We start from the raw sequence: 46,758 nt of genomic DNA, 5'->3' as shown, positions 1-46,758 counted from the left end.
GTGGTCATCCCGTCGCCTGATTGAGGCCTATCACTTTGAGCCGGGCCCGCAAGCCTGCGCTGCCGTCTCGCGTTGCGCTCTGTGTTGCGGGCCCGGCTCAAAGTGATTTCACGGCCTCAGGCGACGGGATGACCACCCCGCTCCTTGATTGGGTCAGGCTCGTGGCCACCAGACCCCGCGCTACCGGCGGATCAGCTCGTCCGCCACCCACTGCGCCACTCCCTCGGGATAAGGATTCCCCAACCCGAGCACGAAGTGCCCGAACCCGGCGTCCGCCGCCTCGGCGATCTTGCCGCGCGTCACCTCCGGCCGGTCGTAATCCACCGGCAGGAAGATCGACCGCGTGATCTCGGCCGGGTCGCGGCCGATCTCCGCGCAGTACTTGTCCAGCAAGCGGCTGCGCCCCGCCAGGTCCGCGATGTCGCCGCCGCCCGGGATGTTCCACATGTTTGCGTGCTCCGCGACCACTCGCAGCGTGGCGCTTGCCCGGCCGCCGATCATGATCGGGGGGTGCGGACGCTGCACCGGGCGGGGGTTTCCGAAGGCACCGGTCAGCCGGACGTGCGATCCCGTGAAGTCGAACGGCTCCGGAGATGTCCACAAGCGACGGATCACCGTGCACGCCTCCGCCAGCGCCGCGACCGCGTCGTCCTGATTGTGGTACGGCAGGCCGTGTGCGTCGTACTCGCGCCGGGCCAGCGGGTGGCTGGGCCGGGAACCCGCGCCGATGCCGAAGTCGAGGCGGCCGCCCGAGACGATGTCGACCGTTGTGGCGATCTTCGCCAGCATCGCCGGTGGGCGGAACCGGTTGCTGGTGACCAGAAGCCCGATGCGCAGGCGGGACGTCTGGGCCGCCAGGGCCGAAAGCAGCGTCCAGCCCTCGAAGATCGGGCCGTCCGGGTCGCCGGCGATCGGCATCAGGTGGTCGAACAGCCACGCGTGCTCGATCTCCGGCACCGTGTCCGCTTCGCGCCACACGCGCAGAATCTCGTCGTACCCCACCTGCTGAGGTGCGGTCATGATGCCGAACCTCATCGGCGCCGCCGCAGCGACGGGTCGAGCAGGGCCGGCGGGGTGTCGAACTTCTCGCCCGGGGCCAGGTCGGTGCCCGGGGCGACGATCGCGTCGATCTCGTCGAGGACGTCGGCGGGCAGCACGGTGCCGGCGGCGTCGAGCTGCGAGCGCAGGTGGTCGAGCGTCCGCGGGCCGATGAGGGCGCTCGTCACGCCGGGGTGCGCGGTGACGAAGCCGAGCGCGAGCTGGATCAGGGTCAGCCCGGCCTGCTCGGCGAGCTTGGCCAGCTGTTCGACGGCGTCGAGCCGGGCCCGGTTGGCGGGGACGTCGAGGTCGAAGCGCTCCGGCACGACCTTCGCCCGGTTACCACTCATCTCCCGGCCCGCGCGGACCGCACCCGACAGCCAGCCCGAAGCCAGCGGGCTCCACGCCAGCACACCCATGCCGTACTCCTCGGTCACCGGCAGCACGTGGGCTTCGATGCCGCGCTGCAGGACCGAGTAGCTCGGCTGCTCGGTGACGTACCGGCCGAGGCGGTGTTCGCGGGCGGCCCACTGCGCCTGGACGATGCGGTACGCGGGGAACGTCGAGGACCCGAAGTAGCGGATCTTGCCCGCGCGCTGCAGGTCGGTCAGTGCGGAAAGCGCTTCCTCGTCGCTCGTGGTGGGGTCCCAGCGGTGGATCTGGTAGAGGTCGACGTGGTCGACGTCGAGGCGGCGCAGGCTGTCCTCGAGCGCGCGGACCAGCCAGCGGCGCGAGTTGCCGCGGTGGTTGCGCTCTTCGCCCATCGGCATGGTCGCCTTCGTGGCCAGCACGAGGTCGTCGCGGCGGCCGGCGATCGCCCGGCCGACGATCACCTCCGACTCGCCCTGGCCGTACATGTCGGCGGTGTCGACGAGGTTGATCCCGGCTTCGAGCGCGGCGTCGACGATGGCGGTGGCCTCGTCCTGGGGGACGCGCCCGATGGCGCCGAAGTTCATCGCGCCCAGCGCGAGGGTGCTGACCTGGACGCCGGTGTGGCCCAAGGTGCGGTACTGCATGGGGGGTGCCTCCGTGGCATGATGAGCAAACGGAACGTTGCTCCGCTAACGATATGGAACATTGCTCCGCTTAGCAAGGAGGGGTCGTGGGCGAACTCAAGCCCAAGCGGGCGGATGCCCGGCGCAACGAAAAGGCGCTGCTGGATGCGGCGGCCGCGGTCTTCGTCGCGTCCGGCGTGGACGCGCCGGTGCGGGACATCGCGGCGAAGGCCGGGGTCGGGATGGGCACGATCTACCGCCACTTCCCGACCCGCGCGGACCTCGTCATCGCCGTCTTCCGGCACCAGGTGGACGCCTGCACGGAGGCGGGCCCGGCGCTGCTGGCCGCCAGTGAATCGCCGTACGCCGCGCTGGCACAGTGGATCGACCTGTTCGTGGACTTCCTGGTGACCAAGCACGGGCTCGCCGGGGCTCTCCAGTCCGACAACGCCGGCTTCGAGACGCTGCACGCGTACTTCCTCGACCGCCTGGTGCCGGTGTGCGGCGAGCTGCTCGACGCCGCCGCCGCGGCCGGCGAGATCCGGGCCGAGGTGGCGCCCCTGGACCTCATGCGCGGCGTCGGCAACCTCTGCATCGGCGCGGACGACCCCCGGTACGACGCGCGCCGGATGGTGAAAGTCCTCGTCGCCGGGCTGCGGTGCGGCACGATGGGCGCATGACGGCGTGGCGGGAGTTCGAAGCGGCGGAGCCGGAGTTCGCGCGGCGGGTGCGGGCCCTGTTCGACGCGCACAAGCACAAGACGATCGCGACCCTGCGGGCCGGCGGCTCGCCGCGGATCTCGGGAATCGAAACGGTCTTCGAGGACGGTGAGCTGGCCTTCGGGTCGATGCCGAACGCGCGCAAGGGCGCGGACCTGCGGCGGGATCCGCGGTTCGCGCTGCACAGCGCCACGGTGGACCCCGTCGAGGGCGCCGAGGCGCAGTGGCCGGGGGAGGCGAAGATCGCCGGACGGGCGCGCACCGAGGACGGCGAGCGGTTCCTGGCCGACGTCGCCGAGGTCGTCCACACCCACCTGAACGAGGCGGCGACGTTGCTGGTCGTCGAGTGGTGGACGCCGGAGGGCGGTCTGCGCAAGGTCGAGCGCGAATAACGCCGGTTCGGGCGGTTTCGGGCGTCGGCGTCTCCGGTAATTAAGTCAACTGCTTGACTTAAGCATGGATCGTCGCCATGCTCGGGACAGGGGACATTCACCAACGAGAGGCCCGTGATGAAGCCCAGCCACACCGACCCGTTGCCGCGCTTCCCGTTCGAGGCCGCCACCGCGCTGGCGCCGCCGGCCGAGTGGGCCGAGTTCCGGGAGAAGTGCCCGGTCGCGCGCGTGGCGCTGGCCAGCGGGGACGAAGCCGCCCTGATCACCCGCTACGACGACGTCAAGACCGTCCTGTCCGATCCGCGGTTCACCCGCCCGACCCCGGCGGACAACGCGGCCCGCGTCGCGGACACCGAGTCGGGCGGGGTGTTCAACAGCGAGATGGCGACCGTGCTCCCGCAGCATGGCGAAGCACACCTGAAGTGGCGGCGCCTGCTGGGGAAGTGGTTCACCGCCAAGCGGATGAACGCGCTGCGGCCGGGCATGGCGGCGATGGCCGGGCAGCTCATCGACGAACTGGTCGCGAAGGGCGCGCCCGGCGACCTCAAGGCCGGCCTCGCCTTCCCGCTGCCGGTCTGGGTCATCTGCGACATGCTCGGCGTGCCGGACACCGACCGCGACCGGTTCGCCCACTGGTCCGACGTCATGCTCAGCATGACCCGCTACACCCAGGCGGAGTTCGACGCGGCGCAGGCGGAGTTCGGCCGGTACATGGGCGCGCACATCGCGGCCAAGCGGGCCGAGCCGGGCGAAGACATCCTCAGCGCGCTGATCGCCGAGGGCGCCGGCTGGTCCGACGCGATGCTGACCGCCACCGGCATCGGCCTGCTCATCGCCGGCCACGAGACCACCGCGAACATGATCGCGAAGATGACCGCGATGCTGCTGGCCGACCGGAGCCGGTGGGAGCAGCTGCTGGCCGACCCGTCGCTGGTGCGCACGGCGGTCGAGGAGGCGCTGCGGGCGGACGCCAACGCGGGTGTGGGCATGCAGCGCTACCTCACCGAGGAGTTCGAGGTCGGCGGCACGGTGCTGCCGGCCGGGACGACCGCGATGTGCAGCATGGCCGCGGCCAACCGCGACGAGGACGCCTTCGAGAACGCCGCCGAGCTGGACCTGACCCGCAGCCCGAACCCGCACCTGGCCTTCGGCGCCGGCGCGCACGCGTGCCTCGGACAGCCGCTGGCCCGCACCGAGCTGCAGGTCGTGCTGGAAGTGCTGCTGCGCAAGCTGCCGAACCTCGAGCTCGCCGTCCCGGCGGACGAGCTGCGCCGGGTCGAAGGGCTCGCGGTCGGCGGCCTGCGGGAACTGCCCGTCCGCTGGTGACGGACCGGGCGCGGGCGACGCGGGAGCGGATCCTCGTGGCGGCGGAACGCCTCTACGCCGAACACGGCGTGCTGGCCGTGTCCAACCGGCAGATCAGCGAGGCGGCCGGGCAGGGGAACAACACCGCCGTCGGCTACCACTTCGGCACCCGGGCCGAGCTGGTGCGGGCCATCGTCCGCAAGCACGCCGGGTCGATCGAACGGCTGCGTGATCGCCGGCTGGGTCGCGGCCCCGCGGAGCTGCGGGACTGGCTCGGGTGCCTGGTGCACCCCACGACCGAGCACCTGGCCGGGCTGGGCACGCCCACCTGGTTCGCCCGGTTCGCCGCCCAGGTGATGACCGAGCCGTCGCTGCGCGCGGTCATCGTCGAGGAGACGCTGACGTCCCCGTCACTGGCGCGGACCCTCGCGGGCCTCTACCGGTGCCTGCCCGGGCTGCCCGCCGAAGTCCACGCCGAACGCAACGACATCACCCGCCTCGTGCTGATGCACGCGATGGCCGAGCGGGAGCGCGCCCTCGCCGAAGGCGCGGGCACCCCGGCGGCCGGCTGGCGCGACACCGCCACTGCCCTCACCGACGTGCTGGCCGGGCTGTGGCTCGCGCCGGTCACCGAGTAACTCCAGGGAAAGGAACCACCATGAAGGTCACCGTGGACGAAGCCAAGTGCTGCGGGGCAGGCACCTGCGTCATGCTCGCCCCGGACGTGTTCGACCAGCGCGACGACGACGGCATCGTCATCCTGCTCGACGAGCGCCCCGGCGAAGCGCTGCACGGAGTCGTCCGCGAGGCGGCGAGCGTGTGCCCGGGTGTGGCGATTTCGGTCGGCGAGCAGGGATGACCGGCGGCGTCCTGGTCGTCGGCGCCTCGGCCGCCGGGCTCGCGACCGTGGAAGCCCTGCGCCGCAAGGGGTACGACGGGCGCGTGACGGTCCTGGGTGCCGAGGCGCACCTGCCCTACGACCGGCCTCCGCTGTCCAAGCAGGTCCTCGGCGGGAGCTGGACGCCCGAGCAGGCGCGGCTGCGGACGCCCGCGGCACTGTCCGCATTGGACACCGAGTTCGTGCTCGGCGACCCGGCGGTGCGCCTGGACGCCCGGGCGCGGACCGTCCACACCGCGGCCGGGCGGGCCCTGACCGCGGACGCGGTCGTGCTCGCCACCGGGCTGCGGCCGCGCACCCTGCCCGGGCAGGACGGCCTCGCCGGCGTCCACGTGCTGCGCACCCTCGACGACGCGCTGGGCCTGCGCGCGGACCTCGCGCCGGGCAAGCGGGTGGTGGTCGTCGGCGACGGTGTGCTCGGCGCGGAAATCGCCGCGACCGTGTGCGCGGCGGGCGTGCCGGTCACCCTCGCGGGCCCCCAGTTCGCGCCGCTGGCCTACCAGTTCGGCTCCCTCGCCGCGGGCCTGCTGGCCGAACTGCACGCCGCTCGCGGTGTCGAGCTGCGGCTCGGCTCCGCGGTCACCGGGCTGGCCGCCGAGGACGGCCGGGTCGCGGGAGCGCGGCTGGCCTCCGGCGAGGTGCTGCCCGCCGACGTCGTCGTGGTCGCTTTCGGGGCCGCGCCGGCGACGGAGTGGCTGGCGGGCAGCGGGGTGCTGTGCGACAACGGCGTCGTGTGCGACTCCCGCTGCCGGGCGGCGGACGGGATCTACGCGGCCGGCGACGTCGCCCGCTGGCACCACGAGGGCCTCGATGCGCTGCTGCGGCTGGAAAACCGGACCAACGCCACCGAGCAGGCGGTCGCCGTCGCGGGGAACATCCTCGGCGAAGACCGCCCGTACACGCCGGTGCCCTACTTCTGGACCCACCAGTTCGACGCCCGGATCCACGTGCACGGGACGCTGTCCGCGGACGCCGAGTTGTCCATTGTGGAAGGTGACCCGGGCGCGGGCCGGTTCGTGGCGCAGTACCGCCGCGGAGGTGCCGTCACCGGCGTGCTCGGCTGGAACATGCCCAAGCAGGCCCGGCTGCGACGCCAGGACATCGCCAGCCGGGTCTGCCGCGGCGCGTCGTGAGTGGTAATGAGGGTTCTAACCCTCCTTACCACTCACGACCACCCCCCGTCCGTCGGTTGACGGCCGCCGGCGGGCTGGCCAACCACGACACCGGCTACGTCTACAGCGACGACCGCGGCCGGACCTGGCGTAACAACGCCGGCACGGTCGTCGCGACGACGGGCGGCACACCGGTGGCCGTGTCTTCGCCGGGCACGGTCGTCGACCCGCTCGGCGTCGACCACGCGCTGATGAACCAGGAGAGCCAGGCCGTCGACTCCGCCGGGCAGCCGCACGCAGTGATCAGCTACGTGCCCGGCCGGTTCACCCAGTGCGTCACGAGCTACTCCGCGCAGCGCAAGCAGGACGGCCGGACCTTCTTCCTCAGCCGGGCGGCCGACGGCGGCTGGACCCAGCGCGAAGTGCCGGTCGCGCCCGAGTCCACCCAGCGGACGAAGCTGGTCTTCGACCGCACCGACAACGCCTACCTCGTCATGCCGTACGGGCGGATCGTCGCGGCCACCAAGACGAGCGGCTGGACCGACTGGAAGACGGTGTACAGCCCGGACCTGAACGCGTTCGGCGAGGTCGACGTCGACGACTCGCGGCTGGCCACCGACGGCGTGCTCTCCGTGATGTACCAGCAGGCTTCGAGCGGGACGACGCCCTCGCCGATTCGGGTGGCCGATTTCCGCCTGAGCTCGAGTGCTACTCGACTGTGACAGACTTCGCCAGGTTGCGCGGCTTGTCGATGTCGTAGCCCAGGGTCAGCGCGGCGTGGTAGGCGAGCAGCTGCAGCGGGATGGTCAGCAGGATCGGGTCGAGCTCCGGCTCGGTCTTGGGCACCACGATCCGCGGGACGTCCAGTTCGCCGAAGTCGACGTCCGCGTGGGTCACCGCCAGGACCGCGCCACCGCGGGCCTTGATCTGCTGGACCGCCGCCAGGTTGCGGCCGGTCAGCTCGTCCGACGGCACGATGGCGACCGTCGGGAGTGCTTCGTCGATCAGCGCGAGCGGGCCGTGCTTGAGCTCGGAGGTCTGGTACGCCTCGGCGTGGCGGTAGGAGATCTCCTTGAACTTCTGCGCGCCCTCCCGGGCCACCGGGTAGCCGCGGACCCGGCCCACGAAGAACAGGCTCCTCGCGGCGGCGACGGTCTTCGCGTGTTCGGCGATCTCCGGCTCGAAGTCCAGGACGGCCTTGATCCGGCCGGGCAGCGCGCGGATCGCGTCGATGATCCGCTGACCGTCCGCATTGGACAGATCGCGCACCCGGCCGAGGGCCAGCGCGATCAGCGCGAACCCGACGGCCATGTTGGTCAGCGCCTTGGTCGAGGCGACCGCGATCTCCGGGCCGGCGTGCAGGTAGACGCCGCCGTCGCAGGCGCGGGCGATCGTCGAGCCGACGACGTTGACCAGGCCGACGACCCGGCCGCCCTTGCGCTTGATCTCCTCGACGGCGAAGGCGGTGTCGATCGTCTCACCGGACTGGCTGACCGCGATGTAGAGGGTGTCGGCTTCGATGATCGGGTTGCGGTAGCGGAACTCGGAGGCGGCTTCGGCGTCGGCCGGGATCCTCGCCAGCTCCTCGATCATCGTCGCGCCGATCTGGCCGACGTAGTAGGCGGAGCCGCAGCCGAGGATCTTCACGCGGGCGAAGCCGCGCAGCTCCCGCGGCGTCAGGTTGAGCCCGTCCAGGCGGGCGACGCCGAACCGGTCGTCCAGCCGGCCGCGGATGATCCGCTCGACGGATTCGGGCTGTTCCTGGATCTCCTTGGCCATGTAGTGCGGGTAGCCGCCCAGGTCGAGGTCCTCGGCGTCGATGTCGATCTCGGTGGCGGGCTTGGTCGTGTCGCTCTCGTCGACGGTGAAGGTGCGGTAGCCGGTGGCGAAGACGGTCGCGAACTCGCCGTCGTCGAGGTGCGCGACCTGCGAGGTGTGCCGGACGAGCGCGGCGAGGTCGCTGGCGACGAACATCTCCCGCTCGCCGACGCCGATGATCAGCGGCGAGCCGTTGCGCGCGATGACCAGGCGGTCCGGGTGCGCGCTGTCGGTGACGGCGATCGCGTAGGTGCCGGTGATCCGCGAGACCGCCTCCACGACGGCGTCCTCGAGGTTTTCGGCGGTCGACCGCGCGATCAGGTGGGCGAGGACTTCGGTGTCGGTCTCGGAGGTGAGGGTGACGCCGGCGTCGGCGAGCTGGGCGCGCAGCGTGTCGGCGTTGTCGATGATGCCGTTGTGGACGACGCTGATCCGGCCGTCTTCGGACGTGTGCGGGTGGGCGTTGGCCTCCGACGCGGGCCCGTGCGTGGCCCAGCGCGTGTGTCCGATGCCGGCCTTGCCGGCGAGCCGCTTGGGCAGCGCCGCGGTGAGGTTGCGCACCCGGCCGACGACCCGGTGGACCTGGGTGCCGCCCTTGGCGCCGAGGACGGCGATGCCCGCCGAGTCGTACCCGCGGTACTCGAGCCGGGTCAGGCCCTCGAGCAGGATGGGGGCGGCGTTCTGGCCGCCGATGTAGCCGACGATCCCGCACATGGCGAACCTCTTCCTAGCCGTAGACGATGCGGCGCAGCTGCCGCTCGGAGAGGACCGGCGCGGCCACCAGCCGCCCACGGAGCTCGGCGGCGATCAGCGGGAAAATCTCGGGGTTCTTCCGGCCCCGGGCCTGCAGCTCGGCGTGCCGGTGGCGCACGTAGTCCTCGGTGGGAGTCCGGTAGAAGGCCAGGACATCGTCGACGACCCGGGCGGCGACCCCGGGCGGCAGCCCGGTGGACGCGGCCACGCGCTCGACGATGTCGGTGTCCTCCACGCGGGCCATCATGCCTCTTCGGGCGGTGAACCCCAAATTCCTGCCCGAAATCGGGCAAGTTCGGATTCGTTGGACAGTTTCACCCACCGCGGGCGAGGGTGGCGGGGTGCCACGGGGTATGGGGGACGCCGAAACGGCCGAGCGGTACGACAGGCCGGGTAGCGGCAGGTTCGCCCCGAGGTCGCCGGGACCGCGGTGGACCGCCTGGCCGGGCTCGCCGGCGGCGGGCGGGCGCTGGAATTCGCCATCGGCACCGAGCGCATGGCTGTCCCGCTCGCCGGGCGCGGGGGCCCGTCACCGGCATCGAGCTTTCCGAGCCGATGCTCGACCGGCTGCGGCGGAAGGCGGCGATCCCGGTCGTCGCCGGGGACATGGCGACGGCACGGGCCGAGGGCGGCGGGCGCGGGTGGGCCGCTCGCCGTACCGCTACCTCCGGCCGGTCGGGCTGGACCTGATGGGCCGGCCGGGTTCGAGCTGGAATCGCGGCACGCGGACCGGGCCGGCGCGGAGTTCACGACGGTGCCGGGGTCCCACGTTCCGGTGTACCGGCCGCGCTGATCGCTCCGGCCGGGGCCGCCGCGGGGGCAAGCTCGGCCGGGGCAGCCGTGGGGCCCAGTTCGGCCAGTACCGCCCGGATCGCCGGGCTCGCCTCCGCGCTGCGCCGCCACACCGCGTGCACCTCCCGCTTCGGCGGCCGCCGCAACGGCCGTGCCACCAGGTCCTCGCCCAGCGGCGGCCGCGCGAGCCGGGGGATCAACGCCACCACCGCACCCGGGACCACCAGCGACAGCTGCGTCGCGAAGTCGTCCACCGAGTGGCGCACGTCCGGCTGGGCCTGCGCGAACAACCGCCGGAACCACTGGTGGCACACCGTTCCCGGCGGGCTGGTCACCCAGGCGTGTCCGGCCAGCGCGGCCTCGTCGAGCGGCGCGTCGAGCCGGGCCAGCGGGTGCTCGCGGCTCATCACCACGTCGCCGAGGTCCGTGTGCAGCCAGCGCCGCACCAGCGATGGCGGCAGCGGCGCCGGCAGCAAGCCGTCGGCGTCGTGGACGAGCGCCAGGTCCGCCGTCCCCGCGCTGACGCTGTGCAACGCCTCGCCGGGGTCCTGCTCCGTGAACTCCACGCGCAGCTCCGGGCACCGCGCCGCCAGCCGGGGGACGACCGGCGCGAGCAGGCCGCGGATGGCCGTCGAAAACGCCACCACCCGAAGCGTGCCGCGCGGTGCCGCCGCCGACACCGACCGGGCCGCTTCGGCGCAGCGTTCCAGCGCCTGGAACACCTCCGGCGCCGAGTCGGCGATCGCCTGCCCGGCCGGGGTCAGCACCACCCCGCGGCCCGCCGGGGCCAGTACCGGCACGCCGATCTGGCGTTCCAGCCGCTTGATCTGCTGCGACACCGCCGACGCCGTGAACCCGAGCTCCTCGGCCGCCCGGGCCAGCGTCCCGAGCGCCGCCACCGCGCGCAACGCCCGCAGCGCGCCCACCTCGATCATGAAGCCAGGCTACGCAATACCCGCAAAAAAGCATCGCTGGACCGCAGCAGTCGCACTGGGCAAGGTCGGGGCATGACCGAATTCGGCGCCAACCTCGTCGCGATGGTGACTCCCATGCAGCCCGGCGGCGCGCTCTGCGAGCCCGGCCTCGCCCGGCTCGTCGACCACCTGCTGGCCACCGGGTGCGACGGCCTCGTCGTCGGCGGCACCACCGGCGAGTCCCCGACGCTGTCCGGCGCCGAATCCGCCGGCCTGATCCGGGCGGTGGTGGCCCGGACCGGAGACCGCGCGCGGGTGATCGCCGGGGTCGGCACCCACGACACGGCGACGAGCGTCCGCCGCGCCCGCGAAGCCGAGGCGGCCGGCGCCGACGCCCTGCTGCTCGTCTGCCCCTACTACTCGCGGCCGACGCAGGCCGGGGTGCTCGCCCACTGCCGGGCCGTGGCGGACGCCACCGAGCTGCCGGTGATGCTCTACGACGTTCCCGCGCGCACCGGCCTCGCGATGACGCCGGCCACCCTGATCGAGCTGGCCGGCCACCCGCGGATCCGGGCGGTCAAGGACGCCAAGGGCGACCTGTCCGAAGCGATGACGGTGATGTCCCGGACGTCGCTGGCGTACTACTGCGGCATCGACGAGCTCAACCTGCCCTACCTCGCGTGCGGCGCCGCGGGCCTGGTCAGCGTCGTGGCCAACGTGGCCGCCGGGCGCACCGCCGACCTCATCCGCACCGTCCGCGACGGCGACCTCGAGCGGGCGCGCGCGATCAACGCGGAGCTGATCCCGGTGACGGACCGCTTGATGCGCTCGGGCACGGGCGCGGCGAACGCCAAAGCCGCCCTGGCGGACCTCGGGATCATCCCGCACGCGAGCGTGCGGCTCCCGCTGGTCGAAGCGCAGACCGCCTGATCAGCCCGCCGTCCCGGTCGGCGAGGCGCTGCCCTGCTCGTCAGTCCCTGAAGGCGTCTTCGGCGCTCGGGTACGTGGGGAAGAAGTCCGCGAGGCCGATCAGCCCGAACGTCCGGCTCAGCCGGGCGGGGAGGGCGGCCAGCGCGACGGCCGCTCCGGCCGCCTCGGCGACGTTGCGGGCCGCGATGAGCGCGGAGATCCCGCTGGAGTCGCAGAACGTCACCCCGGCCAGGTCCACCACCAGCACCTGACCGGGCTTCAGGACGAGCGCCGCCACCTCGGTGCGCAGGCGCGGTGAGGTGGCCACGTCGAGCTCGCCCTCGACGGTCACCACCGCGCCGCCCGCGGCGGTGCGCGTCGCGACGGAGAACGGGGTGCCGGTCACGGTCGTTCACCTCCGGGAAGCGGGATGCTCAGCGCCAGCAGGGCCGTGTCGTCCTCGACGCCGTCGCCGAAGCCGGCGAGCAGGCCGGTGACCGCCGTGATCACCGCCGGTGCCGTCGTCGGCGCCAGGCCGGTCAGGTGCTCCTGCAGCTGTTCTTCGCTGTAGCGGACGCGGCCCTGCGTACGGGCTTCGGTCAGCCCGTCGGTGTACAGCAGCAGGGTGTCGCCCGGGGTCAGCAGGACGTCCACCGCGGCGAAGCGCGCGCGGGGCAGCGCGCCCACCAGCTGGCCGCCCGGGACGGGCAGGAACGCGGACGTGCCGTCGGCGCGGATCAGCAGCGCCGGCGGGTGGCCGCCGGTGGCCAGGGTGATCGCCGCGCCGCCGTCCCCGGGCCGGAGGTGGCCCTGGATGACAGTGCAGTAGCGCGGGTCCGGGCCGCGGTACTCACGGTGCAGCACGGTGTTGAGGTGATCCAGCACGGCGGCCGGGTCCGGGTCGTGCACCGCGGCGGTGCGCAGCGTGTAGCGCGCCAGCGATGTCACCACCGCCGCGGCGGCGCCCTTCCCGGACACGTCGCCGAGGAAGAACCCCCACGTGTCGCCGGTCAGCGGGAACAGGTCGTAGAAGTCGCCGCCGACCTCGTCGGCCGACGCCGGGTGGTAGTAGGCCGCGACCTGCACCCCGGGCACCTCGGCCAGGGTGGGCGGCAGCAGGGTCTGCTGCAGCGTCCGCGCGAGCCGCTGCACCCGGTCGCGTTCGCGCTCGGCTTCTTCGCGCGCCCGCAGCAGTTCCTGCTCGTAGGCCCGCCGGTCGCGCGCGTCGAAGATCGTGGTCCGGATCAGCTGTGCCTGGCCGTCGGAGCCGGTCTTGACCGTCGAGGTCACCAGCACCGGCAGCCGGCTCCCGTCCGCGGCCTTCAGCTCGAAGGCGACCCCGCCGAGCTGACCCTGCATGCGCAGGAGCGGCGCGAAGTGCGTCTCGTGGTAGATCCGGCCGCCGACGGTGAGCAGGTCGGCGAACCGGCGCCGGCCGACGACGTCGTCGCGGGCGTAGCCGAGCCAGCCGAGCAGCGTCGCGTTGATCTTCGCGATCGTGCCGTCCAGCAGTGTCGAGAGGTACCCGCAGGGGGCGTGCTCGTAGAGGTCTTCCGCGCTGTCCTCCAGCAAGGCCGAGAATTCCGGTGCGGCGCTTTCCTGACCACCCGGGCCCGGGTGGTCTTCGCACATCATGGCCCGCCCACGAACGCCGTGATCGCGGCGGCCGTCGCCCCCGGCGCGCTGAGCTGGGGACAGTGCCCGGTCGCGGCCAGCGTCACCAGGGTGCTGCCGGTGATCTGCTCGTGGGTGAACCGCCCCACCTCGGGCGGCGCGATGGCGTCGTTCGAGCATTCGAGCACGAGCGTCGGCACGGCGACCTTCGCCAGATCGGCCCGGTTGTCGGAGAGGAACGTCACCCGGGCGAAACTGCGCGCGATCGCGGGATCGGTGCGGCAGAAGCTATTCGTCAGCTCCTCGCCCAGCTCCGGCCGGTCCGGGTTGCCCATGATCACCGGCGCCATCGTCGCCGACCAGCCCAGGTAGTTCGATTCGAGCGAGGCGAGCAGCTCGTCGATGTCTTCGCGGCTGAACCCGCCGCGGTAGCCGTCCTCGTCGAGGTAGCAGGGAGACGGCGTGAGCAGCACCAGCTTCGCGAACCGCTCCGGTTCCCGGTTGGCGGCCAGCACCGCGATCATCGCGCTGACCGAGTGGCCCACCAGCACGACGTCCCGCAGGTCCAGCTCGTGGCAGATGGCCAGGACGTCGTCGGCGTAGCCGTCGAGGCTGCCGTAGCGCTCGGGCGTCCAGGCGGCCAGGTCCGAACGCCCGGCGCCGGTGTGGTCGAACAGCACGACCCGGTACCGCCGCGCGAGTTCGGGGACGACGAGGCGCCACAGGTTCTGGTCGCAGCCGAAACCGTGGGCGAGCAGGACGGCGGGGCCGTCTTCCCGGCCGGTGACGGTCACGTTGTTCCTGGCGCGCATGCTCACCGCGCACATCCTGCCATCGACCCGGCGCCGCCGTGGGCTGAGCGCGGTGCCGGCGGTTTCGTGTTCACCGCCGCCGCTGGGCGAAGCCGTCGAGCAGGCAGTCCAGGCCGAGCTCGAAGCGGGCGTCCGCGGTCAGGTCCGGCAGGTCGGGGAGCCAGGCGGCGAGCGAGTCGTCGGCCATCTCGCCCGCGTACGACTCCAGGTCCTCGGTCGAGCCGATGCCGAACCGCTCGAGCATCACGAGCTCGCGGCTGACGCTCATCGCCGTCCCGGTGACGTAGTTGTCCAGCAGGGAGGCGTAGGCGATGGCCGGCGTGAGGCCCGCGCCGTCGAGGACCGTCAGCAGGAAGGCGGCGCGCCGCATCGTGCGGGGGCCGAACGGCGGCCGGCCGTCCACGAGTTCGGCGTACCAGCGGTGCCGGCCGATCATCGCCCACAGGCTGGTGGCGAGCCCGCGCAGGTCGCCCCGCCAGTCGCCGCTCGGGGTGGCGGGCACCGCGACCTCGGCCGACACCTCGTCGAGCATCAGGTCGACCAGGCCGTCCTTGTTCAGGACGTACCGGTACAGCGACATCGGCGCGGAGACGCCGAGCGCGTCCGCCACCGCCCGCATGGTCAGGGCGGCGACCCCGCCGGTGTCGGCGACCTCGATGGCCGCGCGCACGACCGACGCGCGGGTCAGGGCGTTCTTCCGGCCCGGCGGCTCCGGGTGGTGCCAGATGAGGCGTGGCATGTGTGGAGTGTACGGCGTACATTCGAGTGTACGGCGTACATTCCGGGAGGGCGGATGCAGCTCAGGGGGATCAACTACGACACCGGCTTCGGCGGTGCGGTCGGCGACCGGCCGCGCCGGGACTTCGAGCCCGCCGTCGTGCGGCGGGAACTCGAAATCATCGCGACGGACCTGCACTGCGACGCGGTCCGGATCAGCGGCGACGACCCGGACCGGCTCGCGGTGGCCGCGCACGCCGCGATCGACGCCGGGCTGCGCGTGTGGTTTTCGCCGTTCCCGATGGACCGCACGCCGCCGCAGCTGACGCCCTACTTCGCCGAATGTGCCCGGCGAGCGGAGGAGATCCGGGCGCGGGACCCGGAAACGGTGCTCGTGCTCGGCTGCGAAATGTCGCTGTTCTGCGCCGGGTTCATGCCCGGCGCCTTCCTGCTGGAGCGCTTGCGCAACACGACGGATCCCGCCGCCTGGGCCGGGTTCTCCCACGAGTGGGACTTCGCCGCGGTGCTCCGGGAGCTCGCCGGGGTCGCGCGGCGGCACTTCGGCGGCCGGCTCACCTACGCGGCCGGCGAGTGGGAGGAGATCGACTGGGCGGACTTCGATTTCGCCGCCGTCAACCTCTACCGCTCGGCCACCAACGCCGACGACTTCGCCCAGCACATCCGGGCCCACCGGAGCCACGGAAAGCCGCTGGTCGTCACGGAATTCGGCTGTTGCACCCACCGGGGCGCGGCCGACGCGGGCGGGCTGGGGTGGACGATCGTCGACTTCGAGGCCGACCCGCGGGCGCTGAACGGCGACTACGTCCGCGACGAGGCCGGTCAGGCGGCGTACTTCACCGAACTGATGGACGTCTTCGAGGCCGAGGGCGTGCACGGCGCGTTCTGGTTCACCTTCGCCGGCTACGAGTACCCGTCCGGTCCGGAGCCCCGGCACGACCTCGACCTGGCGAGCTACGGCGTCGTCAGGGTGCTCGACGGATCGGACGGCCCGGCGTACCCGGGTCTGACGTGGGAGCCGAAGGAGGTCTTCCACGCTGTCGCGGCCCGGTTCGGCCGGCCTTGATCAGCCGAGCGCGTCGTCCCGGTTGGCGGCGACCGCCAGCGCCTCGTGCAGGCCGGTCAGCCGGAGGGTGCGGTTGACCACCCCGCCTTCGGGGGCGACGACCCGGACCCGGGTGCCGGGACCGGCCTCGCGCCGGGCCTCGAGCAGTGCCGTGATGCCGATGGACGCGAGGAAGGAGACGTCGGACAGGTCGATGACCAGCAGTTCCGGCGCGTCGGCGAGGGCGGTGGTGACGCTGTCGCCGAGCACGGGGGCGCTGAGCAGGTCGATCTCGCCCGCCACCGCCAGCACGACCGCGCCGCCCGAGTGGTGGGCCGTCACGCGCAGGAGGTCCTGGGGCCGGACGCGGTTGCCCTCAGCGGTCACGATCGCCCCTGGGCTGCATGCGGAAATCCCTTCTTCGCCGAGCGGCCGGTCCGCTCCGGATCGGTGGTACCCCGGGTTCGCAATGACGAAACATCGGGCAACGACCCGAACGGAGTCACGTTCGCGGGAGCGGCGGTGCCGCCGGGCCTCATCGGGCCGCGCGTCGAACGCGGTCACGGTGATCGGGGAGGCGTCTCGCGTGATCGGAGGGGCATCACGCGTGATCGGGGAGTCATCTCGCGTGATTGGAGGGGCGACACGGCGGGGGCCGGGTCCGGAGGTCAGATCAGCGGCTCCGCCCGGTACCGCTCGATCCGGTCCACCAGCGCACCCACCGCCGCGTCGCCGCGATGTGCGCGCAGGAGCCGCTCCAACGGCGCCAGCCGGTCCTTCGGCCGGACCGAGCCCACGTGCCCGGCCAGCGTGACCGCCTCCTCGCCGATCCGGGTGGCCTCGTCGAGATCGCCCCGGAGCGCGTGGTTCTGGGCCAGCATGATCAACGTCAGCGACCGGCTCCGGGCCATGTCCGGGCCGTAGCGGTCCGCCGCTCCGGTCAGCTGGGTGATCGCTTCGCCGCTGTGGCGGGCCGCCACCACGGTGGCCAGCTCCGTCAGGACCGTGCCGCGCATCGCCGCCATGTCCGTCTCGCGGAAGAACGCCTCCCAGGGCCTCGGCTCCGCCCACGAACCCGCCGCCGCGAACGCCGCCTCGGCCTCCGCCAGCCGGGTCAGGGCCGTGTGCTCGTCGCCGCCCATCGCGAACGCCCACGCCTCGTTGGCCGCCAGGATCGCCTGGGCCCGGCCGGAATCCGAGCGCCGCGCGGCCGCCCGGCCCCGGGCGAACTGGCCCAGCGCACCGGGGACGTCGTGGTGGTGCAGGTGCACGCGGCCGAGCCGGTAGCGGATGTTCGCCACCAGGCTGTCGTTGCCCGCCTCGGCCGCGATCTCCAGCGCGCGTTCGAAGCGGCGCCGTGCCGGTTCCCCGCGTCCGATGTCGAACTCGGTCCAGCCCAGCAGGTTGTGCACGTCGGCCAGCACTGTGGACAGCCTGGCCCGCAACGGATCCGGGACCGTGCCCCAGTGCAGCAGCAGGCTCGCCGTCTTCACCACCCGGACGGCGTCGCGGCAGAACCCGCCGCCCTGCCGGTAATCCAGCGCCCGCAGGACACCGACGGCCGCTTCCAGCTCGCCGACGTCGGTGGTCTCGATGTGGATCGGAAGGGATTCGCCATCGCCTGTCGTCGTCACCATGACCTCACCTCGCGCAGTACGCACGCATGGTCGGGGTTGCCGGCGCCAGGGAGATACCCACGACGAGCCCGGCGGAAACGGCCGTCACCCGTCGAGGGACGTCAAGGACGCAGGAACCGCGCGAGCGGCAACCGGGCCTCGGCCATCGCCCGCGCGACGAGCGTGGCGAACTGCTCGGCGCCGTACCGGCTGAGGTGGGTCGCGTCGTCGACGCCGTCGTGCGCAAGTGTCAGGTACAGCGGCCAGGACGCGGCTTCGCCCAGGCTTTCCAGCAGCGCCTGGCTGCGGGCGGTGAGGTCGAGCAGCGGGAACTTCTGCTGCCGGGCGACGTCCCGCAGCACCGCGGGCAGGTCCACGCCGAGGTTGTTGACGACGAGTCCGAGCGGCGTGAGCTTGCCGTCCGCGCCGAACCGGTGCCGCACCGGGGGTGTGACCATGACCGGCAGCCCGCCCTGGTCCCGGACGCCGGTGATCAGGGTGGCGAGGTTGGCGCGGTAGACGTCTTCGGTCGTCTGCTTGTCGTTGTGCGCCAGCTGGATCAGGACCGTGTCCCCGCGCCGGATCATCAGCCGCACCCGGGCGAAGTAGAGCGGGTCCGCGAGGTAGCTGACCGTGCTCGCGCCGGATTGGGCGTAGTTCCGCACGCTCGGCCCGGCGCGGAAGAACTCCGGCAGCGCCTGGGCCCAGCCGTTCTTCGGCAGGTACGCCCAGTCCGACGCGGTGGAGTCGCTGATGACGAAGACCCGCGGTGCCTTCGGTTCCGGTGTCACGGCGATCCGGACCGGCTGCGGCGCCGGGCCGGTGAGGTGCACCTGCAGGCCCGGCGTGCCCGGGCCGTCCTGACCGCTCGGCATGCCCTCGGGCGTGCGCACCTCGACCGTCACCGAACGCTCGACGTGCTGTCCGGCCCGGGTGGACACCGGGGCGAGCGCGATCCGCCGGGCCTCGACGTCCAGCCCGGTCGACCCGGCGTCCCGGCCGCCCAGCACCACGTCGATCCGGTAGTCGCCCGCCGGGACGTCGAACGAGCACGAGCCGGTGCACACGGTCCACCGTGGAGCCGCGTCCGCGACGGCCGGGAGAGCGCCGAGCGCGAGGGCGGCCACCAGGACGAGGATCTTCACGGCGCTTCCTCCGGGGCGATGGCGAGCAGGGCGATGGTGGCGAGGTTCCGCTGGGCGAAGTCGTTGGTGGCGAACGTGGCGAAGTCGCCGGCGGGGTTCGTCGTGGTCCGGGTCGGGATCTCCGTCACCGGAGCGGTGACGGCGGAACCGGTGACGCGTTCCGCGGGCGGCCACGGCTTTCCGGCCGGGTCGCTGGTGAACTGGTCCCAGCCGCGCTTGCGCAGGCTCGCGTCGCCGAGCTGCTCGCCCGCCCAGGCCGTCACGCGGGAGTAGATCGTCTTGAACAGCCCGGGGTTGAAGTCGCGGCCGTACCGGGCGATCTTCTCGGCCGGCGGCGCCTGCGCGTACCGGGCGAAGTCCAGGTAGGTCCGGCGGAACTCCGGGACGTCGACCAGGTCGAGGGCTTCCCAGAGGATCTGCTCGCCGAGGAAGGCCATCGAGAGGTTGTAGCCGCCGTCGAAGTCGCCTTTCTCCAGGTTCACCAGGTGGCCGGTCGCCGGGTCGAAGCCGACCGCGCCGCCCGCCTCGCCGGTGAACAGCCCGGCGGGGAACGTGGCGATGTCCTTCATGCCGGTGACGATCCGGTCGCGCCAGCGGACGTCGCCGGTGCGTTCCCACTCCGTCAGCCAGTTGCTGACGAGCGCGTACCAATCCGGTCCGATGCGGACGCGGGCCGGCGCTTTCGTCTGCGGGGGCAGGACTTCGCGTAGCGGGTCCACCGTGCGCAGCGTCTCGTCCACCTGCAGCGACGACCGGATCAGCTCGCCCAGCAGCTCGTCGGCGGTGAGGTAGTAGGAGAACCGCTTCGTGAACGACTCGCCGACCCGCGCCTCCTTGGCGCCGTCGCCCCAGTGCACGACGGCGTGGCGCGACCCGAGCCCGGCGAACCGGCCGCTGTGGTGGGTGTCCACTTCGGACACGTGCTGGGTCATCGCGTGCGCCAGCCGGAACGTCCGGGGATCGCCCGAGCGCAGGAAGGCGTACCAGAGCAGGGCGTCCGTGCCGAGCTCGGCGTTGTCCCAGGCGTACCCGCCGACGTCGTAGCGCCATTCGTGGCGGTCCGCGTCGTAGGTGTGCATGACGTCGCCGTAGTGCCAGAACCCGTACCACTCGCGCTCGTCGACCTGGTCGGCGTAGAAGCCGATCTCCCGCGCGATCCCGTCTTCGAGGGCCGCGCGGGCGGGTGTGCTGCGGTCGGGCAGGCTCCAGCGGCCGAACACCCCGGCCGCGTGGTAGGTGGCGGGGTCCGTGACGAGCTGCGGCGGCGCGGTCAACGTCGCCGAGAACGCGGCGACCGTGTCCCGGGGCGGGGTGGCCGCCAGGGCCCACAGCCGCAGTTCGGTCGAGCGCACCATGCCCTGCGGCGTCGCGAAGCCTTCTTGGACGTCTTCGTAGGACAGGTCGAGCCCGTGGGCGACGGTGTCGTAGGTGCGCAGGTCCATCGCCGGGGCCAGCGGGGAATACGACCAGAGCGTCACCGACGCCGTGTCCGTCGCCGCACCGCGGACGTCCAGGGAGCGCGGGGCGCGCTGCCAGAAGTCACGCAGCCCGAAGCCCAGCCCGCCGGCGGGACCGCCGACGTAGCCGAAGCCGGACGCGCGGTCGCCGTGACCCGCGTGCTTGAGCCAGCTGCCCGCCGCGCTCGTGCGCTTCCACACCGCGAAGTGGCGGGCGGACTCCTGGAACAGCGTGAAGTCGTTCCACAGCGCGAGGTTCTGGTAGCCGTCGCGCACCTGCTGGCCCCACTGCGCGACCGGCGGGGTGGCGGTGCCGTCGGTCTGGGCCTTCCGGACGGCCGCGCCGGGGTCGCGGCGCAGGCCGGTGAGCACCCGGACGGGCTCGCCCCAGACACCGCCCGCGGCCGTGCCGAAGCGGACGTGCCGGTTGTGCGGCTCGTCGGTCAGCGGAACGGCGAACCGCAGGCCGAGCCCGCGGACGAAGTCGTGGTTTTCGTCGGCGTCCCAGCGGAAACTGTGCACCACGCGCAGGGACTCGTCGCCCGCGCCGAGGTAGACGCGCAGGGTCCAGGGCAGGATCGCGCGGGTGCCGCGGCCGCGGTCGCGCCGGTACCGGCCGGTCAGCTTGACCACCGCGCGCACCGGGCCCGCCTGCTCGACCTCGGCGCGTTCGACGATGCCCGTCCAGTCCTCGCGGCGGGGTACCCGGGTGTCGCCGTCGTCGTCCGGCTGGTCCTGCAGCCGCAGCACCAGCTCGCCGTCGCGGGCCACGACCCGGCCGCCCCGGGACAGCGACGGCAGCGCGACGGCGCCGGTCGTGGCGAGCTTCAGCTCGACCGTTCCGTTGGCCACGACGATTTCGCGCGGCGAGCGGCGGACGGTGACCGGAACCGGTGGCGGCGCGGGTGCGCCGGGCGCCAGCGCGAAGGTGTCCGCGGTGGCGGCCGACGGCACGGCGTGCCCGGTCCACTTGACCGAGCCGTCCGGCCAGTACGCCAGCGGCCACGACTGCAGCGGGACTTCGCTGCCGTCCCCGGCGTGCAGGGCCAGCGGGACGTTCCGGGACAGCGTTCCCCGCGGCCACGGGACGCCGAAGGCGCAGCCCACCGGGGCGGCGGGGCGGCCGTCCAGCCAGTGCAGGCGCACTTCGCCGCCGCCGGACGCCGGGGCGGTGGCCGCCGCGGCGGCCGCCGGTGGGGTGACGGCGGTGGCGGCCAGTGCCGACACGCCGCCGAGGAAGACTCTGCGGGAAAGGGGGAACTGCGGGGACATCGTCGGCCTCCGGATCAGCTCGTCGCTGCCGCGATGAACCGATTCAAGCCAGACCGTTCCCGGGTTGTCAACCCGGTCGACCCGATCAGTCCAGTCCACGAGTAAGCGCTTTCTCGATGATCGGAGGAACGCCTGCGGCCGTTCGATCGATTCGAAAGTTTCGGCGCTTTCGGGGCGATCATTGCTGGTTGACGCCGCCCGCGCGCGGACTTACCGTGCTTGAACCGATTCAAGACCGAATTCCGGTGAGCTCGCCCGGGTGGTGGTCGCCAGAAGGGAAATTCGATGAACGGACGGTTCGGGGTGCGCGCCGGCTGGGCGGCGGTCGTGGCGGTCACGCTGGCGGGACTGGTCACCGGCTGCGGTGGCGGTGGCGACGCGTCGGGACCCACGACGATCCGCTTCGTCTGGTGGGGCAACGAAGACCGCGCCAAGGTCACGAAGGCCGCGGTGGACCTGTTCATGAAGGACAATCCGGGCATCACGGTCCAGACGGAGTACGCCGCGTACGACGCCTACTTCCAGAAGCTTTCGACCCAGGTCGCCGGCGGCGCGTCGCCGGACCTGATCCAGCTGGACCGCGCGACGCTCGGCGAGTACCAGCACCGGCACGTGCTCGAAGACCTGAGCCCGTACGTGGGCAAGGCGGTCGACGTCACCGGGATCGCGCCCGCGCTGCTGGCCGGCGGGAAGATCGACGGGAAGCAGTACGCCGTGCCCGGCGGCCAGACCACGCAGATGCTCGCCTACGACGCGGGCGTCTTCACGAAGGCGGGCGTCGAACCGCCGTCCGGGCCCGGCGGGACCTGGACCTGGGCGCAGTTCGGCAACGGCCTGCGCAAGGTGGCCGGGACCGGGGTGGCCGGGACGACCGACTTCGGCTGGGCGATCGACTGGTTCGAGGTCTGGCTGCACCAGCACGGCAAGCAGCTTTACACCGACGACGGCAAGCTCGGCTTCACCGCCGCCGAGCTGACGCAGTTCTGGACGCTGACCGGCGGCCTGCGCGCGGCCAAGGCCGTCACCGCGCCCGAGGTCACCACGAAGATGGACGGCTCGATGCCGAACTCGGGCCTGGTCACCAAGCGCGCCGGGTCGGAGATCAACTACGACTCCAGCCTCAGCGCCTACCTCTCGAGCTACGGCCCGGGGATCAAGGCCGCGCCGCTGCCCACCGACGGCACTTCGTCCGGCATGGCCGCGATGCCGCCGGTCACCTTCGCCGTCGCGCAACGCTCGGCGCACAAGGAGGCCGCCGCGAAGCTGCTGAGCTTCCTGGTCGACAACCCCGAAGCGGGAAAGCTGCTGGGCGTGGCGCGCGGGCTGCCACCCAACACGGCGATTCGCGAGCAGGTCTGCGGCGCGGCCCAGGCCGCCACGAAGGCGGTGTGCGACTACGAAAAGTCGGTCGCCGACCGGATCGGCCCGGCCACCGGCCTGTGGCCCACCGGGTCCGCGGCGGTGAAACGCGACTTCCAGCGCGTCTACGACGACGTGATCTTCGGCCGCACGAATGTCGCCGACGGGGCCGCGCGCGTGGTGCAGACCGCGCAGCAGTCACTCGGGTCCTGAGGGAGAACGCACGATGACGCAAGCTGTGCTGGACCGGCCGGTGGCGCCGGACCGGGCCGCGCCCCGCCGTCGCCGCGCCGGCCAGGGCACCGGCTACCTGTTCCTGTCGCCGTGGCTGCTCGGCGTTGTGGTGCTGACCATCGGCCCGATGATCGCGTCGCTGTACCTGTCGTTCACCGACTACGACCTGTTCGACGCGCCCCGCTGGGTCGGCCTGGACAACTACACCACGATGTTCACCCGCGACGAGCGGTTCTGGCACGCCGCCGGCGTCACCGCCCGGTACGTCGGGCTCTCGGTGCCGCTCAAGCTGGGGCTGGCGCTGGCCGTCGCGATGCTGCTGAACCGCGCCCGCCGCGGCGCCGGGCTGTACCGCTCGGCGTTCTACGCGCCGTCGCTGCTCGGTGCGAGCGTGAGCCTCGCCCTGGTGTGGCGCGCGATGTTCTCCACCGGCGGCACGGCGGACCGGGCGCTCGCCGCGTTCGGCCTCGGCACGGGCGGGTGGGTCGACCAGCCGCAGTTCGCGCTGCTGGCCGTGATCGCGCTGGCCGTCTGGCAGTTCGGCGCGCCGATGGTCATCTTCCTGGCCGGGCTCAAGCAGATCCCGAAGGAGCTGTACGAGGCGGCGGAACTCGACGGCGCCGGCGCGCTCCGCCGGTTCCGGTCGGTGACGCTGCCGATGCTGTCCCCGGTGCTGCTGTTCAACCTGGTGCTGGAGACGATCCACGCGTTCCAGTCGTTCACCGGCGCGTTCGTCGTCAGCAGCGGCCGCGGCGGGCCCAGCGACTCGACCCTGCTCTACACCCTCTACCTCTACCAGCGCGGCTTCACGGACTTCCGGATGGGCTTCGCGTCGGCGATGGCCTGGATGCTGCTGGTGGTGATCGGCGTGCTCACCGCGCTGCTGTTCCGCGGCTCGCGTCGGTGGGTGTTCTACGCGGGTGAGGGGCGATGACCCGCCGGTCGTGGGGGTGGCACCTGCTGATGCTGCTCATCCTGGTGGTGCTGCTGTACCCGGTCGGCTGGCTCGTCTCGGCGTCGTTCAAGCCCGCGGAGGAAGTGCTGGCCGGGCTTTCGCTGCTGCCGTCGCACGCCACCGGGGACAACTACACGCAGGTGTTCGCCGGTGTGGCCGGGTACAGCGTCTGGCACTACTTCGCCAACTCGCTGGTGATCTCCGCCGGCGCGGTGATCGGCAACGTCGTGTCCTGCTCGCTGGCCGCCTACGCGTTCGCCCGGCTGCACTTCCGGGGCCGCGGGCCGATGTTCGGCTTCATGCTTTCGACCATCATGCTGCCGCAGCACGTCGTGCTCATCCCGCAGTACGTGATCTTCCAGAAACTCGGCCTGGTCAACACGTTCTGGCCGCTGGTCCTGCCGAAGTTCCTGGCCACCGACGCGTTCTTCGTCTTCCTGATGGTCCAGTTCATCCGCGCCCTGCCCGGCGAGCTGGACGAGGCCGCGACGATCGACGGCTGCGGGCCGGTGCGGACGTTCCGGTACGTGATCGCGCCGCTGCTACGCCCGGCGCTGATCACCACCGCCATCTTCACCTTCATCTGGACCTGGAACGACTTCTTCTCGCAGCTGATCTACCTCAACGACCCCGGCCGCTTCACCCTGCCGCTGGCGCTGCAGATCTTCGTCGACCAGACGAGCCAGTCGGCGTTCGGCCCGATGTTCGCCATGTCGGTGCTCGCCCTGCTGCCGATCGGGCTGTTCTTCTTCGCCTTCCAGAGATACCTCGTCGAAGGCGTGGCGACGTCGGGGCTGAAGGGATGAAGACGCAGTACCGCTCGCTGACGCTGCTCGCCGAGGTCCTGTTCGTCGGCCTCCTGGTCTGTGCGGCCTCAGTGCTCGTCGTGCCGTCCTTGGCCGCGGCGGCCGCCGGTTCGGTCCTGGTCACCGAGGTCGCCGCGGACGCCCGGACCCCGAGCGTGCGCCGGTTCGCCCGGCTGTTCCGCACGGCGCTGGCCCACCCGGTGGCCGTGCTGGCCCCGGTGGGTCTGCTGGTCATCGGAGCCGTCGACGTCGTCGCGGTGCTGGGCGGACTGCCCGGCGGCCGGGTGTTCGGGGCCGTGCTGGGCCTGGTGCTCGCCGCGCTCCTCGCGGCCGGCCTGCGGGGCGCGGCGGCCTGGCGGCCGGACCGGCGCTGGCCGGCGGTGCTGGCGATGGCCGGCCGGGAAACGGTCCTGGACTGGCGGGGCAGCCTCGGGCTGGTCACCGCGATCGTCGTCGTGGCGGTCGTCGTGGGGCAGGCGCCGGCCTTCGCGGTTGTCGCTCCGGGCCTGCTCGTGCTGGCCGCGGTGGCGGTGGGCTCCCGGGACCGCCGGTGAAGCCGCCGATCGGGATCCGGGACGTCGCCGTCCGGGCCGAGGTGTCGGTCGGGACGGTGTCCAACGTGCTGAACCGCCCCGACGTGGTCGCCGCCGCCACCCGCGCGCGGGTCCTCGCCGCCATCGACGCCCTCGGGTACGTCCGCAACGAACCGGCGCGCCAGTTGCGTTCGGGCACCGCCCGCACGATCGGCCTGGTGGTGCTCGACGTGGGCAACCCGTTCTTCACCGACGTCGCCCGCGGTGTCGAAGAGGCGGCGAGCGAGGCCGGGCACGCGGTGATCCTGTGCAACAGCGGCGAATCCGTGGCCAAGGAACGCGGGCACGTGGAACTGCTGGCTTCCCAGCGGGTGCACGGGGTGCTGATCACGCCGGTCGAGTCCGGGCCGGCACCGGTGCGGTGGCTGCGGGAGCGGGGCATTTCGGTGGTCCTGCTCGACCACCCGACGGCGGCGGAGGACCTGTGCTCGGTCGCGGTCGACGACCGCCACGGCGGCGAGCTCGCGGTCACCCACCTGCTGGCCGAGGGGTGCGAGCGCATCGTGATGGTCACCGGCCCGGCGGGCATCCACCAGGCCGCCGAACGCCACCGCGGTGCCCGCGACGCGATCCGGCTGGCGGGCCGGCCGCCGGACGTCCTCGAGGTGCTGCCCGCGCCGGCCCTCAACGTGGCGTGCGGCCTGCGGGCCGGCGAGCAGCTGCTGGCCAGGACGGTGCTGCCGGACGCCGTCTTCTGCGCGAACGACCTGCTGGCGCTGGGCCTGCTCCAGGCCGCGGTGCGGGCGGGCGTGCGGGTGCCGGAGGACCTGGCGATCGTCGGCTACGACGACATCGACTTCGCGGCGGCGGCCGCGGTGCCGCTGACGTCGGTCCGCCAGCCGCGGCACGCCATCGGCCGCGCGGCCGCGGACCTGGTCATCGCCGAATCGCTGGCGCCGTCCGAACACGAGCACCGGCACGTGGTGTTCACGCCGGAGCTGGTGGTCCGCGAATCGAGCCGCCGCCCCCGGCCGCGCCGGACGACTTCGAGAACTCGATCAAAGGAGATCGGATGATCCTGTCCCGTACCGGCCGCCTCGCGACGGCGGCCCTGACCCTGGCGACCCTCGCCCTGCCCGTCCCGGCGGCTTCGGCCGCGAACTCCCTCGGCATGCTGGGCGCGGACGTCTCGACCGCCCAGCGGGCGCTCGACCTCGGCGCGAAGTACACCGACGCCGCCGGGGTGGCTCGCGATCCCCTCGACATCCTCAAGGGCGCGGGCGTCAACTACGTGCGCCTGCGCGTGTGGAACAACCCGCGCAGCGGCTACAACAACAAGGCGAAGGTGCTGCAGTACGCCCGCGCGGTGAAAGCCAAGGGGCTCAAGCTCCTGGTCGACTTCCACTACTCCGACACGTGGGCCGATCCCGATACGCAGACCAAGCCGGCGGCCTGGGCCGCGCACCCCATCGGCCGGCTGCAGACCGATGTGTACGACCACACCTACGACGTCTGTTCCGGGCTCAAGGCCCAGGGCACGACTCCGGACAGCGTGCAGATCGGCAACGAGATCAACGTCGGCATGCTGTGGAACGACGGGAAAGTCGTCAACAACGACTTCACCAACCTCGGCCTGCTCCTCAAGGCCGGGTACAACGCCACCAAGGCCTGCAACAGCGGTACTCAGGTGATCATCCACACCGCGGACGCCGACAGCGACGCGCACGCCCGCTGGTTCTACGACGGCATCCGGGCTCAGGGCGTCCCGTGGGACATCACCGGCCTGTCCTACTACTGCTACTGGCACGGCACGATGGCGAACATGGCCGGCGTGGTGTCCGACGTGCGGTCCCGGTACGGCAAGCCGGTCGTCCTCGCCGAAACGGCGTACCCGTACACGACGGCCAACGACGACAGCACACCCAACGCCGTCTCGGCCGCACAGCCGTGCGCGGGGTACCCGGCCACCCCGGCCGGGCAGGCCGCGAACTTCACCGCGGTCCAGGACACCGCCCGCGGCGCCGGGGCGATCGGCGTCTTCTACTGGGAACCCACCTGGTACGCGGTGAACGGCAACGGCTGGGACCCGGCCGACATCTCCGGGTCCGGCGACGGCTGGGAGAACCAAGCCGTCTTCGACCGCTCCGGCCGGTTCAACGGCCAGGTGCGCTGGCGGGCCTGACCGACCATCGTGAAAACGCTTTCTCGAACTTCGGGCCCGGCAGCTTAACGTTCAGCGGTTTGGCCGGTTTCTGTCTCGCCGCCGGTGTTCCGCCCGGGGGTCCCGTGTTACCGTGGGAGCGCTCCCAGCCTGAAACTTTCCTGTCGAGTGGTTCTCCAGGAGGTCGGTAATGAACTGGCGATTCCTCCGCGCGCTCGTGGCCGGCCTCCTGGTGGCCGCCTGCGCTGTCGTCGCCCCCGCCGCGGCCGGGGCGGCCACGCCCACGCGGATCATGGCGCTCGGCGACTCCATCACCGGGTCGCCCGGCTGCTGGCGCGCGCTGCTGTGGAAACACCTCCAGGAGACCGGCCACACCGACATCGACTTCGTCGGCACCCTGCCCGCGCAGGGCTGCGGATTCACCTACGACGGTGAGAACGAGGGCCACGGCGGGTTCCTGGCGACCGGGATCGTCCGGGACAACCAGCTGCCCGGCTGGCTGTCGTCCACGCACCCGGACATCGTCCTGATGCACCTGGGCACCAACGACGTCTGGAACAACATCCCGGCGAGCACGATCCTCGACGCCTACACCACGCTGCTGGGCCAGCTGCGGGCCGCCAACCCGGCGACCAAGCTGATCGTCGCGAAGATCATCCCGATGAACCCGGCCACCTGCGCCGCCTGCGGCCAGCGGGTGGTGGACCTCAACAACGCCATCCCCGGCTGGGCGCAGGCGCACTCCACGGCCGCGTCGCCGATCACCGTCGTCGACCAGTGGACCGGCTTCGACACCGCCGCCGACACCGGTGACGGCGTCCACCCGAACAACACCACCGGCATCCAGAAGATGGAGAGCCGCTGGTACCCGGCCCTGGTCGCCGCGCTCGGCACCGGCACGCCCACCGCGACCGGCCTGCACGTCGACGGCACCCGGATCCTCGAGGGCAACGGCTCGCCGTTCGTCATGCGCGGGGTGAACCACGCGTATGTCTGGTACCCGAGCCAGAACCGTGCCTTCGCCGACATCAAGTCCTTCGGCGCCAACACGGTCCGGGTCGTGCTCGGCAGCGGGCAGCGGTGGGGACCGACCCCGGCCGCCGAAGTCACCAGCGTCATCGGGCAGTGCAAGCAGAACCGGCTGATCTGCGTCCTGGAAGCGCACGACACCACCGGGTACGGCGAGCAGAGCGGGGCCGCCACCCTCGACCAGGCGGCCAGTTACTGGATCAGCGTGGCCGACGCGCTGAAGGGCCAGGAAAACTACGTCGTCATCAACCTGGGCAACGAGCCGTTCGGCAACGACCAGCAGGTCAGCGCGACCTGGACGAGCGCGACGAGCAACGCGATCAAGCGGCTGCGGGCCGCCGGGCTGCAGCACCTGCTGATGGCCGACGCGCCGATGTGGGGCCAGGACTGGCAGAACATCATGCGCGACAACGCCTCGGCGGTTTTCGCCGCCGACCCGCAGCACAACACGGTCTTCTCCATCCACATGTACGGCGTCTACGACACCGCCGCCGAGATCAACGCGTACTTCGACGCCTTCCGCACCGCCGGGCTGCCCCTGGTCGTCGGCGAGTTCGGCAACATGCACACCGACGGCAACCCGGACGAGGACACGATCATGGCCCAGGCGCAGGCCCGCGGCCTCGGCTACCTCGGCTGGTCCTGGAGCGGCAACAGCAGCGACGTCGCCTACCTCGACATGACGAACAACTTCGACCCGGCGAGCTTGACGGCGTGGGGCGAGCGGTTCCTCAACGGCGCCAACGGGATCCGGCAGACGTCGAAGGAAGCCACGATCTACGGCGGCGGCCAGGCCGACACCCAGGCCCCGTCGGTGCCGGGCACGCCGGCCGTGTCGGGCGTGACGTCGAGCGGTGCCACGCTGAGCTGGGCCGCGTCGACCGACAACGTCGGCGTCACCGGCTACGACGTCCTCCGGGCGCCGGGAGCGAGCGGGGGCGCGTTCGCCGTGGTCGGTTCGGCCGCGACGACGTCGTACACCGACAGCGGCCTGACAGCGTCGAGCACGTACCGGTACCAGGTGCGGGCGAGGGACGCCGCCGGGAACACCTCGGCCGGCTCCGGGGTCGCGACGGCGACGACGAGCGCGGGCGGCGGGTCCGGCGCGTGCAAGGTGGCCTACACCGCCTCGAACTGGGGCGGGGGCAACGGGTTCACCGCCAACGTCACCATCACGAACACCGGCACGAGCGCGGTCAACGGCTGGACCCTGGCCTTCACCTTCGCCGGCGGCCAGCAGGTGACCCTGCCCGGCTGGGGCGCCACCTTCGCCCAGTCCGGCGGCGGCGTCACGGCCAAGAACCTGAGCTGGAACGGCACGCTGGCGCCGAACGCTTCGACCGGCATCGGCTTCAACGGCACCTACAACGGCACCAACCCGGCCCCGGCGGCGTTCACGCTCAACGGCAGCGCCTGCACGGCCGGCTGACACCCCTGGTCGTGAGTGGTAATGAGGGTTAGAACCCTCATTACCACTCACGACCAGCTGCGGCAGACTGATCCATTCAGGACAAAGGAGTCCTCATGTCCCTCAGGCAGCGAGCGGTCATCCTCGCCGGCCTGGCCGCGGCCACCCTGGTTCCCGTGCCGGCGGTGGCCGCGGCCGTCCAGAAAGCGCTTCCCGCCCAGTGCTCGGGCAGCGCGCCGATCAAGTGCCACTTCGCCGTGGCGCCGGGGAACTACGACGTCACCGTGGGGCTCGGCAGCACGACGAAGGCGGCCAGCACGTCGATGTCGGTGGAGGCGCGCAGGCAGGTCCTGAACGCCGTCTCGACGAGCGCGGGCCAGGTCGTCCCCACGACCGTCACGGTCAACGTGCGCAACCCCGAGGGGCAGCCCACCGGCCAGGGCGGCACCGGCACCGCGGGCCTCGACATCACCTTCGGCGGCAGCGCCCCCGCGATCGGCTCGCTGACCGTGACCGCGGCCCAGGCCCCGCTGGTGACGTACCTGGCCGGCGACTCGACCGTCTGCGACCAGCCCACAGCGCCCTACACCGGCTGGGGCCAGGTCCTGCCCACCGCCGTCCGCTCCGGCGCCGTGATCGCCAACTACGCGGACTCCGGCGAAAGCTCCGGCAGCTTCCTGGCGAACAAGGCGTTGTTCCCCACGCTCAAGCCGCTGATCAAGAGCGGGGACCTGGTGCTCATCCAGTTCGGGCACAACGACAAGCAGACGTCGGCGACGGCGTTCCGCGACAACTTGACCAAGCTGGTCGACGGCGTCCGGGAACGCGGTGGCGTCCCGGTGCTGGTGACGCCGCCGGTGCGGCGGCTGTTCAGCGGCAGCAAGCTGACGCCGACCGCCCTGCACGTCAACGGCGTGGGCGCCGACCTGCCCGCGGTCATCCGGGCGCTGGGGAAGAGCGCGGGCGTGCCGGTGATCGACCTGACGGCGAAGAGCAAGGCCCTGGTCGAATCCCTCGGCCCGGCGGCGTCGCAGCAGATCTACCTCACCCAGGCCGCCGACGGCGTCACCGACAACACGCACTTCTCGGCCTACGGCGCGAACCGGATGTCGGACCTCGTGCTGCAGGGCGTCCGTGAGCTCGCCCTCCCGCTCGTCGCCTATCTCCGCTGAACCCGGAAGGGAACAACCATGCGCAACTTCGGCAGGCGGCTCGTCGTGGCCGCCGCGGGCGTGGTCGTGGTGGGCCTGGTGCCCGCTCCGGCCACCGGCGCGGCCGTGGCCGCCGCACCGCAGATCGACAAGCTGAACCGCGGGGTGGTCAGCGTCCACACCGCACAGGGCAACACCGTCGGCTGGCGCCTGCTCGCCGACGACCCGGCCGGGGTGGCGTTCAACGTCTACCGCGACGGCACGAAGGTGACCGCGGCCCCGGTCGGCGGGCCGACGAGCTTCGTGGACGCGGGCGCCCCGGCGGGGGCCCGGTACACCGTGCGCGCGGTGACCGGCGGGGTCGAGCGGATGTCGGCCTTCGCCGCGGAAGACTCGCTGACGTTGCAGAGCGGTGCCGCTGCAAGCACCCGCGACGTCCCGATCCAGCCGCCGGCCGGCGGCACGACCCCGTCCGGGGAGAGCTACACCTACACCGCGAACGACGCCAGTGCCGGTGACCTGGACGGCGACGGCCAGTACGAGCTCGTGCTGAAGTGGGACCCGACCAACTCCAAGGACAACTCGCAGTCCGGCTACACCGGGAACGTCTACGTGGACGCCTACCGGCTCGACGGCACGCGTCTCTGGCGGATCGACCTCGGGCGCAACATCCGCGCCGGCGCGCACTACACGCAGTTCCAGGTCTTCGACTACGACGGCGACGGCAAGGCCGAGGTCGCGATGAAGACCGCGGACGGCACCCGGTCGGGCACCGGCCAGGTGCTCGGCAGCGCGAGCGCCGACTACCGCAACTCGAGCGGGTACGTCCTGTCCGGCCCGGAGTTCCTGACGATGTTCAACGGGCAGACCGGTGCCGCGGTGTCCACGGTGAACTACGACCCGCCGCGCGGCACGGTGTCCTCGTGGGGTGACAGCTACGGCAACCGCGTCGACCGGTTCCTGGCCGGGACGGCCTACCTGGACGGCTCCCACCCCAGCCTGATCATGAGCCGCGGTTACTACACCCGGACCGTGATCGCGGCCTGGGACTTCCGCGGCGGCGCGCTGTCCGAGCGGTGGAAGTTCGACTCGAACTCGGCCGGCTCGCAGTACACCGGCCAGGGCGACCACCAGCTGGCCATCGCGGACACCGACGGCGACGGCCGCGACGAGATCGTCTTCGGCGCCATGGCGATCGACGACAACGGCAGTCCACTGTGGAACACCCGGCTCGGCCACGGCGACGCCATGCACGTCGGTGACCTGATCCCGGGCCGTCCGGGCCTGGAAGAGTTCAAAGTGGACGAAGACAAGTCCAAGCCCGCCGCCTGGATGGCCGACGCGAAGACCGGCCAGATCATCTGGCAGAACGCCTCCTGCAACTGCGACAACGGGCGCGGCGTCTCGGACGACATCTACGCCGGCAGCCCCGGCGCCGAGTCGTGGTCGTCCGCGGTGTCCGGGCTGCTGAACACCAGCGGCCAGAACATCGGGCGCAAGCCGTCGTCGACGAACTTCGTCATCTACTGGGACGGCGACGCCCAGCGCGAGCTGCTGGACGGCACCCACATCGACAAGTACGGCACCGGCGGCGACACCCGGCTGCTGACCGCCTCCGGCGTGCACGCGAACAACGGCACGAAGAACACGCCGTCGCTGCAGGCCGACCTCTTCGGCGACTGGCGCGAGGAGGTCGTCTGGCCGACCTCGGACAACCGGGCGCTGCGGATCTACTCGACCACCGACTCGACGAGCATCTCGCACGTGTCGCTGATGCAGGACCGGCAATATCGGGAGGCCGTGGCGTGGCAGAACACCGCGTACAACCAGCCGCCGCACCCGAGTTTCGCGATGGCCCGGTGATGACGGTGTCGACGCTGCGGAAAGTCCTCGTCGGGGTACTGGCGCTCGTGCTCGCGCCGCTGACCGTGGTGTCCGGTACCGCCGCTGTCAACCACTACCGGACGGTCACCGACTTCGACGCCGGCTGGCTGTTCAATTACGGCGACGCCAGTGGTGCCGGGGGTTCGTCCTACAACGACGGCGGCTGGCGCAAGCTCAGCGTGCCGCACGACTGGAGTATCGAGGGCAAGAACCCGCCGGCGAGCCCGTTCTCGCAGTCGGCGCCGAGCACCGGCCGCGGCGGATACCTGCCTTCGGGCATCGGCTGGTACCGCAAGCACTTCTCGCTGGCCGGGGTGCCCGCGGGCCGGAAGATCTTCCTCGAGTTCGACGGCGTGATGGCCAACGCGAGCGTGTACGTCAACGGCACGCTCATCGGCACCCACCCCTACGGCTACACCGGTTTCCGCTACGACGTCACGGCGGCGGCGAAGCTCGGCGGCGACAACGTGGTCGCGGTCAAGACGGACACGACGGCGCAACCGGCGTCGCGCTACTACACCGGGGCCGGGATCTACCGTGACGTCCGGCTGATCGCGACCGATCCGGTGCACGTCGGCCAGTGGGCCACGCACGTCACCACCCCGAACGTCAACACCGTGCACGCGGAAACCACGGTGGTCAACGAAGGGGGCGCGGCGGCGAGCGTCAGCGTCCAGGGCGTGCTCGGCGACCCGGGCGGGGCCGCGCTGCCCGCGGTGACCACGGCGGCCAAGACCGTCGCCGCCGGGGCGTCGGCCACCTTCGCCTTCGACGTGCCGGTGAGCAACCCGAAGCTGTGGGACCTGGCCAACCCGAACCTGTACTCGCTGGCCACCACCGTCCTCGTGGGCGGGACCGCGGTGGACGACGACGTCACCTCGGTGGGTATCCGCACGCTGACGTTCAGCGCTTCGACCGGGATGAGTCTCAACGGCAAGAACGTCAAGTTCCAGGGTGTCGCGCTGCACCAGGACCTGCACGGGCTCGGGATGGCGGCCCCGCAGCGGGCCGTGCAGCGGCGGCTCGCCCAGCTGAAGGCCCTCGGGGTGAACGCCATCCGCACCGCGCACGACCCGCCGAGCCCGGCGTTCCTCGAGCTGACCGATCGGATGGGGTTCCTGGTCCTCGACGAGTTCTTCGACGTCTGGACCCAGCACAAGTACTCCGACGTCGGTGACTACGCGACTTACTTCAACCGGACGGCGGCCGCGCCGACCGGAACGCCCGCGGTGCCCGGCGCGAGCGGCTCGGTGCCCTGGTACCAGGTGGACACCACGAGCGTGGTCCTGCGCGATCGCAATCACCCCAGCGTGGCGATGTGGAGCACCGGCAACGAGATCCGCGACCCGATCGCGACCCGGACGCCGCTGCTGACCCGGATGGCCGCGATCGCGCACGCGCTGGACCCGGGCCGTCCGGTCACCCAGGCGCTGTTCCGGCCGGCCGACAGCGGCGACGTCACCGGGACCACCCGGACCCTCGTCGACGTCTTCGGCGGCAACTACCGGCCGGACGAGGTCATCCAGGCCGCGAAAACGTCGCCGGCGCGGGCCGGGCTCTTCACCGAGATGGGCACCGACACCTCGGCGTGGACGACGGTCCGGAACAACGCCATGGTGACCGGCCTGTTCCTGTGGACCGGCGCGGCGTACCTGGGCGAGGCGGACGGGCTGTGGCCGCGCGGTGAGCCGGACTTCGGCCTGCTGGACGGCGTGGGCACGGTCCGGCCGATCGGGTATTCGTGGCAGCGCACGTGGGGCGCGCCCACGACGTCACCGCCGGCGACCGGTACCACGGCGAACCGCGTGCTGCTTACGCCCGACCACGCCACCGTGTCCACGGACGTCGACGACGTCTCGTACGTCAAGGCCACCGTGGCCGATGCGTCCGGCCGCGTGGTGACCGGCTCGTCCGCGCCGATCACGTTCAGCGTCAGCGGGCCGGGCGAGCTGGTCGCGGTCGACAGCGGGAGCCCGGTGCAGGAAACCTTCCGCGGCCCGGTGCGGAAGGCCTACCAGGGTGTCGCGTACGGCCTGGTGCGGGCGACGGGCGCGGGCACCGTCACGGTGACCGCGAGCTCCGCCGGGCTGACGCTCGGCACGACCACGCTGACCGGCACCACGGCACCGTTCGTGCCGTGTTCCGGCAGCTGCGACTGACCTTTGGAGTGCCGATGAAACTCGCAATCTCCCTCGTGGTGTTCGCGACCGCGGCGACCGTCGCCGGCGCCCCGGCCGCCGCGGGCAGCCCGGCGGCCGGGACGACCTACTACGTCGCTCCGGCGGGCAGTGACAGCGCCGCCGGGACGCAGGCCGCGCCCTGGGCGTCGGTCGCGCACGCCCAGGCCGTCGCGCAGGCCGGTGACACGGTGTACCTCCGGGGTGGCACCTACGCCTACTCCCGGGCGAACAAGGCCTGCGCGAGCCAGACCGACCGGGTGGACGCGATCACGCTGAACAAGAGCGGCACCTCCGGCAACCCGATCCGCTACTGGGCCTACCCCGGCGAAACGCCCGTCTTCGACTTCTCCCGCGTCAGCGACGACTGCCGGATCAAGGGCTTCGACGTCACCGGCAACTTCATCCACCTCAAGGGGCTGGAAGTCAAGGGCGTGCCGCAGAACAACACCCTGAACCACGAGTCGTGGGGGATCTGGATCTCCGGGAGCGACAACACGTTCGAGCTGCTGAACCTGCACCACAACATGGGACCCGGGTTGTTCGTCCAGGACGGTGGCGGCAACCTCGTCCTGAATTCCGATTCCCACGACAACTACGACCCGCGGACGTCCAACGGGGCGGGTGAAAGCGCCGACGGGTTCGGCGCGCACATCTCCGCCGGCCACCCGGGCAACGTCTTCCGCGGCTGCCGCGCGTGGTGGAACTCCGACGACGGGTTCGACCTGATCAACGCGTTCTCGCCGGTGACCATCGAGAACTCGTGGGCCTGGCGCAACGGCTACCTGCCGCAGACCACCACGGCATCCGGCAACGGCAACGGCTTCAAGATGGGCGGCTACGGCGGCAAGTACGTCAGCAACGGCGTCAAGCACACCGTCCGCACGTCGGTGGCGTTCGACAACCGCTCCGCCGGCTTCTACGCCAACCACCACACGCTGGCCAACGACTACTTCAACAACACCAGCTACAACAACCACCCCGACTACAACATGCTCGGCATCACCGCGAGCGGCGCGGCCACCGGGCTGGGCAACCTGCGCAACAACATCGCCTACGCGGGCACCCTGACGTCGAACATGTCCGGCACGAGCGCTTCGTACAACTCGTGGAACCTGGGCGGCACGCTGTCGGACGCGCAGTTCCGGAGCGTGTCGACGGCCGGCTGGGACGCGCGCCGCCCGGCCGACGGCAGCCTCCCGGTGCTGCCGAACCTGCGCCTGGCGGCGGGCAGCCGGCTGATCGACAAGGGCACCAACGTCGGCCTGCCCTACCAAGGCAGCGCCCCCGACCTCGGCGCCTTCGAATCCTGAGGACGGAGCGGTGGTGACGACCCGGGGTTCACCGCCCGGCCGAGCGGGTAGCCGGGGGGCACCGAGCGGCAAGACGGGGAGACGACCATGGCCATCCGGCTGGGCAGCACCGTGATCAACTGCGCCGACCTGGACGCCATGACCCGCTTCTGGAGCGCGGCACTGGGCCTCGAGCCGACATCCGGGGCCGACGACTTCCGGTTGCTGCGCGGCCCGCACGTCAATCTGTCGTTGCAACGGGCCTCGGCGCCGGTGTCGGCGCGGGACCAGATGCACCTGGACCTCTACACGGACGACCAGCGGCACGAGGTCGACCGGCTGGTCGGCTTGGGCGCGCGGTTCGTCCGCCACGTCGAGGACGACCCGGCCGACGACTGGGTCGTCCTGGCCGACCCGGAGGACAACTTGTTCTGCGTCTGCGCGAAGCCGGCGGCCGAGGTCCGCGACCCCGCGGCGTGGCCGGGAGCGGGCCCGGCGGCGTAGTCTCGGTCCGTGCTGATGCCGACCGAGCGGGAGAGCGGACCGTTCTCGCCGGCCCGTGACCACGTCTGCCGGGGGTACCGGCGGCGGGGCGAATTCGTGGCCCACGCGCAGGAGTTCCTGGCCGAGGGCCTGGCGGCCGGCGAGCGGGTGCTCTACGTCGCCCCGGGCGACGACGCCGCGCTGACCGGGCAGCTGCGGGCGGACGAACGCTGCGACGAGGGCCTCGAACGCGGGGCCGTCCAGGTCGCTTCGATCGACGCGACCTACCGCACGGGAGCCGTCGTCGACCCCACCGGCCAGGTCGAGCACTACGCCGCGGCGACGTCCGAAGCGCTGGCGGCCGGGTTCACCGGGCTGCGGGTCGCGGCCGACGCGACGTCGCTGGTGCGCACGCCGGCCCAGCTGGACGCCTTCGCCCGCTACGAGCACCTGGTGGACCGCTACATGGCCGAACACCCGATGTCCGCGATGTGCGGCTACGACGTGGCCGAGCTCGGCGGCGAAGTCGTCGCGCAGCTCGCGTGCATGCACCCGCCCGCCCCCGGCGGCGGGGCACCGTTCCACCTGCACGGTCACGTGCGCGACGGCAGCGCCGCGGCGCTCGACGGGGACCTGGACCTGGAGTCCCGCCGGCTGTGGCCACTGGCGCTGGAGCGCGCCGGCCTGCGGCCCGAGGGCGGCACGATCGCCATCGACGCCGCCGGCCTGGACTTCGTCGACCACCGCAGCCTCGTCGATCTGGCCGGCTACGCCGAGCGGCACGCCACCACGGTGGTCCTGCGGACGCGGTCGTCCACGGCCGCCCGGCTCGTCGAGCTGCTGGACCTGACCGGCGTGCGCGTGGAGCGTGCCGCATGAGCGTCGGCCAGGACCGGGGTTACGACCACGCCGCCGTCCACTACGACCGCGACGAGGAGCTGCTCGCCGTCGCCGTGCCGTTCCTCGAAGGCGGGCTGGCCGCCGGCGAGCCGACGCTGGTGTCGATGGAGCCGGAGCGCGCCGAGCTGCTGCGCGGCGCCCTGCCGCCGTCGGCGCGGGTGGAGTACCTGTCCACCCGCGACCTGTACGCCCGGCCGGCGGCGGCGATCAAGTCCTACCGGGAGCTGATGGCCCGGTTCGTCGCCGGCGGCGCGGCCGGGATCCGCATCTTCGGCGAGATCCCGCCGGCCGCGATCGACACGTCGTGGGACTGGTGGGCCCGCTACGAGTCGGCGGTCAACCACGCCTACGACGAGTTCCCGCTGCGCAGCATGTGCGCGTACGACACCCGCACGACCCCGCGCCACGTCCTCGACGACGTCGCCCGGACGCACCCGTTCGTGGCCACCCCCGGCGGCGGCCACCACCCGAACACGGGCTACATCGACCCGCTGTCCTTCCTGGCCGGCCCCCGGCCGATGACGCCGCTCCCGATCGAGCGCACCCCGCCACTCGCGGACCTGGCCGACCCCCGGCCCGCGGACGCGCGCCGGGCGGTCATGGCGATCGCCCCGATCGACCTGCCCGCGGCCGAGGTCGACGACCTGGTCCTGGCGGTGAGCGAGATCGTGGACAACGCCCTGCGCCACGGCCGACCACCGGTCCGCGTCCGGATTTGGGCGGACGTGGGACAGATGGTGGTCTCGGTGCACGACACGGGCGAAGGGCCGGCCGACCCGTTCGCCGGTCTGCTGCCGGCGGCCCACAGCATCGGGGGGCGGGGGTTGTGGATCGCCCACCAGATCTGCAGCCAGGTGACGTTGCACCGCGACGAAACCGGCTTCACGGCCCGCCTCACGGCGGGCCGCCCCTGGTAGCGGGCCCTGCCGCACAACGGCTCACCCGGCCTGCGGCGGCTCACCCGCTGGCGGCGGCCGGCGGCTTACCCGGTCAGCGGTGGTTCACCCGGCCGGCGGTGGTTCACCCGGCCGCCGGCGGTGGCTCACCCGGTCAGCGGCGCCTCAGCCAGCCAGCGGCGGCTCACCCCGCCGGCCGCGCCGCACCCGATCAGCGGCGCCTCAGCCGGCCAGCGGCGCCTCAGCCGGCCGGCGGTGGCTCACCCCGTCGGCGGCGGCCGGCGGCTTCCGGAGGCCGCGGCAAACTGTCGGTGCCTTCCGGTAGCGTGGAAATCGGGGGCGGCGCCCCAACGGCTCAGCCCGCGTTCCCGGCCGGCCCGCCGAGCATCGCGAACCGGCCGCCCGAGCCAAAGTGCCTTCGAGCGCGGCAGCGGCGTCCAGCCGCACGACCGGCGGCTCAAGCGCAGCGGGGCTGTCCCGGGCAGCTGCGCAGCAGCTTGACCACCGGCGCGGCCGGGATCGTCCCGTCCGAGCCCGGCATCCCCAGTGGCCACGCGATGGCCAGGGCCACCGCCGAAGAGTTGTTGCCGTAGTTCGTCTCCAGCAGCGTCCGGTCGGCGTTGACCGTGTTCACCAGGTCGTACGTGCCGGTCGGGACGTGGGTGATGTCCAGCCACTGGAAGTCCACCGTGTACTTGTAGTCGTCGCCCGCCCCGACCGAAATCCCCTCGAGCACCTCGAGTGCCGTGGGTTCGTGGTGGCGGCACATGTTGCCGCGCAGGTTTTCGGCGAGGTCGGCGTCGGCGCCCGTGTTGCCCGGCACGTTCTTCAGCCGGTCGACGTCGTGGACGCGGAACCGGTCGCCGAGGCAGAAGCCGTTCTTGCGGTCGGTGACCACCGTCTCGCCCTGCGGGGAAACCAGCGCGAAGTGCTCGAAGTTCATCAGGTGCCAGTGCTGGTGGGCGAGGGCCGGCTCGTAGTACGTGAAGGCCCCGGTGGCGCGCTGCGCCGCCTCGTAGCTGCCCGGGATCGAACCGTCCGTGCCGTTGCGCAGCGCCTGCCGGACCGTCATGGTGTCCTGCTTCGTGCTGTCGCGGCGGCCGTACAGCAGCAGGGGCCCGTCGCCGACGTTCTCCTCCGCGCTGGTGAACCGCAACCGGACGGCCTTCGCCACCGACGGCGCGACGCAGCGGCCGTTGGGGGCGGCCGCGTCGACCACCGGGCACACGTCCCAGGCGGTGCACAGCGGGAGTTCGCCGGAACTGCCGCCGGCGCACCCCGGCACGGCCTGGCGAAGGTCGGGGAGCAGGAGGTTCGGGGCGGCGTCGGCACGGGGAGCGGAGGCGGAAACGGTGGCCGAAAGCGCCACGAGCGCCAGAATCGCGAATTTCTTCAGCAAGAGCGGGCCGTCCTGTCCGGTATTCCGATCGGCCCCATCTTAGGGCGTCCGCAATTCCCCGGTGCGACACCGCGGCGTCACACGATCGACTGAGTCGCCCCCGGTTTCGCGGTTCCGGTCAGTAGCGTGCGGCGAACTCACCGCCCGAAAGGACCGCGCCGCATGCCGACGACCACCGTAGATTTCCGTGCCGCCACCGGGAGCGCCCCGGCGGTGCGGCCCGCCGGAACCGGCGGGATCACGCTGGTCTGCGGCACGCGGCCGGAACTGATCAAGCTCGCCCCGCTGATGCGGGTGTTCGGCGACGAGTGCGCCGTCGTCTACACGGGACAGCACTACGACCGCTCGCTGTACGCGCGCATCCGCGCGGACCTGCCGCCGTCCGACCGGTTCCACGAGCTCGGCGTGGGCGCCGGCCGCCGCGGCGGCCAGCTCGGCCGGACCGTCAGCGCGGTCGACGAGGTCCTGGCGGAGCGGCCCGGCCGGGTGGTGGTCGTCCAGGGCGACACGACGTCCGCGCTCGCCGGCGCGCTGGCGGCCAACGCGCACGACTTGCCGCTGGTGCACGTCGAAGCCGGGCTGCGCAGCCACGACCGGGCGATGCCCGAGGAGCACAACCGGGTGCTGATCGACCACCTCGCCGACCTGTGCTGCGCGCCGACCGAACTCAACCGCGCCCACCTCCTGGCGGAAAACGTGCCTGACGAACGGATCGCCGTCACCGGCAACACCGTCGTCGAAGCACTGCAGGCCGCGCTCCCGTCCGCCGAAGACCGGCGGGCGGTGCTGGCCGCCCGCGGCCTGGAGCGGGACCGGTTCGTGCTGGCCACGATCCACCGCCCGGAGAACGTCGACGACGCCGGCCGGCTCGCGGTGATCCTGCGCGAACTGGGCCGCCTGCCGCTGCCGGTGGTGTTCCCGCTGCACCCCCGCACGGCCAAGAGCGTCGAGCAAGCCGGCCTGCGGCACCTGCTCGAGCCGCTGGTCGAGCTGGAACCCCAGGCCTACCCGGCGTTCCTCGCGCTCGCCGCCGAGGCGGCGGTGATCGTCTCCGATTCCGGCGGCATCCAGGAGGAAGCGAGTGTCCTCAAGCGACCGGTGGTCGTGGTCCGGCGCAGCACCGAGCGCCCCGAGATCGCCGGCACGTTCGGCACGCGGGTGGTGCCGGGTCCCGGGATCGGCCCGGAGGTGGCGCGGTGGCTCGACGACGTGGCCGGCCACCGCGAGCGCCTCCGCCACCTCCCGTCACCGTACGGGGACGGGTCCGCCTCCGCCCGGATCGTGACGGCGCTCGGCGCCCTCCTCGATCAGCGGGCCGGTTCGGTGACCGCGGGCTGATCCGCCACCAGGGCGACGACGTCGTTCGCCAAGGCGACGCTCGAGTTCCAGCTCGTCACGTCCGGGTAGACGTGGGCGGTGGTGGCCAGCAGGAGGCCGGTGCCGTCCACGGTCACCGGCGGCCGCGCGGCCAGGTACCCCAGCGGGTACACCGGTTCCACGAACGGCGCCTTGAACACCCGCACCTCTTCGATGCCGTCGGCACCGAGCTCCGGGTACAGCCCGCGCAGCTGCGCCGACCAGCGGGCCGCGATCGCGGTGTCGTCGTCGAGGTACAGCTGCGAGTCGCGGTCGGTGTAGTGCATGACGTACACGAGGTGGCGGCCGTCGCGCGGGCCGGCGAGCGCGGACATCGCGACGACCCCGTCGAACTCCGTGCCCGAGTGCAGCACCGGGGTCCAGTAGTGCTCGGTGACCGGCTGCCGGAGGAAGAACACGCCGGTGACCACGCCCTGGTAGGGCAGGTCGGTCGCCGGCAGCCGGGCGGCGAGCGCGTCGTCGGCGATGCGCCGCAGCAGGGGCAGCGGCACGGTGGAGATCACGTGGTCGGCGTCGAGGACCTCGCCGCCGGTCAGGGTGAGGACCGAGCGGCCGCCGGTGCTGTGCAGGCGCCGGACGGGGGTGGCCGTCCGCACCACCCCGCCGGCCTGCTCGATCGACGCCCGCAGCCCGTCGATGATCGTCTTGTAGCCGCCGTCCGGGTAGCCGCGGGTGGCGACGTTGCGCTCGCGGCCGAGCCGCTGCCACAGGTACAGCGCCGGGACGTCCCCGAAGGACGGCCCGAACTTCGAGCCGAACATCGGCGCGAAGAGCCGCTCCCAGACGACGTCGCCGTAGAGCCCGCGCAGCCAGTCCTCGGTGCGCAGCGCGTCGAGGTCGCGGCCGCGCCCCAACCGGCGCAGCAGCAGCGAAACCACGCCGAAGCGCACGCGGTCGGGCAGCCGCAGCGGCGAGAAGCGGAGCAGGTCGAGCGGGGAGTTGAACGGGTGACGGCGGCCCTCGACGACCATGCCCATCGTCGTTTCGCGCCACCGCACCGCGTCCCGGAGACCCAGTTCGCCCAGCAGCGCCAGCAGGCTCGCGTCGGACGGCATGATGCAGTGGTAGAAGCGTTCGATCCACTGGTCGCCGTGGGCGAAGAAGGTGCCGAGGCCGCCGAGCTGGTCGCTGCTTTCCAGCAGCGTCACGCGGGTGCCGCGGCGGACGAGGCGGTGGGCGGCGGCGAGGCCGCAGATGCCGCCGCCGATCACGGCGACGTGCGCGGAGTCGGGATGGGTCACCGGGTCACAGCTTCCGGTAGGGCGCCGGGCTCAGCCGGTCGCGCGCGAGCAGTTTCAGGTATTGCACGACGGTCCGCCGCAGCTTCAGCTTGCTGGGTCCCTGCTTGCGGTCGTACCGCAGGGCCAGCGGGACCTCGGTGATCACCGGGCGGCAGTGGCGCAGCTTGAGCAGCAGCTCCACCATGCAGGCGAACCCCTGCTCTTCGATGAGCCGCTCGCCCCAGTGGGCGGAGGCGCGGGCCAGCAGCGACGCCCGGTAGGCGCGGTAGCCGCTGGTGAAGTCCCGGACGCCGTCGACGTCGAGGGTGCGGTGGAACAGCTGCGCCGCGCCGCGGGAGAGCAGCCGCCGCCCGAAGGGGGCGGTCCGGTCGTCGCCGCCCGGGACGAACCGGGAGCAGATGGCGACGTCCGCGCCGGCGGTGATCTCCGCCTGCAGCGCGCGGATCAGTTCCGGGTCGTGCGTGTCGTCGGCGTCCATCACGACGACGACGTCGTCGGGACCGGCGTCCTCCAGCGCCGCCCGCAGCCCCGACTGCACCGCGCGGCCGAGCCCGAGGTTCACCACGTGCCGCACGACGCGGACGTCGAGCCCGCCGTAGCCCGCCTCGGCCACGGCGACCGTGGCGTCGGCGGAACCGTCGTCGACGACCCAGACGGTGACCTGCTCGGTGCGGGCCACGTCGGCGAGCCGGTGCAGCAGCGGCGGCAGGGACGCTTCTTCGTTGAACGCGGGCAGCACGACGTGCGCGCGTCCGCCGGTCCGTCCCCCGGTGGGAGCCGGACCGGTGCGATCCGGTTCGGACAGTGTGGCCAGGGTGGTTTCTTCGAGCGCCACGATTCCCCTCGTCTGGTAGTCCTCGTTTTGGGCCGTCACCCGTCCGGACTCGGGTTTGGTGCGGCCGTCCAGTCCTATTCGGCTATGTTGTGTGGTTTCTTTAGTGGCCCCGGAAGTCCCCCGGAAGGATGCGCGTCATCGGAACTACTTGGTGTTTCCTGAAATCACCGGATCGGGTTCGCTGGACGCCCCGATCGAGTGCATTTCTGGGCTTTCAAGGAAAAAATCACCCGATCGTGCCGGTGTTGCCTCGAATGGCTGAGTCGTGAAGAAAGCGAGAATGGAATCCTCATGTCAAGTAGAGGTCGAGACCGGTGACTGAACTCAGGGACACGATCGTCACCGAAGCGGTGCCGGCGCAGCGGCGGATCCGGCCGGGCGACCGGCCGCGAGACGCCGTGCGCGCCCGCCCGCTGCTCGCCCGGGTCAACGCCGTGGCCGTGCTGCTCGTCGCCGTCGACGCCGCCGCCTGGCTGGCCGCGGTGCTGCGGACCGGGCCCGGCCCGGCGTGCGCGGCGGTGACCGCGGCGGCCCTCGCGGGAGCCCGGGTGGCCGGCCGCGTCCACCGCCGCCGCCTCTGGCTCTCCTGGCTGCAGGACCTGCCGCGCTCGGTCACCGCCACCGCGCTGGCGTTCGCGCTCGTCACCGGCTTCGGCCTGCTGGCCGGGATGGACGGCGACGCCACGGCGCGGATGCAGGAACTGGTCCTCTGCTTCGCCGTGCTCAGCGAAGCGGCCCGGCCGGCGGTCTTCGCCTTCGGCCGGTGGGGCCGGCGCCGGCTGCGGCGCTGCGACCGGGCCGTCGTGGTCGGGGCCGGCCGGATCGGCGGCGAACTGGTCCGCACCATGCTGGAGCACCCCGAGTTCGGGCTGCTGCCGGTCGGCGTCGCGGCGTCCGGCCCGGAGGCGGTCCCGCCCGGCCTCCCGGTCGAGCGGATCGACGGCGACCTCGCCGGCGCCATCGCCCGGCTGCGCGCGGGCACGGTGGTCCTCGCCCCGGCCGACGACCGCGAAAGCGCGATCGTCGACGCCGCCATCACCGCGCACCGCCTCGGGTGCGTCACCCTGGTGCTGCCGCACCTGTTCGAGCTCTGCCCGGACGGGCCGGGCGTCGACCGGCTCCGCAGCTACCCGCTGGTGTGGCTGGGCGGCGCGCCGACCCGGCGGCCGAGCTGGTGGGTCAAGCGCGCAGTGGAGACGGCGCTGGCCGCGGCCGCGCTCGTCGTCCTCGCGCCGGTCATCGCGGTCTGCGCGCTCGCGGTCGCGGTGGAGAGCGGGTTCCCGGTCTTCTTCCGGCAGGTGCGCGTCGGGATGGACGGCGGGACGTTCGTGCTCTACAAGCTGCGCAGCGTGCGGCAGGCCGCCGTCGACGATTCGCAGACCCGCTGGTCGGTCGTGGGCGACCACCGCGTCGGCCCGGTCGGCCGCTTCCTGCGCCGGTCCTCTTTGGACGAACTGCCGCAGCTGTGGAACGTCGTGCGCGGGGACATGTCGCTGGTCGGCCCGCGGCCGGAGCGGCCGGTGTTCGTGCACGAGTTCTCCGCCGTCCACGACCTGTACTGGGCCCGGCACCGGGTGCCGACCGGCCTGACCGGCCTGGCGCAGGTGCACGGCCTGCGCGGCGACACCTCGATCGCGGACCGGGCGCGCTACGACAACTACTACATCGCGAACTGGTCGTTGTGGCTCGACGTCAAGATCATCATCCTCACGGTGGGAGAACTGCTGTGCCGAAGGCAACGCTGATGCGCCACCACCCGGTGGCGTGCTGGACGGCCGCGTTCGTGCTGCTGGCCGGCTGCCTCGCCGGCTGCGTCGCCAGTTCGGCGCAGGACCTCGCGGCCCCGCCGCCGAAGCCGCTCGCGCCCTGCGCGTGGTGGTACGGGATCGGCCAGCCGCCGACGGCGCAGGAGATCGAGCTGGCGGCCAAGCGCTACCAGGTCGTCGTGCTCAACGCCGACCAGGGCGCGGCCATGCGCCGCCTGCACCAGCTCAACTCGCGGGTGAAGGTGCTGGTGTACAAGGACCTTTCGAGCACGCGCAACTACCCGGGCGCGGTCGACGGCGGCCAGGACGCGGTCTTCCTGCCGAGCGGGATCGGCTACGTCGCCGCCCAGGAGCACCACCCGGACTGGTTCGCCCAGGACGTCAACGGGCGGCGGATCGAGTGGCAGGGCTACCCGCGGCACTGGCAGATGACGGTGTGGAACCCGGACTACCAGCAGGCCTGGACCGACGCCGTCGTGGCGGAGGTGAAGCGTGAGGGCTGGGACGGGGTGCTCGCGGACAACGACTTCAACTCCCTGAGTCACTATTCGTCCGCCGTGCTCGCGGGCACGGCGAACGTCACGGAGACCGACCGCAAGCTCCGCGACGGCCTGGACGCGTTCCTGGCCAAGGCCGGCGACGCCCTCACGAACGCGCAAAAGCTCCTGGTGCCCAACGTGTCCGAGACGCACCTGGTGCCGGGCCGCTGGACCGCGCATTCGCGCTTCGGCGGCGCGATGGAGGAGAACTTCGGCTTCCGCGAGGACGGCGGCACCGGTGGCCTGCTGACCTTCCGCGGCAACGAGTTCCAGGAGCTGCGCGCGCAGGCCGCCCTCGGCGAGTCCCTGCTGCTGCTGGTCACGCGGACGCACAACGCGCGCGAGGAGCGGTCCGGCTACGCGAGCGCGGCCCTGCTCGCCGGACCCCGCACGTGCTGGACCCGCGCGACCACCGACGACTACCGCGACCCGGAGTGGTCGACGTTGCAGGATTCCGGCCTGGGCGAGGCGATCGACGCGGCGAGCCGGCTGGCCAACGGCGTCTGGACCCGGACGTTCACCCACGGCTGGGTCGCGGTCAACACGACGGCGTCCACCCAGACGGTGGTGCCCCCGGAGGGCCTGGTCGCCCCCGGCGCCCCCGCACCCACCGCAACCCCCACCCCGACCCGGACCATACCCCCGACCCCCACCCGGACCTCGGCACCCACCTCGACCCCGGCGTCACCGACGTCGACCCCGGCTCCGCCCCCGCTCACCCTGCAGGCCGCGGACGCGGTGGTCCTGGTCGACCCGCAGCAACTCGTGAAGCGGGGAACCTGGCGGATCACCCGCGACGAGCTCCGGATCGGCCGCCTCTGGGCCCGCTGACTCGTGTCGTCCCCCCAATCACGTGAGTTGACCTCCCAATCACGCGAGATGCCCCCTCGATCAGGGACTGTCCCGTGATCGGTGTTTCTGGCGTTGTTGATCAGTAGGTCTCGGCTGCCGGCCAGCGGTCACCGAAGGTGATGGCGAAGGCGTTGATCACG

The 46,758-nt window shown here is 72.3% G+C and carries 42 protein-coding genes; 26 read left to right on the top strand and 16 right to left on the bottom strand.

Annotation, left to right across the window (positions count from 1 at the left end; translation table 11 throughout):
- Window positions 1-180: 180 nt before the first annotated feature.
- Both C2L58_RS00835 and C2L58_RS00830 read right to left on the bottom strand, forming a co-directional pair.
- Window positions 181-1,035 (bottom strand): LLM class flavin-dependent oxidoreductase, encoded by an 855-nt coding sequence (locus C2L58_RS00835; protein WP_103334961.1) that lies wholly within the window; start codon window positions 1,033-1,035, stop codon window positions 181-183.
- Complete coding sequence (locus C2L58_RS00830) at window positions 1,032-2,054, bottom strand: aldo/keto reductase (RefSeq protein ID WP_103334960.1); 1,023 nt, start codon at window positions 2,052-2,054, stop codon at window positions 1,032-1,034. Before C2L58_RS00830 ends, C2L58_RS00835 begins: the two co-directional genes overlap by 4 nt.
- An 86-nt stretch (window positions 2,055-2,140) precedes the next feature.
- Here C2L58_RS00830 and C2L58_RS00825 point away from each other — a divergent pair, with 86 nt between their 5' ends.
- From C2L58_RS00825 to C2L58_RS00795, 7 genes are all read left to right on the top strand, one after another.
- Window positions 2,141-2,713 (top strand): TetR/AcrR family transcriptional regulator, encoded by a 573-nt coding sequence (locus C2L58_RS00825; RefSeq protein WP_103334958.1) that lies wholly within the window; start codon window positions 2,141-2,143, stop codon window positions 2,711-2,713.
- Window positions 2,710-3,144 carry a pyridoxamine 5'-phosphate oxidase family protein gene (locus C2L58_RS00820; RefSeq protein WP_103334957.1) on the top strand — a complete coding sequence of 145 codons (435 nt, stop codon included), beginning with the start codon at window positions 2,710-2,712 and terminating at the stop codon, window positions 3,142-3,144. Before C2L58_RS00825 ends, C2L58_RS00820 begins: the two co-directional genes overlap by 4 nt.
- Window positions 3,145-3,261: 117 nt before the next feature.
- Complete coding sequence (locus C2L58_RS00815; RefSeq protein WP_199191033.1) at window positions 3,262-4,470, top strand: cytochrome P450; 1,209 nt, start codon at window positions 3,262-3,264, stop codon at window positions 4,468-4,470.
- Window positions 4,467-5,087 carry a TetR/AcrR family transcriptional regulator gene (locus C2L58_RS00810; protein ID WP_103334953.1) on the top strand — a complete coding sequence of 207 codons (621 nt, stop codon included), beginning with the start codon at window positions 4,467-4,469 and terminating at the stop codon, window positions 5,085-5,087. The genes C2L58_RS00815 and C2L58_RS00810 overlap by 4 nt, the downstream gene beginning before the upstream one ends.
- A gap of 20 nt (window positions 5,088-5,107) precedes the next feature.
- Window positions 5,108-5,308: a ferredoxin gene (locus tag C2L58_RS00805; protein ID WP_103334952.1), complete on the top strand. Its 201-nt coding sequence runs from the start codon at window positions 5,108-5,110 to the stop codon at window positions 5,306-5,308.
- Window positions 5,305-6,480 carry an NAD(P)/FAD-dependent oxidoreductase gene (locus C2L58_RS00800; protein WP_103334950.1) on the top strand — a complete coding sequence of 392 codons (1,176 nt, stop codon included), beginning with the start codon at window positions 5,305-5,307 and terminating at the stop codon, window positions 6,478-6,480. Before C2L58_RS00805 ends, C2L58_RS00800 begins: the two co-directional genes overlap by 4 nt.
- Window positions 6,481-6,536: 56 nt before the next feature.
- Window positions 6,537-7,181, top strand: a complete 645-nt coding sequence (locus C2L58_RS00795; RefSeq protein ID WP_233225495.1) for a BNR-4 repeat-containing protein — start codon at window positions 6,537-6,539, stop codon at window positions 7,179-7,181.
- Here C2L58_RS00795 and glmS read toward each other — a convergent pair.
- The 3 genes from glmS to C2L58_RS00775 all read right to left on the bottom strand — a co-directional run bounded on the left by glmS (window position 7,168) and on the right by C2L58_RS00775 (window position 10,757).
- Window positions 7,168-8,991 carry a glutamine--fructose-6-phosphate transaminase (isomerizing) gene (gene glmS / locus C2L58_RS00790; RefSeq protein WP_103334949.1) on the bottom strand — a complete coding sequence of 608 codons (1,824 nt, stop codon included), beginning with the start codon at window positions 8,989-8,991 and terminating at the stop codon, window positions 7,168-7,170. The two genes, C2L58_RS00795 and glmS, sit on opposite strands and share 14 nt — an antisense overlap.
- Before the next feature lie 13 nt (window positions 8,992-9,004).
- Window positions 9,005-9,277, bottom strand: coding sequence for a hypothetical protein (locus tag C2L58_RS00785; protein WP_103334947.1), 273 nt, complete (start codon window positions 9,275-9,277; stop codon window positions 9,005-9,007).
- 499 nt (window positions 9,278-9,776) lie between these two features.
- On the bottom strand, window positions 9,777-10,757 hold the full coding sequence (locus C2L58_RS00775) for a LysR substrate-binding domain-containing protein (protein WP_103334946.1): 981 nt from the start codon (window positions 10,755-10,757) through the stop codon (window positions 9,777-9,779).
- Window positions 10,758-10,829: 72 nt separating this feature from the next.
- Here C2L58_RS00775 and dapA point away from each other — a divergent pair, with 72 nt between their 5' ends.
- The gene (gene dapA / locus C2L58_RS00770; protein WP_103334944.1) at window positions 10,830-11,666 is read left to right on the top strand and encodes a 4-hydroxy-tetrahydrodipicolinate synthase; all 837 of its coding nucleotides are present in this window, start codon (window positions 10,830-10,832) and stop codon (window positions 11,664-11,666) included.
- 40 nt (window positions 11,667-11,706) lie between these two features.
- On the opposite strand, the gene C2L58_RS00765 is transcribed toward dapA, so the two are convergent.
- The 4 genes from C2L58_RS00765 to C2L58_RS00750 form a co-directional block, all read right to left on the bottom strand.
- On the bottom strand, window positions 11,707-12,051 hold the full coding sequence (locus C2L58_RS00765) for an STAS domain-containing protein (RefSeq protein ID WP_103334942.1): 345 nt from the start codon (window positions 12,049-12,051) through the stop codon (window positions 11,707-11,709).
- Window positions 12,048-13,280 (bottom strand): PP2C family protein-serine/threonine phosphatase, encoded by a 1,233-nt coding sequence (locus C2L58_RS00760; RefSeq protein WP_233225494.1) that lies wholly within the window; start codon window positions 13,278-13,280, stop codon window positions 12,048-12,050. Before C2L58_RS00760 ends, C2L58_RS00765 begins: the two co-directional genes overlap by 4 nt.
- A complete protein-coding gene (locus C2L58_RS00755) occupies window positions 13,277-14,077 on the bottom strand; it encodes an alpha/beta fold hydrolase (RefSeq protein WP_369903870.1) in 801 nt (266 codons plus the stop codon). The genes C2L58_RS00760 and C2L58_RS00755 overlap by 4 nt, the downstream gene beginning before the upstream one ends.
- A gap of 64 nt (window positions 14,078-14,141) precedes the next feature.
- Window positions 14,142-14,810 carry a TetR/AcrR family transcriptional regulator gene (locus C2L58_RS00750; protein ID WP_103334937.1) on the bottom strand — a complete coding sequence of 223 codons (669 nt, stop codon included), beginning with the start codon at window positions 14,808-14,810 and terminating at the stop codon, window positions 14,142-14,144.
- Between the two features lie 54 nt (window positions 14,811-14,864).
- On the opposite strand from C2L58_RS00750, the gene C2L58_RS00745 reads away from it, so the two are divergent.
- Window positions 14,865-15,872, top strand: a complete 1,008-nt coding sequence (locus tag C2L58_RS00745) for a hypothetical protein (protein WP_103334936.1) — start codon at window positions 14,865-14,867, stop codon at window positions 15,870-15,872.
- On the opposite strand, the gene C2L58_RS00740 is transcribed toward C2L58_RS00745, so the two are convergent.
- The 4 genes from C2L58_RS00740 to C2L58_RS00725 form a co-directional block, all read right to left on the bottom strand.
- Complete coding sequence (locus tag C2L58_RS00740) at window positions 15,873-16,238, bottom strand: STAS domain-containing protein (RefSeq protein WP_233225493.1); 366 nt, start codon at window positions 16,236-16,238, stop codon at window positions 15,873-15,875.
- Between the two features lie 281 nt (window positions 16,239-16,519).
- Window positions 16,520-17,488: a hypothetical protein gene (locus C2L58_RS00735; RefSeq protein ID WP_103334934.1), complete on the bottom strand. Its 969-nt coding sequence runs from the start codon at window positions 17,486-17,488 to the stop codon at window positions 16,520-16,522.
- A gap of 101 nt (window positions 17,489-17,589) precedes the next feature.
- A complete protein-coding gene (locus C2L58_RS00730) occupies window positions 17,590-18,612 on the bottom strand; it encodes a GDSL-type esterase/lipase family protein (protein WP_103334932.1) in 1,023 nt (340 codons plus the stop codon).
- Window positions 18,609-21,341 (bottom strand): exo-rhamnogalacturonan lyase family protein, encoded by a 2,733-nt coding sequence (locus C2L58_RS00725; protein ID WP_103334931.1) that lies wholly within the window; start codon window positions 21,339-21,341, stop codon window positions 18,609-18,611. Before C2L58_RS00725 ends, C2L58_RS00730 begins: the two co-directional genes overlap by 4 nt.
- 285 nt (window positions 21,342-21,626) lie before the next feature.
- Between C2L58_RS00725 and C2L58_RS00720 the strand changes: the two genes are divergently transcribed.
- From C2L58_RS00720 to C2L58_RS00655, 14 genes are all read left to right on the top strand, one after another.
- A complete protein-coding gene (locus C2L58_RS00720) occupies window positions 21,627-22,913 on the top strand; it encodes an ABC transporter substrate-binding protein (protein ID WP_103334929.1) in 1,287 nt (428 codons plus the stop codon).
- A 13-nt stretch (window positions 22,914-22,926) separates the two neighbouring features.
- Window positions 22,927-23,868 (top strand): carbohydrate ABC transporter permease, encoded by a 942-nt coding sequence (locus C2L58_RS00715; RefSeq protein WP_103334927.1) that lies wholly within the window; start codon window positions 22,927-22,929, stop codon window positions 23,866-23,868.
- On the top strand, window positions 23,865-24,695 hold the full coding sequence (locus C2L58_RS00710; RefSeq protein ID WP_103334926.1) for a carbohydrate ABC transporter permease: 831 nt from the start codon (window positions 23,865-23,867) through the stop codon (window positions 24,693-24,695). The genes C2L58_RS00715 and C2L58_RS00710 overlap by 4 nt, the downstream gene beginning before the upstream one ends.
- Window positions 24,692-25,249 (top strand): hypothetical protein, encoded by a 558-nt coding sequence (locus C2L58_RS00705; RefSeq protein WP_103334924.1) that lies wholly within the window; start codon window positions 24,692-24,694, stop codon window positions 25,247-25,249. Before C2L58_RS00710 ends, C2L58_RS00705 begins: the two co-directional genes overlap by 4 nt.
- A complete protein-coding gene (locus C2L58_RS00700; RefSeq protein WP_103334923.1) occupies window positions 25,246-26,304 on the top strand; it encodes a LacI family DNA-binding transcriptional regulator in 1,059 nt (352 codons plus the stop codon). The genes C2L58_RS00705 and C2L58_RS00700 overlap by 4 nt, the downstream gene beginning before the upstream one ends.
- Window positions 26,301-27,410 (top strand): glycoside hydrolase family 53 protein, encoded by a 1,110-nt coding sequence (locus tag C2L58_RS00695; protein ID WP_103334921.1) that lies wholly within the window; start codon window positions 26,301-26,303, stop codon window positions 27,408-27,410. Before C2L58_RS00700 ends, C2L58_RS00695 begins: the two co-directional genes overlap by 4 nt.
- Before the next feature lie 169 nt (window positions 27,411-27,579).
- Window positions 27,580-29,847 carry a cellulase family glycosylhydrolase gene (locus C2L58_RS00690; protein ID WP_103334919.1) on the top strand — a complete coding sequence of 756 codons (2,268 nt, stop codon included), beginning with the start codon at window positions 27,580-27,582 and terminating at the stop codon, window positions 29,845-29,847.
- Between the two features lie 95 nt (window positions 29,848-29,942).
- Window positions 29,943-30,998, top strand: coding sequence for a rhamnogalacturonan acetylesterase (locus C2L58_RS00685; protein WP_103334918.1), 1,056 nt, complete (start codon window positions 29,943-29,945; stop codon window positions 30,996-30,998).
- 18 nt (window positions 30,999-31,016) lie between these two features.
- Window positions 31,017-32,840, top strand: coding sequence for a rhamnogalacturonan lyase (locus C2L58_RS00680; protein WP_103334916.1), 1,824 nt, complete (start codon window positions 31,017-31,019; stop codon window positions 32,838-32,840).
- Window positions 32,840-35,020 carry a glycoside hydrolase family 2 TIM barrel-domain containing protein gene (locus tag C2L58_RS00675; protein ID WP_199191032.1) on the top strand — a complete coding sequence of 727 codons (2,181 nt, stop codon included), beginning with the start codon at window positions 32,840-32,842 and terminating at the stop codon, window positions 35,018-35,020. Before C2L58_RS00680 ends, C2L58_RS00675 begins: the two co-directional genes overlap by 1 nt.
- 14 nt (window positions 35,021-35,034) lie before the next feature.
- Window positions 35,035-36,351, top strand: coding sequence for a right-handed parallel beta-helix repeat-containing protein (locus C2L58_RS00670; RefSeq protein WP_103334913.1), 1,317 nt, complete (start codon window positions 35,035-35,037; stop codon window positions 36,349-36,351).
- 87 nt (window positions 36,352-36,438) lie between these two features.
- On the top strand, window positions 36,439-36,834 hold the full coding sequence (locus C2L58_RS00665) for a VOC family protein (RefSeq protein WP_103334911.1): 396 nt from the start codon (window positions 36,439-36,441) through the stop codon (window positions 36,832-36,834).
- A 15-nt stretch (window positions 36,835-36,849) separates the two neighbouring features.
- The gene (locus tag C2L58_RS00660) at window positions 36,850-37,692 is read left to right on the top strand and encodes an MEDS domain-containing protein (RefSeq protein ID WP_103334964.1); all 843 of its coding nucleotides are present in this window, start codon (window positions 36,850-36,852) and stop codon (window positions 37,690-37,692) included.
- The gene (locus C2L58_RS00655; RefSeq protein WP_103334910.1) at window positions 37,689-38,630 is read left to right on the top strand and encodes an anti-sigma factor RsbA family regulatory protein; all 942 of its coding nucleotides are present in this window, start codon (window positions 37,689-37,691) and stop codon (window positions 38,628-38,630) included. The genes C2L58_RS00660 and C2L58_RS00655 overlap by 4 nt, the downstream gene beginning before the upstream one ends.
- Window positions 38,631-39,066: 436 nt before the next feature.
- Here C2L58_RS00655 and C2L58_RS00645 read toward each other — a convergent pair whose 3' ends face one another.
- Complete coding sequence (locus C2L58_RS00645) at window positions 39,067-40,008, bottom strand: lysyl oxidase family protein (RefSeq protein WP_103334906.1); 942 nt, start codon at window positions 40,006-40,008, stop codon at window positions 39,067-39,069.
- Between the two features lie 162 nt (window positions 40,009-40,170).
- Between C2L58_RS00645 and wecB the strand changes: the two genes are divergently transcribed.
- Window positions 40,171-41,346, top strand: a complete 1,176-nt coding sequence (gene wecB / locus C2L58_RS00640; RefSeq protein ID WP_103334904.1) for a non-hydrolyzing UDP-N-acetylglucosamine 2-epimerase — start codon at window positions 40,171-40,173, stop codon at window positions 41,344-41,346.
- Here wecB and C2L58_RS00635 read toward each other — a convergent pair.
- Both C2L58_RS00635 and C2L58_RS00630 read right to left on the bottom strand, forming a co-directional pair.
- A complete protein-coding gene (locus C2L58_RS00635) occupies window positions 41,316-42,626 on the bottom strand; it encodes an NAD(P)/FAD-dependent oxidoreductase (protein ID WP_103334903.1) in 1,311 nt (436 codons plus the stop codon). The two genes, wecB and C2L58_RS00635, sit on opposite strands and share 31 nt — an antisense overlap.
- A gap of 4 nt (window positions 42,627-42,630) precedes the next feature.
- Complete coding sequence (locus C2L58_RS00630) at window positions 42,631-43,461, bottom strand: glycosyltransferase (protein ID WP_103334901.1); 831 nt, start codon at window positions 43,459-43,461, stop codon at window positions 42,631-42,633.
- Window positions 43,462-43,775: 314 nt separating this feature from the next.
- On the opposite strand from C2L58_RS00630, the gene C2L58_RS00625 reads away from it, so the two are divergent.
- Both C2L58_RS00625 and C2L58_RS00620 read left to right on the top strand, forming a co-directional pair.
- Complete coding sequence (locus C2L58_RS00625) at window positions 43,776-45,206, top strand: exopolysaccharide biosynthesis polyprenyl glycosylphosphotransferase (protein WP_103334899.1); 1,431 nt, start codon at window positions 43,776-43,778, stop codon at window positions 45,204-45,206.
- On the top strand, window positions 45,188-46,597 hold the full coding sequence (locus C2L58_RS00620) for a putative glycoside hydrolase family 15 protein (RefSeq protein WP_103334897.1): 1,410 nt from the start codon (window positions 45,188-45,190) through the stop codon (window positions 46,595-46,597). The genes C2L58_RS00625 and C2L58_RS00620 overlap by 19 nt, the downstream gene beginning before the upstream one ends.
- Window positions 46,598-46,758: the final 161 nt, after the last annotated feature.

The sequence above is a fragment of the Amycolatopsis sp. CA-126428 genome (assembly GCF_002904335.1).
Classification (GTDB): domain Bacteria; phylum Actinomycetota; class Actinomycetes; order Mycobacteriales; family Pseudonocardiaceae; genus Amycolatopsis.
Note: the sequence above shows the minus strand (reverse complement) of the source record. Positions and strands in the feature narration are given on the sequence as shown.

What these genes read in the sequence shown, in the direction of transcription:
- C2L58_RS00835 (WP_103334961.1), bottom strand. Translation starts at nt 1,035, where the DNA reads ATGAGGTTCGGCATCATGACCGCACCTCAGCAGGTGGGGTACGACGAG.
- C2L58_RS00830 (WP_103334960.1), bottom strand. Translation starts at nt 2,054, where the DNA reads ATGCAGTACCGCACCTTGGGCCACACCGGCGTCCAGGTCAGCACCCTC.
- C2L58_RS00820 (WP_103334957.1), top strand. Translation starts at nt 2,710, where the DNA reads ATGACGGCGTGGCGGGAGTTCGAAGCGGCGGAGCCGGAGTTCGCGCGG.
- C2L58_RS00815 (WP_199191033.1), top strand. Translation starts at nt 3,262, where the DNA reads ATGAAGCCCAGCCACACCGACCCGTTGCCGCGCTTCCCGTTCGAGGCC.
- C2L58_RS00805 (WP_103334952.1), top strand. Translation starts at nt 5,108, where the DNA reads ATGAAGGTCACCGTGGACGAAGCCAAGTGCTGCGGGGCAGGCACCTGC.
- C2L58_RS00800 (WP_103334950.1), top strand. Translation starts at nt 5,305, where the DNA reads ATGACCGGCGGCGTCCTGGTCGTCGGCGCCTCGGCCGCCGGGCTCGCG.
- glmS (WP_103334949.1), bottom strand. Translation starts at nt 8,991, where the DNA reads ATGTGCGGGATCGTCGGCTACATCGGCGGCCAGAACGCCGCCCCCATC.
- C2L58_RS00785 (WP_103334947.1), bottom strand. Translation starts at nt 9,277, where the DNA reads ATGATGGCCCGCGTGGAGGACACCGACATCGTCGAGCGCGTGGCCGCG.
- C2L58_RS00775 (WP_103334946.1), bottom strand. Translation starts at nt 10,757, where the DNA reads ATGATCGAGGTGGGCGCGCTGCGGGCGTTGCGCGCGGTGGCGGCGCTC.
- dapA (WP_103334944.1), top strand. Translation starts at nt 10,830, where the DNA reads ATGACCGAATTCGGCGCCAACCTCGTCGCGATGGTGACTCCCATGCAG.
- C2L58_RS00760 (WP_233225494.1), bottom strand. Translation starts at nt 13,280, where the DNA reads ATGATGTGCGAAGACCACCCGGGCCCGGGTGGTCAGGAAAGCGCCGCA.
- C2L58_RS00750 (WP_103334937.1), bottom strand. Translation starts at nt 14,810, where the DNA reads ATGCCACGCCTCATCTGGCACCACCCGGAGCCGCCGGGCCGGAAGAAC.
- C2L58_RS00745 (WP_103334936.1), top strand. Translation starts at nt 14,865, where the DNA reads ATGCAGCTCAGGGGGATCAACTACGACACCGGCTTCGGCGGTGCGGTC.
- C2L58_RS00735 (WP_103334934.1), bottom strand. Translation starts at nt 17,488, where the DNA reads ATGGTGACGACGACAGGCGATGGCGAATCCCTTCCGATCCACATCGAG.
- C2L58_RS00725 (WP_103334931.1), bottom strand. Translation starts at nt 21,341, where the DNA reads ATGTCCCCGCAGTTCCCCCTTTCCCGCAGAGTCTTCCTCGGCGGCGTG.
- C2L58_RS00720 (WP_103334929.1), top strand. Translation starts at nt 21,627, where the DNA reads ATGAACGGACGGTTCGGGGTGCGCGCCGGCTGGGCGGCGGTCGTGGCG.
- C2L58_RS00715 (WP_103334927.1), top strand. Translation starts at nt 22,927, where the DNA reads ATGACGCAAGCTGTGCTGGACCGGCCGGTGGCGCCGGACCGGGCCGCG.
- C2L58_RS00710 (WP_103334926.1), top strand. Translation starts at nt 23,865, where the DNA reads ATGACCCGCCGGTCGTGGGGGTGGCACCTGCTGATGCTGCTCATCCTG.
- C2L58_RS00705 (WP_103334924.1), top strand. Translation starts at nt 24,692, where the DNA reads ATGAAGACGCAGTACCGCTCGCTGACGCTGCTCGCCGAGGTCCTGTTC.
- C2L58_RS00695 (WP_103334921.1), top strand. Translation starts at nt 26,301, where the DNA reads ATGATCCTGTCCCGTACCGGCCGCCTCGCGACGGCGGCCCTGACCCTG.
- C2L58_RS00690 (WP_103334919.1), top strand. Translation starts at nt 27,580, where the DNA reads ATGAACTGGCGATTCCTCCGCGCGCTCGTGGCCGGCCTCCTGGTGGCC.
- C2L58_RS00685 (WP_103334918.1), top strand. Translation starts at nt 29,943, where the DNA reads ATGTCCCTCAGGCAGCGAGCGGTCATCCTCGCCGGCCTGGCCGCGGCC.
- C2L58_RS00680 (WP_103334916.1), top strand. Translation starts at nt 31,017, where the DNA reads ATGCGCAACTTCGGCAGGCGGCTCGTCGTGGCCGCCGCGGGCGTGGTC.
- C2L58_RS00675 (WP_199191032.1), top strand. Translation starts at nt 32,840, where the DNA reads ATGACGGTGTCGACGCTGCGGAAAGTCCTCGTCGGGGTACTGGCGCTC.
- C2L58_RS00670 (WP_103334913.1), top strand. Translation starts at nt 35,035, where the DNA reads ATGAAACTCGCAATCTCCCTCGTGGTGTTCGCGACCGCGGCGACCGTC.
- C2L58_RS00665 (WP_103334911.1), top strand. Translation starts at nt 36,439, where the DNA reads ATGGCCATCCGGCTGGGCAGCACCGTGATCAACTGCGCCGACCTGGAC.
- C2L58_RS00660 (WP_103334964.1), top strand. Translation starts at nt 36,850, where the DNA reads ATGCCGACCGAGCGGGAGAGCGGACCGTTCTCGCCGGCCCGTGACCAC.
- C2L58_RS00655 (WP_103334910.1), top strand. Translation starts at nt 37,689, where the DNA reads ATGAGCGTCGGCCAGGACCGGGGTTACGACCACGCCGCCGTCCACTAC.
- wecB (WP_103334904.1), top strand. Translation starts at nt 40,171, where the DNA reads ATGCCGACGACCACCGTAGATTTCCGTGCCGCCACCGGGAGCGCCCCG.